General features: G+C 71.6%; 38 protein-coding genes and 2 pseudogenes (2 of these 40 running past the window's edge). 27 read left to right on the plus strand and 13 right to left on the minus strand.

The annotated features are described in order from the left end of the window. Both ABD817_RS16390 and ABD817_RS16395 read left to right on the plus strand, forming a co-directional pair. Positions 1-2,758 carry the 3' end of a beta strand repeat-containing protein gene (locus tag ABD817_RS16390; protein ID WP_344918785.1) on the plus strand. Its footprint begins 18,386 nt before the window's first position, so 2,758 of the gene's 21,144 nt are visible here — the last part of the coding sequence; its start codon lies beyond the left edge, outside the window; the stop codon is at positions 2,756-2,758. Positions 2,759-3,170: 412 nt separating this feature from the next. After that, a complete protein-coding gene (locus ABD817_RS16395) occupies positions 3,171-3,611 on the plus strand; it encodes a hypothetical protein (protein WP_344918786.1) in 441 nt (146 codons plus the stop codon). A gap of 46 nt (positions 3,612-3,657) precedes the next feature. On the opposite strand, the gene ABD817_RS16400 is transcribed toward ABD817_RS16395, so the two are convergent. Together ABD817_RS16400 and pulA are read right to left on the minus strand one after the other, a co-directional pair. Continuing rightward, positions 3,658-5,367: a carbohydrate-binding module family 20 domain-containing protein gene (locus ABD817_RS16400; RefSeq protein WP_344918787.1), complete on the minus strand. Its 1,710-nt coding sequence runs from the start codon at positions 5,365-5,367 to the stop codon at positions 3,658-3,660. 111 nt (positions 5,368-5,478) lie between these two features. Beyond that, entirely contained in the window at positions 5,479-11,364 is a 5,886-nt protein-coding gene (gene pulA / locus ABD817_RS16405; RefSeq protein WP_344918789.1) for a pullulanase-type alpha-1,6-glucosidase, read from the minus strand. Between the two features lie 366 nt (positions 11,365-11,730). Between pulA and ABD817_RS16410 the strand changes: the two genes are divergently transcribed. The 15 genes and pseudogenes from ABD817_RS16410 to ABD817_RS16470 all read left to right on the plus strand — a co-directional run bounded on the left by ABD817_RS16410 (position 11,731) and on the right by ABD817_RS16470 (position 31,047). After that, positions 11,731-13,023 (plus strand): extracellular solute-binding protein, encoded by a 1,293-nt coding sequence (locus tag ABD817_RS16410; RefSeq protein ID WP_344918791.1) that lies wholly within the window; start codon positions 11,731-11,733, stop codon positions 13,021-13,023. Positions 13,024-13,026: 3 nt separating this feature from the next. Continuing rightward, a complete protein-coding gene (locus tag ABD817_RS16415) occupies positions 13,027-14,040 on the plus strand; it encodes a carbohydrate ABC transporter permease (RefSeq protein ID WP_344918792.1) in 1,014 nt (337 codons plus the stop codon). Next, positions 14,037-14,897 carry a sugar ABC transporter permease gene (locus ABD817_RS16420; protein WP_344918793.1) on the plus strand — a complete coding sequence of 287 codons (861 nt, stop codon included), beginning with the start codon at positions 14,037-14,039 and terminating at the stop codon, positions 14,895-14,897. The genes ABD817_RS16415 and ABD817_RS16420 overlap by 4 nt, the downstream gene beginning before the upstream one ends. A gap of 50 nt (positions 14,898-14,947) precedes the next feature. After that, complete coding sequence (locus ABD817_RS16425) at positions 14,948-16,564, plus strand: glycoside hydrolase family 13 protein (RefSeq protein ID WP_344918795.1); 1,617 nt, start codon at positions 14,948-14,950, stop codon at positions 16,562-16,564. Then, complete coding sequence (locus ABD817_RS16430; protein ID WP_344918796.1) at positions 16,554-17,642, plus strand: LacI family DNA-binding transcriptional regulator; 1,089 nt, start codon at positions 16,554-16,556, stop codon at positions 17,640-17,642. Before ABD817_RS16425 ends, ABD817_RS16430 begins: the two co-directional genes overlap by 11 nt. A 629-nt stretch (positions 17,643-18,271) precedes the next feature. Then, a complete protein-coding gene (locus ABD817_RS16435; RefSeq protein WP_344918797.1) occupies positions 18,272-19,801 on the plus strand; it encodes an FAD-dependent oxidoreductase in 1,530 nt (509 codons plus the stop codon). Then, positions 19,798-20,508 carry a DUF6875 domain-containing protein gene (locus ABD817_RS16440; protein WP_344918798.1) on the plus strand — a complete coding sequence of 237 codons (711 nt, stop codon included), beginning with the start codon at positions 19,798-19,800 and terminating at the stop codon, positions 20,506-20,508. Before ABD817_RS16435 ends, ABD817_RS16440 begins: the two co-directional genes overlap by 4 nt. Beyond that, a pseudogene (locus tag ABD817_RS39585) lies at positions 20,508-21,815 on the plus strand (condensation domain-containing protein); the annotation flags it as partial. The gene ABD817_RS16440 and the pseudogene ABD817_RS39585, both read left to right, overlap by 1 nt. Positions 21,816-21,884: 69 nt before the next feature. Next, positions 21,885-23,426, plus strand: a pseudogene (locus ABD817_RS39590) (amino acid adenylation domain-containing protein); the annotation flags it as partial. Beyond that, positions 23,424-25,388, plus strand: a complete 1,965-nt coding sequence (locus ABD817_RS39595; protein ID WP_425583378.1) for a thioester reductase domain-containing protein — start codon at positions 23,424-23,426, stop codon at positions 25,386-25,388. The pseudogene ABD817_RS39590 and the gene ABD817_RS39595, both read left to right, overlap by 3 nt. Continuing rightward, positions 25,385-26,701 carry an MFS transporter gene (locus ABD817_RS16450; RefSeq protein WP_344918800.1) on the plus strand — a complete coding sequence of 439 codons (1,317 nt, stop codon included), beginning with the start codon at positions 25,385-25,387 and terminating at the stop codon, positions 26,699-26,701. Before ABD817_RS39595 ends, ABD817_RS16450 begins: the two co-directional genes overlap by 4 nt. A gap of 164 nt (positions 26,702-26,865) precedes the next feature. Beyond that, entirely contained in the window at positions 26,866-27,897 is a 1,032-nt protein-coding gene (locus ABD817_RS16455; RefSeq protein WP_344918801.1) for a methyltransferase, read from the plus strand. 182 nt (positions 27,898-28,079) lie between these two features. Then, positions 28,080-29,345 (plus strand): right-handed parallel beta-helix repeat-containing protein, encoded by a 1,266-nt coding sequence (locus ABD817_RS16460; protein WP_344918803.1) that lies wholly within the window; start codon positions 28,080-28,082, stop codon positions 29,343-29,345. 94 nt (positions 29,346-29,439) lie between these two features. Further along, positions 29,440-30,078: an ACT domain-containing protein gene (locus ABD817_RS16465; RefSeq protein WP_344918804.1), complete on the plus strand. Its 639-nt coding sequence runs from the start codon at positions 29,440-29,442 to the stop codon at positions 30,076-30,078. A gap of 234 nt (positions 30,079-30,312) precedes the next feature. After that, on the plus strand, positions 30,313-31,047 hold the full coding sequence (locus tag ABD817_RS16470) for a hypothetical protein (RefSeq protein WP_344918805.1): 735 nt from the start codon (positions 30,313-30,315) through the stop codon (positions 31,045-31,047). A gap of 90 nt (positions 31,048-31,137) precedes the next feature. Here the strand turns inward: ABD817_RS16470 and ABD817_RS16475 are convergent, their stop codons facing one another. After that, positions 31,138-32,424 (minus strand): ABC transporter ATP-binding protein, encoded by a 1,287-nt coding sequence (locus ABD817_RS16475; RefSeq protein ID WP_344918806.1) that lies wholly within the window; start codon positions 32,422-32,424, stop codon positions 31,138-31,140. A gap of 296 nt (positions 32,425-32,720) precedes the next feature. Between ABD817_RS16475 and ABD817_RS16480 the strand changes: the two genes are divergently transcribed. Then, on the plus strand, positions 32,721-33,785 hold the full coding sequence (locus ABD817_RS16480) for a LacI family DNA-binding transcriptional regulator (RefSeq protein ID WP_344918807.1): 1,065 nt from the start codon (positions 32,721-32,723) through the stop codon (positions 33,783-33,785). A gap of 88 nt (positions 33,786-33,873) precedes the next feature. Here ABD817_RS16480 and ABD817_RS16485 read toward each other — a convergent pair whose 3' ends face one another. Continuing rightward, on the minus strand, positions 33,874-37,389 hold the full coding sequence (locus ABD817_RS16485; protein WP_344918808.1) for an indolepyruvate ferredoxin oxidoreductase family protein: 3,516 nt from the start codon (positions 37,387-37,389) through the stop codon (positions 33,874-33,876). Positions 37,390-37,499: 110 nt separating this feature from the next. Between ABD817_RS16485 and ABD817_RS16490 the strand changes: the two genes are divergently transcribed. The 8 genes from ABD817_RS16490 to ABD817_RS16525 all read left to right on the plus strand — a co-directional run bounded on the left by ABD817_RS16490 (position 37,500) and on the right by ABD817_RS16525 (position 45,092). Beyond that, complete coding sequence (locus ABD817_RS16490) at positions 37,500-37,952, plus strand: Lrp/AsnC family transcriptional regulator (RefSeq protein WP_344918809.1); 453 nt, start codon at positions 37,500-37,502, stop codon at positions 37,950-37,952. 63 nt (positions 37,953-38,015) lie between these two features. Next, complete coding sequence (locus ABD817_RS16495; RefSeq protein ID WP_344918810.1) at positions 38,016-38,210, plus strand: hypothetical protein; 195 nt, start codon at positions 38,016-38,018, stop codon at positions 38,208-38,210. A 246-nt stretch (positions 38,211-38,456) separates the two neighbouring features. Beyond that, positions 38,457-40,010 carry an ABC transporter substrate-binding protein gene (locus tag ABD817_RS16500; protein ID WP_344918811.1) on the plus strand — a complete coding sequence of 518 codons (1,554 nt, stop codon included), beginning with the start codon at positions 38,457-38,459 and terminating at the stop codon, positions 40,008-40,010. A 73-nt stretch (positions 40,011-40,083) separates the two neighbouring features. Then, the gene (locus ABD817_RS16505; protein WP_344918812.1) at positions 40,084-41,049 is read left to right on the plus strand and encodes an ABC transporter permease; all 966 of its coding nucleotides are present in this window, start codon (positions 40,084-40,086) and stop codon (positions 41,047-41,049) included. Next, entirely contained in the window at positions 41,046-41,912 is an 867-nt protein-coding gene (locus ABD817_RS16510; protein WP_344918813.1) for an ABC transporter permease, read from the plus strand. The genes ABD817_RS16505 and ABD817_RS16510 overlap by 4 nt, the downstream gene beginning before the upstream one ends. 138 nt (positions 41,913-42,050) lie before the next feature. Further along, positions 42,051-42,863 carry an ATP-binding cassette domain-containing protein gene (locus tag ABD817_RS16515; protein ID WP_344918814.1) on the plus strand — a complete coding sequence of 271 codons (813 nt, stop codon included), beginning with the start codon at positions 42,051-42,053 and terminating at the stop codon, positions 42,861-42,863. After that, a complete protein-coding gene (locus ABD817_RS16520; RefSeq protein WP_344918815.1) occupies positions 42,848-43,768 on the plus strand; it encodes an ABC transporter ATP-binding protein in 921 nt (306 codons plus the stop codon). The genes ABD817_RS16515 and ABD817_RS16520 overlap by 16 nt, the downstream gene beginning before the upstream one ends. A gap of 328 nt (positions 43,769-44,096) precedes the next feature. After that, a complete protein-coding gene (locus tag ABD817_RS16525) occupies positions 44,097-45,092 on the plus strand; it encodes a CPBP family intramembrane glutamic endopeptidase (protein WP_344918816.1) in 996 nt (331 codons plus the stop codon). 86 nt (positions 45,093-45,178) lie between these two features. On the opposite strand, the gene ABD817_RS16530 is transcribed toward ABD817_RS16525, so the two are convergent. From ABD817_RS16530 to zwf, 9 genes are all read right to left on the minus strand, one after another. After that, entirely contained in the window at positions 45,179-47,335 is a 2,157-nt protein-coding gene (locus ABD817_RS16530) for a tetratricopeptide repeat protein (protein ID WP_344918817.1), read from the minus strand. Between the two features lie 64 nt (positions 47,336-47,399). Beyond that, on the minus strand, positions 47,400-48,233 hold the full coding sequence (locus ABD817_RS16535) for a hypothetical protein (protein ID WP_344918818.1): 834 nt from the start codon (positions 48,231-48,233) through the stop codon (positions 47,400-47,402). A 159-nt stretch (positions 48,234-48,392) separates the two neighbouring features. Then, on the minus strand, positions 48,393-48,722 hold the full coding sequence (locus ABD817_RS16540; RefSeq protein ID WP_344918820.1) for a cupin domain-containing protein: 330 nt from the start codon (positions 48,720-48,722) through the stop codon (positions 48,393-48,395). A 67-nt stretch (positions 48,723-48,789) separates the two neighbouring features. Beyond that, positions 48,790-49,410 carry an AAA family ATPase gene (locus ABD817_RS16545; protein ID WP_344918822.1) on the minus strand — a complete coding sequence of 207 codons (621 nt, stop codon included), beginning with the start codon at positions 49,408-49,410 and terminating at the stop codon, positions 48,790-48,792. A gap of 683 nt (positions 49,411-50,093) precedes the next feature. Continuing rightward, positions 50,094-51,344 (minus strand): TIGR03118 family protein, encoded by a 1,251-nt coding sequence (locus ABD817_RS16550; protein ID WP_344918823.1) that lies wholly within the window; start codon positions 51,342-51,344, stop codon positions 50,094-50,096. 298 nt (positions 51,345-51,642) lie between these two features. Continuing rightward, on the minus strand, positions 51,643-52,254 hold the full coding sequence (gene eda / locus ABD817_RS16555) for a bifunctional 4-hydroxy-2-oxoglutarate aldolase/2-dehydro-3-deoxy-phosphogluconate aldolase (RefSeq protein ID WP_344918824.1): 612 nt from the start codon (positions 52,252-52,254) through the stop codon (positions 51,643-51,645). Next, positions 52,251-53,207 carry a glucokinase gene (locus ABD817_RS16560; RefSeq protein WP_344918825.1) on the minus strand — a complete coding sequence of 319 codons (957 nt, stop codon included), beginning with the start codon at positions 53,205-53,207 and terminating at the stop codon, positions 52,251-52,253. Before ABD817_RS16560 ends, eda begins: the two co-directional genes overlap by 4 nt. 181 nt (positions 53,208-53,388) lie before the next feature. Continuing rightward, positions 53,389-55,284, minus strand: a complete 1,896-nt coding sequence (edd, locus tag ABD817_RS16565; protein WP_344919037.1) for a phosphogluconate dehydratase — start codon at positions 55,282-55,284, stop codon at positions 53,389-53,391. Between the two features lie 68 nt (positions 55,285-55,352). Further along, complete coding sequence (gene zwf / locus ABD817_RS16570; protein ID WP_344918826.1) at positions 55,353-56,828, minus strand: glucose-6-phosphate dehydrogenase; 1,476 nt, start codon at positions 56,826-56,828, stop codon at positions 55,353-55,355. 145 nt (positions 56,829-56,973) lie between these two features. Here zwf and ABD817_RS16575 point away from each other — a divergent pair, with 145 nt between their 5' ends. Further along, positions 56,974-57,671, plus strand: partial view of an ROK family transcriptional regulator gene (locus tag ABD817_RS16575; RefSeq protein ID WP_344918827.1) — the 5' portion only. 505 nt of this gene lie beyond the right edge of the window; only the first 698 of its 1,203 coding nucleotides appear in the window; its start codon is at positions 56,974-56,976; the stop codon falls past the right edge of the window.

Below are 57,671 nucleotides of genomic sequence, written 5' to 3' on the forward strand. Positions count from 1 at the left end.
GGTCGTGAACACCGCGACGGCTTCCGGCACCCCGCCCACCGGTCCCGCGATCACGTCCGCTCCGTCCACGGCGACCGTCGCGGTGACCCTGGCGCCGGGTCTGGCGTTGCTGAAGACGGCGTCGCCGAGTACGGTTGCGGCGGCCGGGCGGACGGTGACGTACTCCTACCTGGTCGTCAACACGGGTAACGCGTCGCTCACCACCGTGAGCGTGACCGATACCGCGTTCTCGGGGTCGGGCACTCCTCCGGTGATCACCTGTCCGGTGACGACGTTGGAGCCGCAGGCATCGACGACCTGTACGAGTACCTACGTGGTGACGCAGGCCGACATCGACGCGGGGTCGATCGTGAACACCGCGGTCGCCTCCGGTGCTCCGCCGACGGGTCCGGTGGTCACCTCCGCTCCGTCCACGGCGACGGTGACGGCTGTTCCGGCGCTGGGCCTGACGGTGCTGAAGACGGCGTCGCCGAGTACGGTTGCGGCGGCCGGGCGGACGGTGACGTACTCCTATCTGGTGGTCAACACCGCAAACGTCACGTTGACCGGGGTGAGCGCGGTGGACACCGCGTTCTCGGGTTCGGGTGCGCCTCCGGTGGTGACGTGCCCGGTGACGACGTTGGAGCCGCAGGATTCGACGACCTGCACGGGCACGTACGTGACGACGCAGGCCGACATCGACGCGGGGTCGATCGTGAACACCGCGGTCGCCTCGGGCACCCCGCCGGCGGGTCCGGCGGTCACCTCCGCCCCGTCCACGTCGACGATCGCGGTCGTGTCGGCGCCGAGCCTGGCACTGCTGAAGACCGCGTCGCCGAGCACGGTGGCGGCCTCGGGGCGGACGGTCACCTACTCGTACGCGCTCGTCAACACGGGTAACGCGACGCTCACCGGTATCAGCGCGACGGATACGGCGTTCTCCGGCTCCGGGACTCCTCCGGTGGTCACCTGCCCGGTGACGACGTTGGAGCCGCAGGCGTCGACGACCTGTACGGGCACGTACGTGGTCACCCAGGCCGACATCGACGCGGGGCAGGTCGTGAACACCGCGACGGCCTCCGGTACCCCGCCGACGGGTCCGGCGGTCACCTCCGCTCCGTCCACGGCGACGGTGACCGCTGTGCTGGATCCCGGCGTGGTCCTGCTGAAGACGGCGGCTCCGTCGAGCGTGACGGACGCGGGCCAGACGGTCACGTACTCGTACACGATCACCAACACCGGAAACGTGCGGTTGACCGGGGTGAGCGCGGTGGACACGGCGTTCTCGGGGTCGGGAACTCCTCCGGTGGTGACGTGTCCGGTGACGACGTTGGAGCCGCAGGAGTTGACCACCTGCACGGGCGCGTACGTGGTGACGCAGGCGGACATCGACGCCGGTTCGATTGTGAACACGGCGACGGCCTCGGGCACCCCGCCGACGGGTCCGGTGGTCACGTCCGCCGCGTCGACGGCGACGGTGACCGCCGGGGTGATACCGACTCTGGTGTTGCTGAAGACGGCCGACCCGTCAGCCGTGACGGCGGTGGGTCAGACGGTCACGTACTCCCAGCTGGTGACGAACAGCGGCAACGTCACAATGACCGGTATCAGCGTGGTGGACACCGCGTTCTCGGGGGCGGGGACGCCTCCGGTGATCACGTGTCCGGTGACGGCGCTGGCTCCGCAGGATTCGACGACCTGCACGGGCACCTACGTAACCACGCAGGCGGACATCGACGCGGGACAGATCGTGAACACGGCAGTGGCTTCGGGCACCCCGCCGACGGGTCCGGTGGTCATGTCCGCCGCGTCGACGGCGACGGTGACCGCGGCGCTGGATCCCGGCCTGACCCTGGTGAAGTCGGCGGCGCCGTCCACGGTGTCGGCGGTGGGGCAGACCGTCACCTACTCCTATCTGGTGACCAACACCGGCATCGAGACGTTGACGGGGGTGAACGCGACCGACACGGTGTTCTCGGGGTCGGGGGCGCCTCCGGTGGTGACGTGTCCGGTGACGGCGCTGGCTCCGCAGGCGTCGACGACCTGCACGGGCGCGTACGTGGTCACGCAGGCCGACCTCGACGCGGGGTCGATCGTGAACACCGCGGTCGCCTCCGGTACGCCGCCGACGGGTCCGGTGATCACCTCCGCCGCGTCGACGGCGACGGTGACCGCGGCGCGGACTCCGCGCCTGACGCTCGTCAAGACGGCGACTCCCCGCAGGGTGACGGTGCCGGGCGAGCCGGTCACCTACTCCTACCTGATCACCAACATCGGCAACGTCACGGTGAGGGACATCAGCGTGCGGGACACCTCCCAGGGTTCGGGGACGCCCGAGGTGATCACGTGTCCGGTGACGACGCTGGTGCCGCAGGAGGCGACGACCTGTACGGGCAGGTACGTGGTGACGCGGGCGGACATCGACGCGGGGGCGATCGTGAACAGCGCGACGGCCTCGGGGAGCACGTTGGTGGGCGGGTCCACCACGTCCAACGTGTCGGTCGCGTCGGTCGTGACGGCCGATCCGGTCGGGCCGCGAGCCGGAAACGCCGGGAAGGGCGGCCGGGACAAGGCGGCCATCCACAACACGTCGTCGACACACAACAAGATTAAGATCACCAGTAAGCGGTGGCACCGAAGCCACGACCGGCATCGTGGCGGGCGCCTTCGCGCTCATTCGAAGTGGGTGGGCAGGGCCGGTGCGGAGACGCCGAGCCGACGGCGATCGGAATTCCGGGGGAGCGCCGGACAGGACGGCCGCTGGCGGTCCCGCCGCTGACCGGAGCTGATCCCCAGGGGGCGGCGGTATTCGCCGCCGCACCCCTGGGAGAGCGGGTACGCGCAGGTAGGCACGGTGACGGCTTTCGGTGAGGCGAGATTTTCCGGGCCGATCCCGATGGTGTGGATATTGCCGGAAAATGGGATTGTTGATGGACATCGAAAGGCGTCCGCCACCGGGGGCGGCTGTATCGTCGTGAGCGATATGGCATTCATCGCTCCGTCGAAATGGTGAAGGGGCGATTTCGGTGGCCATCCGGTGTTTCGAGGGCGCGTTCCGCGATGATCCGCGTATCCGGTGGAGTTTTTCGACCTGGCGCTGCGACACCCGTCGGCCACGAAATCAAATATCAATAGAAATAAGCCGATATTGAGGAAGTCGTTCAGTGCATATAGGATTTACGGCACCTTCGATGGTAAAAGCCCTCGTACCGGTAACGCTGGCCGCCGTGCTGGCCGCCGGATGCTCCTCGGACGTGGACCCCGCGAACAACGCCTCGGTGGTGTCGGAGAAGACCCCGGCCGCGGCGCCGACCTCGGAGAGCGTCGAGGCGAACCCGCTGCCGACGAAGATGGCGAACGACCCCGGCGTCCGCAAGAACATCGCCCAGACCAAGTGCGCGGCCGTACCGGGTGGCTGGGGTGCCGAGGGGACGGCGAAGAACCCCGAGAAGAAGCCCGTCACCTACAAGATCGTTGTGTACTTCACCACCCCCAAGGCGACGACGCTGGACTACGCCCAGACCCTCGTCGAGGTTCCCCCCGGCAAGACGGTCACCTGGAGCGCGGCGAAGCAGTTCGCGGCCAAACGGCAGATGCTCTGCCCCATGCCCGGGATCAGCGTCGTGAGCTGAGAACCCAGGGGCCCGGCGCCGGTCGGGGACCGGCGCCGGGCGGAGGTCAGCGCCAGGAGTCGGTACGGGTGGCGGTGCCGCCGGAGGGGGTGGTGAAGGAGCGGTTGAGATCGCTCTCCCAGGTCACCGAGCCGTCGGGGTTCTTCTTGATGTACTTGTACTGGACCGCCGTGCCGGACGGCAGGTTCACCGTGGCCCTCCAGACCGGGTACGCGGCCGACGACAGGGCGACGGCGTTCGCCGGGTTCCAGGAGCCCAGCTGGGCGACGTTGCCGACGACGAAGACGTTCTGCCCCCAGTTCGTGGTCACGGTCGCGTTGAACGTGGTGGCGACCTGGCCCGGGTTGCCGGGGCCGGTGGCGCCGGTGTGGAGGGCGACCGCGCCCCGCGCGGGGACGGTCACCGAGGCCGAGCCGCCCGCGCCGACGGTCACCGAGCCGCCGCCCGCGACGTTGGCGTAGGTCCCGGCGGGCAGGCCGGTGGCGAAGGTGCGGGTGACACTCCCGCCCTCGTTGTTGATCGCGACCCAGCCCTTCGCGCCCCGGCTGAAGGCGATCACGTTGTTGCCGTTGTCGTACCAGTTGCCGACCGCGGTGCCCTGGACGGCGCGGTTGAAGCCGACCATGCCGTTCATCTGGCGGTGGAAGCAGGTCCACTGGCCGTTGCCGCAGTTGGCGTCGGTGGCGAAGCCGCCGCCCGCCGACGGCGGGCCCGCCTCGCTATTGCTCCAGGTGAACCCGGAGTAGACCCTCGGCGTGCCGTACGGCCAGGCGAGCATGAAGACGTTGGCCAGCCGGTAGGCGTCGCCGTACTTGTAGTTCAGGGTCGAGCCGTTGCGCTCGGTGTCGTGGTTGTCGATGAACACCACGGCCTTGTCGCTGGGCACCGACAGGCCCCAGCTCTGCCCGAAGGACCGCAGGTTCCCGATCTGGCCGCCGTTGAACTGCTCCTTGAGTTTGCGCCCGTACACGAACTCGTGCACGTCGCCGATCCCGGTGTACTGGCTCGGGCTGATCGCCTCGCCGTCGCCCTGGATGACCTCCTGGTGGATGTACGGCGAGCCGGTGAGCTTACCTTTGATCGCGGCCAGGTCGCCGGGGTTGATGTGCTTGGCGGCGTCGATACGGAAGCCGTCCACGCCGAGGGAGGTGAGCCTGTTGAGGTAGCCCGCGATCTGGTTGCGGACGTACTCGGAGCCGGTGTTGAGGTCGGACAGGCCGACCAGCTCGCAGTTCTGCACCCGCCAGCCGTCGTTGACGTAGTCGGAGCCGTTGATCCCGCAGGTGGGGGAGTGGAAGTCGGCGGCGGAGTAGAGGCCGGGGTAGTTGTACTTGCCGAAGCTGTAGCCGCCGTAGCTGGTGGCGCCCTGGCCGGTCATGTGGTTGATGACGGCGTCGGTGTGGACCTTGAGCCCGGCGGAGTGGCAGGCGTTCACCATGTTCCTGAACGCGTTCTCGTCGCCGAACTTGCTGGTGAGGGTGTAGCGGGCGGGCTGGTAGATGTCCCACCAGACCGAGCCGCCCCGGGACATCGAGTCACTCGGCGGGGAGACCTGCACGGCGGCGTACCCGGCCGGGCCGAGGACGTCGGCGCACTCCCTGGCGACGGAGTTCCAGTTCCAGTTCCACAGCTTCACGATCGGGCCGGGGGTGGGCGGCGCGGCCTGGGCCGGGGCGCTCAGCGCGCCGGGTACCAGCACGGCGGCGCCCACCAGGGCGCTCAACGCCGTGGCGACGACGAGTCGGTAGGGTTTCACGAGGGGGCCTCCAGGATCGATGGACGGGTTCCCTGGCCGGGCCGGGTGCTGCAACACCCGGCCCGGCGGCTTTTACGGGTCTGTGCTGGTCTGCGCGGTCTCGGGGAGTCGTCAGGGCTGGACGAAGACGGCGACCGTGCGGGCCGGGACCGTCAGCGTGCCCGTGGCGGGGTCGAACGTCGACCGCTTCACGACGGCGTCGTCGCCGGACGTCTGGACGGGGTGCAGCGTCACCCGGGTGCCCTTCAGCGCGGCGACGGTCTGCGGCCGGGCCTCGGGGGTCGCGTTGAAGACGACGGTGACCGACTTCCAGCGCGGGTCGATCCCGGTCGCGTCCAGGTGCATGGTCACGACACCCGGGGTCTCCGAGGCGCCACTGACCGGGAAGGTGAGGCGCTTCTGCACCTCGGCGAGGGTGGCGAGGCCGAAGACCGGTGAGGAGGAGCGGATCCTCAGCAGCTCCCCGTACCGGGCGCGGGCCGCGCCGATCGCCGCGCAGTCCGGCTTCAGCGCCGGGTCGCCGAGCAGCGGCCTGGCGTACTGCCACTTGTCCTCGTTGTCGGCCTTCGGGGGGAGCCCGGCGCCGAAGCCGTTGCCCGCCGAGCAGTCCCACAGCAGCCGGTTGAACCAGTCGCCCGAGTCGTAGGAGTTGCGGTCGAGCGACTTGGAACGGAGCCGCTCGCTGCCCGCGTGCATGAACGAGGTGCCCTGCCCGAGGACGGCCGTGGCCAGCGAGAGCGACTGCATGCGCACCCGGTCGGCCATCGCGGTCGCCGGTGGCAGCTTGTACGCCAGCGCGTCGAACAGCGTCTCGTTGTCGTGGGCGTCCACGTAGGTGACGACCTCGTCCGGCGAGGCGGTGTATCCGGCGGGGGAGCCGTTGTAGCTCACCTCCGAGCCCTTGACCGTCCTGCCGTCGGAGGCGGTGAAGGTGTAGTCGCGGAGGTTTCCGGCGAGCCCGACCTTGATCAGGTCCTGGTAGTTCAGCAGCCGGGCCCGCCGCTGCCCCTCGTCGCCGTTGGCCGGTGAGCCGTTGGGCGCCCCGGCCAGCCCCGAGCCGAAGCCCTGCACGCGGGGGTCGGCGTCGAACGGGCCGCCGCCGCGCACCGCGTCGCGCAGCCGGTCGCTGAAGGTGCCGATCCCGGTGCCCGCCAGGTTGGCCTGGCCGGCCTGCTCGAAGCGGGCGCCGTCGGCCACCTCGCCGAAGTTCCAGCCCTCCCCGTACAGGATGATCGACTTTCCGTCGACGCCGTCGCGGGCGACGGTGAGCTTGTCCAGGGCCGCGCGGACCGCGACCATGTTCGCCTTCGGGTGGTGGCCCATCAGGTCGAACCTGAAGCCGTCCACCTTGTACTCGCGGGCCCAGGTCACGATGGAGTCGACGACGAGTTTGCCCATCATGGCGTGCTCGGGCGCGGTGTTGGCGCAGCAGGTGGAGGTGGCCACCGTGCCGTCGTCGAGCAGCCGGTGGTAGTAGCCGGGCACGAGGCGGTCGAGCACCGAGGTGGGGTCCTGGCCGGAGGCGTGGGTGTGGTTGTAGACCACGTCCATCACCACCCGCAGCCCGGCCCCGTTCAGCCCGCCGACCATGCCCCGGAACTCCCTGATCCGCGACGACCCATCGGGCTCGGCGGCGTAGGAGCCCTCGGGCACGGTGTAGTGCAGCGGGTCGTAGCCCCAGTTGAAGGAGTCCTTGGCCGCCGTCTTCGCGACGCAGGCTTGCTGCTCCTCGGAGTCGGGGGGCATCGCGGCCAGGTCGCAGGCGGGCTCGGTCCGGTCGGACCGCTTCTCCGGGACGGTCGCCATGTCGAAGACGGGCAGCAGGTGCACGTGGGTGAGCCCGTCCTTGGCCAGCCCGCGCAGCTCCCGCATCCCCGCCGAGTCGCCGGTGAACGCCGCGTACGTGCCGCGTTCGGCCGCCGGGACGGTCGTGTCGGAGGCGGAGAAGTCACGCACGTGCAGCTCGTAGATCGACGCCTTCCGCTGCGGGACGGCCTTCGGCTTGGCCAGGGAGGACCAGCCGTCGGGTCGCAGGGCCCGGTCGGACAGGTCGGCGAGCTGGCTGCGGCCCGAGCCCGCCGACAGCGACAGGCTGTAGGGGTCGGTCACCTCGTTGACGACGACCTTCCCTTCGGCGGGCGCGTAGACGGTCACCAGGAAGGTGTAGTAGCGGTCCTTCCAGTCGCGCTGTCCCCGCAGCGACCAGACGCCGGTGTCGTCGTCGCGGCGCATGGGGTGGACGGTGCGGGTCCCGCCGGAGGAGCTCCGGTAGAGCGCGAGCTCGACCGTGACCGCGGTCGGCGCCCAGACCGAGAGCCTGGGCGTGCCGCCGCTCCACGAGGGGCCGAGCTCGGCGGTCGCCGCCTTGGCGTACAGGTCGTCGAGCACGCCGGGCAGCTGTGTGCCGGTCGCGGCGAGCAGCGCGCCCGAGGCGTCACGCTCGACGGCCACGACCTGGCCTCGGGTGGCCTCGCGGACCAGGTCGGCGTCACGTGGGTCGACGGTGAACGCGGTGTGCCCGGCCAGGTGCGGCCATTTCGCCTTCTGCGCCTCGGTCAGCGTGCCGGGCGCGAGACGGATCAGCCTGAGGTCGCCGGTGAGGTCCCCCTTGTCGTAGGCGATGCCGCCCTTGGCGGAGAAGGCGAGGGAGTAGCGGTTCGAGGCGACGGCGTCGATCTTCCAGGCGACGGTGGCGCGGTCGATCCAGTGCGCCGACGACTTCGACAGGTCGGCGTCGGCGCCGCGCGCCGAGGGCTGGGGCAGCAGGTTGCCCTCGGTGGCCGCGACCCGCCACACCTCGTGGCCGGTCGCGGTCAGGTCCAGCGACTGGTTGTCCGGCAGGTCCTTGGTGTCGCCCTTGTGGATGATGTAGTTCACGGTCTTCGCCCCCTCGGTCAGGGGGACGCGGAAGTGCACGCCGAACCCGTCCTCACCCGCGGGCTGGAGCGGCGCGCCCCACTCGGTGGGATCGGCCACGTCGCCCCACAGGTGCAGTCCCCAGCCGTCGTAGTTCCCGTCCGGCCGGTGGTAATGCAGGATCGCGACGTTCTCGGCCGCCGCCCGGCTCGGGTGGACCTTCGCCACACCCGAGGCGACGTAGGCGTCCGGCTGCGACGCCGGGGTGAACGACTGGTCGGGCCCGGGGTCCTTGGTGTCGCCCCTGTGCACGATGAAGTTCGCCGGAAGGGAGGCGTCCTTCAGCGGCACCCTCCAGAACGCGCCGTAGGAGTCGACGCCGTCCGGCGGGCGCGGCGCGGCCCACTCGGTGGGCACCCCGTCGGCGAGCCCGTCGCCCCACAGGTGCAGCCCCCAGCCGTCGTAGGCCTTGTCGGGACGGCTGTAGTGGACGGTCGCGTACCCCTGGGCCGCCGCGCGGGACGGGTACGTCTCCGGTTTCCCCTTCGCCAGCCAGACCTCGCCGTTCCTGGCGGGGTTCACGATCCGGTCGCCGCCGTCCTTCTCGTCGCCCCTGTGGGCGATGATCCCGACGCTGGTGGCTCCCGGCTTGAGTTTGATCCAGGCGAAGCGGCCGTAGGAGTCCTCGCCGGTCAGCGGGAGCGGGTTCGCCCACTCGGTCGGGTTCTCCACGTCGCCCCAGACGTGCAGGCCCCAGCCGTCGTAGTCGGCGGGATTCTCCCGCTGGTAGTGCACGACCAGCCAGTCGCGCTTGACCGTTCCGGGCTCCTCGGGGGCGGGCTCGGCGCCGACGGTCGCCTGCGCGACCGCCGAGGCGAACCGGCCCGCGGAGTCCTTCACCACGGCCTTGTACGAGACCTTCGTGCCTGCCGCGATGCCGCGCAGGTCGTGGAAGACCCGGAAGGTACGGCTTGAAGGGGCGTCGTCGGTGCCGATCGCCTTCCAGGCGCCGTCACCCACCTTGGCGGCGAAGGTGACCTGGTCGAAGCCGGTGCCGGGCACGGTCGCGACGACCGGGATCCGGCCGTCCTCGGCGGTGCCCCTGATCTCGGTCCCGGGCAGCGCGATCGAGACGGCCGGGGCGGCGGCCGGGGCCTTGAGCTTGGCGGGCGCCCGGTAGACCACCGCCGACAGGGCGGGGACGGTGAGCGCGAGCTTCGTGTCCGTACCGGTGGTGAGCGTGGCGGCGCCCTCGCCGTACACCCTGGTGAAGGCCGCGCCCGCCGAGAAGGTGGGCACGCTCGCGGTCGCGGGCTGTTCCGCGTTGTTGACCGCGACCAGATACTCGACCTGCCGGGAGGCGTCGATCCTGGAGAAGGCGTAGACGCCGCCGGAGACCAGCCGCTCGATCTGGGCGCCGTCGGCGAGGGCCGGGTGGGCGTCGCGCAGCGCGGCCAGGGCGGAGATGCCCCGGTAGAGGGGGTGGGAGGGGACGAAGTTGTCCTTCGCGTGGGTGGAGTCGGTGCCGATCAGGTCGTCACTCAGGTAGCTCTCGGTTCTGGAGGCGAACATGGACGCGCGGGCGTCCTGGTCGCCGCCCTTGCCGGTGAAGCCCTGCTCGTCGCCGTAGTAGACGACGGGCTGGCCCCGGGTGAGATACATCAGCTCGTGGGCGAGCAGGTCCCTGCGCAGCAGCTCGGAGTCGGGGGCGCCGGGGTTGTCCTGGGCGACGAACCGGCCGATGCGGCCCATGTCGTGGTTGCCGAGGAAGGTCGGCAGCGACGACGCGTTGCCGTCGGCGTCGGTGTGGTAGTCGTCGCCCGCGTACAGCCGGGCGAGCCGGGAGGCGTCCGCCGTGCCGCCGGCGAAGGAGCGGGCGGCCTCCTGGAAGGGGAAGTCCAGGGTGGCGTTCATGCCGCCCCGGGTGGAGTAGCGGCTGGTGAAGGCGGGTTCGCCGGAGTAGACCTCGCCGAACATGAAGAACCGCTTGTTGCCCTGCTGGGCCGCGTAGCCGCGCAGCGCCGGGGAGAACCTCTCCCAGAACTCCATGTTCACGTGCTTGGCGGTGTCGATGCGGAAGCCGTCGAGGCCGGTGTCGCGCACCCACGTCCGGTAGATGTCGGTCATGCCCTTGACGACCTCGGGGCGTTCGGTCCACAGGTCGTCGAGGCCGAAGAAGTCGCCGTACTCGTCGTTCTCGCCGCCGCTGAAGGTGGAGTCGCCCCGGTTGTGGTACATCGTCGGGTCGTTCAGCCAGGCCGGGGTCTTGGCGTTCCTCGGCGCGACCGGCGTGTACGGGAACGAGCCGGTGTCCACCTTCGGGAAGGTTTCCCTGCCCGCGTGGTCGCGGTCGTCGAACGGCACGCCGCTCGTGTCGACGTAGGGGTAGGCGCCCTTGGAACGGTACGAGTACGTCTTCTCCGCGTAGTCGACCACGTCGGCCGTGTGGTTGGTGATGATGTCGAAGAAGACCTTCATCCCGCGCCTGTGGGCCTCGCGCACCAGCTCCTTCATCTGGGCGTTGGTTCCCAGGTGCGGGTCGATCCTGGTGAAGTCGGTGATCCAGTAGCCGTGGTACCCGGCCGAGGTGTTCGCGCCGGTGCCCTGCACGGGACGGTTCACGAACGCCGGGGTGATCCAGATCGCGGTGCTGCCCAGGTTCTTGACGTAGTCGAGTTTGCCGAGCAGGCCCTTGAGGTCGCCGCCCTGGTAGAAGCCCTTGTGCGCCGGGTCGAAGCCGGTGGCGAGCCGGTCGCCGGACAGGCCGCCCCGGTCGTTGCCGGTGTCGCCGTTGGCGAACCGGTCGGTCATCGCGAAGTAGAAGCGCTCGCGGCTCAGGTCGGCGCGGAGCGCGTCGCGGGCGAGGTCCCTGTCGGCGGGTTCGGCGGCGCGGCTGAGCGCGGACACCACGGGGCCGGTGTCGTACGCGCTCACGGTGCTGGACGCGTTCACGAGGCCGATATCGGACGCGCCGGAGGGCGTCGTGGAGGCCGGTACGAACGTCGTGGAGATCGGCACGGAGGTGGACGCGGCGGCGGGGAGCGGGGTGGCGGCGAGGGGTGTGGTGACCAGGGCTACCGCGAGCGCGGCACCCGTCAGAAGGGTCGTTCTCGCGCGCCGTGGGGGGAGCGGCCAGACCACGGGGGGCCTCCACGGGAGTTGTTTCGGGGGTATTGCCCGGAAGTTACTCACTAGGGATGGTCTGTGCAATCCCTTGCGGCAATTTTCTGAATCCCGGTCATTCGGGGGCGTCCGGAAGGGGCCCAATCGAGAGTCCAAAACGTACAAAAAGTGATTTATGGCTATTGAAGCGGCGATATCGCCGCTCGCGGCTTAGGGGAAGGATCGGGTGAGTCCTTAGGTTTGGAGGGCTTTGTAACGACTTTGCAGACTCTTGCAGAAACTTCTTCCAAAGGAGTTCGCGTCGGCGTAACGTCCGGCGTACTCCAGACCCGGCCGGACGGCGCTTCGGTCCCGGCCGCCCCCCTTGAACACGAGGAGAAGAACATGCGGCGAGCCTTCTCGGCCGCGACGATCGTCGCGGCCCTCGCCCTGGCGGTCTCCGCCTGCGGTGGCGGTGACGCCGGAACGGCGGCCCCCTCGCAGCCCGCCGTGACGGACCCGTCGAAGATCACCGGTGAGATCACCTGGTGGGACACCGTCAGACCCGACAGCGAGGGCCCGACCTTCCAGGCGCTCATCAAGGACTTCCAGGCCAAGTACCCGGGCATCAAGGTCAAGTACGTCAATGTCCCCTCCGACCAGGCGCAGAACCAGTTCCAGACGGCGGCGCAGGCGGGCGCGGGGGCGCCGGACGTGATCCGCTCCGAGGTCGCCTGGACCTCCCAGTTCGCCTCGCTCGGCTACCTCCAGCCGCTGGAGGGCACGCGCGCCGTGGAGAACGAGCAGGACTTCCTGCCGGGGCCGCTGAGCAGCACCAAGTACGACGGCAAGACGTACGCCGTCCCACAGGTCACCGACACCCTCGCGCTCCTCTACAACAAGCGGCTGCTCAAGGAGGCCGGGCACGAGAAGGCCCCCGCCACGATCGAGGAGCTCAAGAAGGCCGCGCTCGACGTCAAGGAGAAGACCGGCGCCGGCGGCCTCGCGCTCAACGTCGACTCCTACTTCCTGCTGCCCTTCATGTACGGCGAGGGCGGTGACCTCCTCGACGTGCAGAACAAGAAGATCACCGTCAACTCCCCGGCGAACGTGAAGGCGATGGCCACCGTCTCCGACCTGATCACCTCCGGTGCCGCGCCCAAGCCCGCGATCCAGGACAGCTACGCCAACGCGATGACCGCCCTCAAGGACGGCAAGACCGCGATGATCTACAACGGCCCGTGGGCGCTGTCGGAGATCTACCAGGGCAAGGAGTTCAAGGACAGGGAGAACCTGGGCATCGCGCCCGTCCCGGCGGGTTCGGTCAAGGCCGGGGCCCCCACCGGCGGCTGGAACCTGGCCATCTACGCCGGTTCCAAGAACCTGGACGCCTCCTACGAGTTCGTCCGCTTCATGAGCACCCCCGAGTCCCAGGCGAAGGTCGCCAAGGAGATCAGCCTCCTGCCGACCCGCGTCTCCGCGTACGACAACCCCGACGTGCAGGCCAACAAGGACGTCGCCATCTTCAAGCCCATCATGGAGACCGCGACCGCGCGGCCGTGGATCCCCGAGGGCGGCCAGCTCTTCCAGCCGCTCCTTGAGGGCTACCAGTCGCTGGTGGGTGGCACGGCGACCCCCGAGGACATGCTCAAGAAGGTCGACGGCCAGTACCGAGGCATCTTCAAGGACTGGAGCTGATCCGTGGCGCTCTCGACTGGGCGTGCGGACAGCACGGCCAGGGACCGGGCCGCGGGTGCCGACGGCGCCCGCGGCCGGGGCCGCGGTAAGGAGCCCGGCCCGTTCCGGCGGATGACGGGCAGGCACTGGTACGCCTGGGCGATGGTCGCCCCGGTGATCCTGGTCACCGCCCTGCTGGTCGGCTGGCCGCTCGCCAGGGGCGTCTACCTGTCGCTCACCGACGCCACCGAGGCCAACATCGGCCGGACGATCGGCGTCAACGTCATCCCCTCGACCTACGAGTTCGTCTGGTTCGACAACTACGTCGCGATCCTGACCAGCGGACTGTTCTGGGAGAAGCTGACCTGGACGATCGTGTGGACCGTCGCCTGCGTGGCGCTCCACTACGGCCTGGGCCTCGGCCTGGCCCTGCTGCTCAACCGCGACGTCAGGTTCCGCTCGGCCTACCGGCTGCTGCTCATCCTGCCGTGGGCGATTCCGGGCTTCGTCTCGGCGTTCATCTGGCGCTACCTCTACAACAGCGACTTCGGCGTGATCAACGCGATGCTGCGGGCCGCGGGCCTGGGCGCGGTCGGCTGGCTCGACGACCCGACCACGGCGAAGATCGCGGTCATCGCGGTCAACGTCTGGATGGGCGTGCCGTTCATGATGGTCGCCGTGCTGGGCGGGCTCCAGTCCATCCCCGGTGAGCTGTACGAGGCGGCGGAGGTGGACGGCGCCACGCCGTGGCAGCGCTTCCGCTTCATTACGATTCCCGGCCTGCGTACCGTGTCGAGCACGGTTGTCCTTCTGGGCACGATCTGGACGTTCAACATGTTCCCGGTGATCTACCTGATCAGCGGGGGAGGGCCGGGCAGCTCCACCGAGATCCTGGTCACCTACGCGTTCCGCGAGGCCTTCACCGGCGTCCGCGACTACTCCAACTCCGCGGCCTGGGGAGTGATCATCCTCCTGCTCCTCGTCGTGCTGGCCGTGGTCTATCGGCGCTCGCTGCGCAGACAAGGGGAGGTCTGGTGACCGCCGTCGGTACGACCCGGTCCGGGCGCGGGGAACGCGGGGTGGGGAAGTCGATCCTGCTGCACGCGACCCTGCTCGCCGCCGTCGCCGTCTCGCTGTTCCCGATCGTCTGGCTCGTCCTGACCTCGCTCAAGCCGCGCGACGGCTGGCTCTCCAGCGAGCTGGAGATCTTCAACCAGCCCTCGCTGGACAACTACGTCCGGGTGCTCACCGAGACGCGGTTCCCGACCTGGCTGCTCAACTCGGTGATCGTCGCCGGGCTGACCACGGTCGTCGGCGTCCTCCTCGCCTCCACCACCGGGTACGCGGTGAGCCGCTTCCGCTTCCCCGGCTACCGGGGGGTGATGTGGATGCTGCTCGTCATCCAGATGTTCCCGGTGGCGATCCTGATCGTCCCCCTCTACAACCTGATGGCCGGTCTCGGGCTGCTCAACCAGATCCCCGGCCTGGTCATCGCCTACATGACGGTGGCGGTGCCGTTCTGCGCGTGGATGATGAAGAGCTACTTCGACTCCATCCCGCGCGAGATCGACCAGGCGGGACTCGTCGACGGCCTGACGCCGTTCGGCGCGTTCTGGCGGGTCATCCTGCCGCTGGCCAGGCCGAGCCTCGCGGTCACCGCGTTCTACTCGTTCATGACCGCCTGGGGCGAGGTGGCCTACGCCACCGTGTTCATGTCGCAGGAGGAGAAGCGCACGCTCGGCATCGGGCTCCAGCAGTTCGTCGGCCAGCACTGGTCGGACTGGGGCCTGCTCACCGCGGCGGCGGTGCTGATCGCTGTTCCGGCGGCGGTGGTCTTCCTGCTCGTCCAGCGGCACCTGGTCACCGGGCTTACCGCCGGTGCCACGAAGTCGTAACACTGTCGTGCTATTACGTCCTGATATGTCACCTGATCGGGGGATTTAATATGACTGAGCTCGTCCGGGCGGACCATGCCGCCGGAACCGTCACCCGATGGTGGCGCGACGCGGTGATCTACCAGGTCTACGTGCGCAGCTTCGCCGACGGCAACGGCGACGGCGTGGGGGACCTGCTCGGCGTGCGCGGCAGGCTCCCGTACCTGGCGGACCTCGGGGTCGACGCGATCTGGCTCACCCCGTTCTTCACCTCGCCGATGGCCGACTTCGGCTACGACGTGGCCGACTACCGGGATGTGGACCCGATCTTCGGATCGCTGGCCGACGCCGGGGCGCTCATCGACGACGCGCACCGGCACGGCCTGCGGGTCATCGTGGACGTGGTGCCCAACCACACCTCCGACCGGCACGCCTGGTTCCTGGAGGCCCTCGCCGCGCCCCCCGGAGACCCGGCGAGGGAGCGCTACATCTTCCGCCGGGGCAGGGGCGCCGGAGGGGAGCTGCCGCCCAACGACTGGGAGTCGGTCTTCGGCGGCCCCGCGTGGACCCGGCTGCCCGACGGCGAGTGGTACCTCCACCTGTTCGCCTCCGAGCAGCCCGACCTGAACTGGGAGAACCCCGAGGTCCACGCGGAGTTCGAGTCGATCCTGCGGTTCTGGCTGGACATGGGGGTGGACGGCTTCCGCGTCGACGTCGCCCACGGCATGGTCAAGGCCGACGGCCTGCCCGACGTCGGCCACGCCGACCAGGTCCGGATGATCGGCACCGAGGTGGTGCCGTTCTTCGACCAGGACGGTGTGCACGAGATCCACCGGGCCTGGCGCAGGCTGCTCGACTCCTACCCCGGGGAGCGGATCGGCGTCGCCGAGGCGTGGGCGCCGTCCCCGCGGCGGCTGGCCAACTACGTCCGCCCCGACGAGATGCACCAGGCGTTCAACTTCCACTTCCTCGTCGCCCCCTGGGAGGCCACCACGTTCCGCGCGGTCATCCAGGACTCGCTGACGACGGCCGGGCTGGTCGGCGCGCCCTGCACCTGGGTGCTTTCCAACCACGACGTCAAGCGCCACCTCACCCGGTACGGCGGCGGCGAGGTCGGCCTGCGCCGCTCCCGCGCCGCCGCCCTGCTGACGCTCTCCCTGCCCGGCTCGGCCTACGTCTACCAGGGGGAGGAACTCGGGCTGCCCGAGGTCCTCGACCTGCCGGAGGAGTTCCAGCGCGACCCGCAGCGCCTGCGCGACCCCGACGACGGCCGCGACGGCTGCCGGGTGCCGCTCCCGTGGGCCGACGGCGAGCCGCACTTCGGCTTCAGCCTGCCCGGCGCCGAGGAGACGTGGCTGCCCATGCCGCCCTCCTGGGGGCCGCTCAGCGTCGCGTCCCAGCTCGGCGACCCGCTCTCCACCCTGAACCTCTACCGGGAGGCGCTGAGGATCAGGCGCGAGCGCCGCTCCTTCGACGACGCCCCGCTGACCTGGCTCGACTCCCCCGAGGGCACCCTGGCCTTCGCCAGGGGCGCCGGGTTCGCCTGCACGGTCAACCTCACCGGCGAGCCCGTGGAGCTGCCCGCCCTCGGACGGGTCCTGCTGGCCAGCGCGGAAACGGCCGTCGAGGGCGGCGTGGTACGGCTCGCCCCCGACTCCGCCGTCTGGTGGGAACCCGATGTCGCCTAGCATCGGCCCTGGCACCGGCACCGGCACCGTTCCCGGTGCCGGACCCGCTGTCGGGAACGGCACCGCCAGGCTGACCGACATCGCCGCGCAGGCCGGGGTGAGCGAGGCCACCGTCAGCCGGGTGCTCAACGGCAAGCCGGGCGTGTCCGCCCCCACCCGGCGGGCGGTGCTGACGGCTCTGGACCTGATGGGGTACGAGCGTCCGCAGCGGTTGCGCCAGCGCAGCAACGGGCTGATCGGCCTGGTCACCCCCGAGCTGGACAACCCCATCTTCCCGGCGTTCGCCCAGGCCTTCGAGAAGACACTCACCCAGCACGGCTACACCCCGGTGCTCTGCACCCAGCTGCCCGGCGGGGCGGTCGAGGACGAGTTCACCGAGATCCTGGTGGAACGTGGGGTGAGCGGCATCATCTTCGTCTCCGGGCTGCACGCCGACATCACCGCGCGCTCGGACCGTTACACCCAGCTGATCGGGCAGGGTGTGCCGATCGTCCTGCTCAACGGGCACGCCGCCGACGTACCCGCCCCCTTCATCTCCCCGGACGACCGGGCCGCGGCCCGGCTCGCCGTGCAGCACCTGGCCGACCTCGGTCACGAGCGCATCGGCCTGGCTGTCGGTCCCGGCCGGTTCGTGCCGGTGATCAGGAAGATCGAGGGTTATCGGCGGGCGATGTCCCAGTTGCTCGGTGTCACGGACGTCGACGAGCTGATCTCGCATTCGTTGTTCTCGGTGGAGGGGGGGCAGGCGGCCGCGGCGCAGTTGCTGGCGCGGGGCTGTACGGGGATCGTGTGCGCGTCGGACCTGATGGCGCTGGGGGCGATCCGTGCCTGCCGTGACCGGGGACTGTCGGTTCCGGGGGAGGTGTCGGTGGTGGGGTTCGACGACTCGCCGCTGATCGCGTTCACCGACCCGCCGCTCACCACCGTGCGCCAGCCCGTGCAGCCGATGGTCACCGCCGCCGTGCACACCCTCCTGGAGGCCGTCGCGGGCACGCCCGGCCAGCACTCCGAGCTGATCTTCCAACCGGAACTCATCGTGCGGGGCTCGACGGGCTCGGGCCCCAAGGTCGTTCGCTGATCGCGCCCGTCCGCTGACATTTCGCAACGGTCCTTTTCTGCCACCGTCACGGGCTTCCCCGGCATGCCCGCCGATCTCTATACTCCGAGATCCTCACACCGCGAGGACCGCCGCAGCCGCCGGTCCTCCGGAACACCGCGAAGACCGTAGCCGCCGGTCGTCCCGGGCATTGCGAAGGCCGCCAGAGCCGCCGGTCCTCTCGAACATCGCGAAGGCCGCCAGAGCCGCCGGTTCTTCCCCTCGGCACGTGTTTGATCCGGACCGCCAGCGGTCCGGGACCTCACTCTCGTTCGATCCGCCTATCTCGCGCGCCCGCCCCAGGAGGCCGGTTTGAGTGTGCACGATACCGCCCAGATCGCTATGACCGCCGCCCCGTCCCGGCCCGTCTTCCCGACTCGTTTTCCGGTTCGCTTCCCGACCCGCTTCTCGATCGGCGACCGCGTGGGCACGCCTTCGTGCCGCGGAGCCGAGCCGGAAGGGACACCGTGAAAGACATCTCCCACTTATCCGGCTCACCCGGCTTATTCAACTCACTTTGCTTACCCGATTCAACTGGCCTGTCTGACTTATTCACCGCACATCGCTTACCCGACTCGCCTCGTTTACCCGCTTCAACCCATTTGTCTAATTTGTCCGACTCGCCTCGCCTGTCCGGCTCAACCGGTTCATCTCGCGTACCCGGCTCGCCCGGCTCGTCTGACTTACCCGGCTCGCCCGCCGACCCGAGCCGCCACGAGACCCACGCCACCCCCGCCGACCGGACCGCACGAGCCGCGCGAACCGCACGGGCCGCACGGGCCGTACGAGCCGCACAGGCCGCACGGGCCGCGATCGTCGGGGCGGGCCCGGCGGGATCGCTGCTCGCCATCCTCCTCGCCCGCCGCGGCCACCCGGTCGACGTCTACGACATGCGCCCCGACCCGCGCGACGGCAAGGGCGACGGCGAGGGACGCTCGATCAACCTGGGCCTGTCGGCCCGCGGCATCCGCGCCCTGCGGCACGTCGGCCTCTGGAACGCTCTCGGGGACAGGCTCGTCCCCATGCGGGGACGCATGATCCACCGTCCGGGCAGGCCGACGGCCTTCCAGGCGTACGGCACCGACCCCGGGGAGATCCTCTACTCGGTCAGCAGGGACGAGCTGACCACTCTCCTCGTCGAGCGCGCCGCGGAACACGGGGAGGTCAGGCACCTCTTCGGCGTCCGCTGCGCGGGAGTCGACCGCGAGAGCGGAGACCTGACCCTGGCCGACGCGATCACCGGGGAGACGCGCGACGCCCGCGCGGACTTCGTGGTCGGCGCCGATGGAGCGTTCTCCGCCGTACGCGCCGCGATGCAGCGCGGGCTCGCCGCCGACTACCGCCAGGAGTTCCTCGAATGGGGGTACAAGGAGCTCACGATCCCCGCGGCCCCCGGCGGCGGCTCGCGCGTCCCGCTGGAGGCTCTGCACGTCTGGCCCGGTGAGAACGCCCTGATCGTCGCCCACCCCAACGTGGACGGCTCGCTGACCGCGACGCTCTTCCTGCCGCACTCCGGCGCCCCCGGCTTCGCCGAACTCGACGGGGAGCGGGACGTCACCCGCTTCTTCCTGCGGGTCTTCCCCGGCATGGTCGACCTCGTGCCCGACCTGGCCGCGCAGTACGCCGCCAACCCGGTCGGGAACCTGGTGACCATCCGCACCTCGCGCTGGCGGCACGCGGACCGGGTGGTCCTGGCGGGCGACGCCGCCCACGCGGTCTACCCGTTCTACGGACAGGGCATGAACTCGGCCCTGGAGGACTGCCTGATGCTCGACGGCTGTCTCGCCCGGCACCCCGGTGACCGCGCGGCCGCGTTCGGCGAGTATCAACGGCTGCGCAAACCGCACACCGACATCCTGGCCGACCTGTCCGAACAGAACTTCGCCGACCTGCGCGACGGCACCCGGTCACCGCTGCGGCTGGCCCGCAGGCAGGCCGACCTCGCGCTGAACCGCGCCTTCCCCACCCTGTGGCGACCGCTCTACACCATGGTCTCGCACACCGACATGCCGTACGGCGAGGCGTTGCGCCGCGCCCACCGGCAGGACCGCGTGCTGCGCTGGTCGGGCGCGGCGCTGGCCGCGGGAGCCGCCCTGGCGGCCGTACGGATCACCTCTTCCCCGCGGAGGACGTCCCCGTGATCGCGCACCCCGGCGACCCGTCGCTCCGCCTGATCGAGGTCGCGGACCTCGACGCCCCGTCGCCGCCGCCCGAGGTCCTCGCCCACGGGGACGCGCTGCGGGCCGTCGTGGACTGGGCCGAGACCTACCTGTGCCGCCCCCACCCCGGCCTCGGCCGCAACGGCCCGGTCTGCCCGTACGCCCAGGGCTCGCTGAGCAGGGGCAGGTTCTACCTCGCGGTGCCCGAGACGGGCCCCCGCGCCGCCGGAACCACCGGGACCGCCAAGACCGCCGGGATCCCCGAGACCGTCGAGGACGTCGTCGCCGCGGTGGAGCCCTACCGGGCCTGGTTCACCGCGCTCGCGCCGCTGAACGGGCCCGAGGCCGTGTTCACCACGATCCTGCTGCTCCTTCCCGGCCTCGGCGACCGCCTCGCGCTCGTCGACGGCGCGCAGGACGCGCTGAAGAACGCCTTCGTCGAGGAGGGCCTGATGATCGGGGAGTTCCACGACGGGCCGCCCGACAAGCCGGGGCTGTGGAACCCGCTGCTGCGTCCCCTCGCCGGTCCCGTGCCGCTGCTCGCGATCCGCCACATGGTCGCCACGGACCTCCCCTTCCTGTGGGGGGACCCGGCCCACCGCCGCGCGTACCTGACCCGGTTCGACGGCCGGGTGCCCGCCCACCTGCGGGAGATCGTCATGGAGACCATCATGGAAGGGGTCGAGTGATGCCGACCGCGCGCCGCGACCCCGCGGCGCCCATCCCGCTCACCCCGGCCCAGGCGCGCCTGTGGTTCCTCGACCGGGCCGGGCCCGGCGGGGCGTCCTACGTCTGCTGGACCTTCCAGCGCCTCACCGGGCCGCTCGACGCGGACGCGCTGCGCGCGGCGTTCACCGCCGTCGTGGGCCGCCACGAGGCGCTGCGCCTGGTCATCGTCGAGGGACCCGCCCAGGTGGTACGGGAGAGCGGGCCGGAACTGCGGGTGGTGGACGCGCCCGACGAGGAGCGGGCGCGCGACATCGCCAGGGACGTGCTCTCGCGCAGGTTCACCCTCGACGGCGCCCCGCTGCACCGGGCCGTGCTGATCAGGCTCGCGGCCGACGAGCACATCCTGAGCTGGTGCCTGCACCACATCGTGTGCGACGCGCCCTCGCTCGGGATCCTGGAGGAGGACCTCTGGGCCCACTACCGGGTCCTGGTCGACGGGGAGGAGCCGCCGGGGCCGGTGTCCGCCCAGTTCCCCGACTACGCCGCCTGGCTCGCCGGGCAGGACGAGGCGGGGCGCGAGGCGGGACTGGCCCACTGGCGCGAGCACCTGTCCGGCGCGCCCGCCGTAACCACCCTCCCGCAGGACCGGGCCCGGCCCCGCGAACCCGTACTGGGCGGGGCCCGCCGGTCCCTGCGCCTGCCCGCCGACCTGGTGGCGGACCTGTACGCCCTCGTCAAGGCGCGGCGCGTCACCCCGTTCGTCATCGCGATGTCGGCGATGACCGCCACCCTGGCCAGGCACTCCGACGAGGAGGACGTGGTCGTCGGGACCGCCCTGGTCGACCGGCACCTGATCGAGCTGGAGGGTTCGGTCGGCTGCTACATCAACCTCATCCCGGTACGGACGGACCTGCGGGCCGATCCCACCCTGGCCGAGCTCCTGCGTGCCGTACGCGGCTCGGTCATCAGGGGGCTCGGCCACCAGGCGACGCCGTTCGAGGAGATCGCCGACCTGGCCGGGGCCCCTCGGGACCTGCACAGGAATCCCGTCTTCCAGACGCTGCTCGTCATGGGGCAGGGCGGGGGGTCCGCCGAGCGGGCGGCGAACATCACCGTGGAGACGTGGGAACTCGACGAGTCGTCGCCCGGCGCCCGTTTCGACCTGACCCTCGTCGTGAGCACGAGCGACAGGGGGATCGAGCTGCACGCCGACTACTCCGCGGACCTCTACGACGAGGACACCGTCGACCGGTTCCTGCGCCACGTCGTCGTCTTCCTGTCCGCCTTCACCATCACGCCGGATCTGCGGGTCTGGGAGATCCCGCTCCACGACGAGGCCCACCACCCCGCTCCGCCGGACGCCTTGTACGGCGGGTCCTCGCGGGGTGAGCGGTCTTTGGACGAGGACACGTCCGGCGGCGGCCCCTCAGGGAGTGAGCGATCCCTGAACGGCGCGTCCGACGGTGGCCTTCCAGGGGGTGAGCGGTCCCTGAACGGCACGTCCGGCGGCGCTCCGGAGCCCCGCGATCCCCGGCCCGCCGGGGACTTCACGGCGGTCCACGATCTCATCGCCCGGTGGGCGGCCGAGGCCCCCGCCGCCCCCGCGCTGGTCTCGGAGGCGGGGACGATCGGCTACGGCGAGCTGGAACGCCGCTCGGCGCGGCTGGCGGCGCGACTGCGGGAGGCGGGGGCGGGGCGCGAATCCGTCGTCGCCGTCGTTCTGCCGAACGGCGGGGACGCCGTCGTCGCCCTGCTCGCCGCGCTGAGGGCGGGTGCCGCCTACCTGCCGCTCAGCCCGGCCGACCCGCCCGACAGGATCGCCGGGATCCTCCTGGAGGCCGGAGCGGTCGCCGCCGTCACCTCAGAGGGGCACCGGGACGCGCTCGCGGGTTATCCCGGCGCGGTTCTCACCGTCGGAGCCTCGGGGGAGGCCGGGGACGTCGAGGACGGCGGGGCCGATGGGGAGCATGGAGCCACGCGGCGCTCCGGGCGTCTCGCGGGTGACCTCGGTCATCCCGGTGATCCAGCCGATCTCGGCGATCTTGGCGGCTTTGGTGATCCAGGTGATCCCGATGGCACGGGCGGTCTCGGTGCGGTGCCGCCCGCGGGACCGGAGGACCTCGCGTACGTGATCTACACCTCGGGATCCACGGGGCGGCCCAAGGGGGTGATGGTGACCCACGGGACCCTCGCCCGGCTGACCGAGTCGTTCCGCGTCGTCCACGGGTTCGGGCCCGGCGGGCGGGTGCTGATGCTGCCGCCGCTGACCTTCGACGCCTCGGTGGGGGACGTGTTCCCGGCCCTGTGCTCGGGGGCCGCCGTCGTGCTGCACCCCGACCCCGCCCTGCTGGACGGGCCCGAGCTGGTGCGCTTCTGCGCGCGGCACGGTGTGACGGCCGTCGACACCGCGGCCTCCCTGTGGCGCGGGTGGGTCGCCGCGCTGGCGCCCGGGGCGGTGCCCTCCGACTGGCCGGTCACCACGATGATGGTCGGCGGGGAGCGGGTACCGCTCTGGGCGGTCCGCGCCTGGGCCGCCGCCACCGGCGGCCGGGTCGAGCTGTTCAACCACTACGGCCCGACCGAGGCGACCGTATGCGCCACGGTGCACCGCACCCGCGACGGCGCCGAGGCGGCCGGGCGGGAACACCTGCCGATCGGGCGCCCGCTGCCGCACGTCCGCGCGTACGTCCTCGACCGCCGGGGCGGCCTCGCGCCCACCGGCACGCCGGGGGAGCTCCACCTGGGCGGTGACTGCCTGGCCAGGGGCTACGTCGCCCGGCCCGAGGAGACCGAGGCGCGGTTCGTCCGCGACCCCCACGCCGGGCGCGAGGGGGCCCGCATGTACCGGACCGGGGACCTGGCCAGATACCTGTCCGACGGGACGCTGGAGTTCCTCGGGCGGGCCGACCGGCAGCTGAAGGTCAACGGCTACCGGATCGAGCCCGCCGAGGTCGAGTCGGCCGTCGTGGCGCACCCGGGGGTGCGGGACGCGGCCGTCGTGGCCTCCCCCGAGGGGGACCGGCTCATCGGCTACGTGGCGCCGCGCACCGCCGACTCCGAGGAACTGCGGGGCTTCCTGCGCGAGCGGCTGCCCCGGCACATGGTGCCCGCCGTGCTCGTACCGCTCGACGAGATCCCGCGCACGCCGCACGGGAAGATCGACACCGGGCGGCTCCCGGCCGCGTCGCGGGACGCGCCCGGACACGTCCCGCCGCGCGGCCCGCTGGAGACGGCCCTGGCCGGGGTGTGGGCCCGGATACTCGGCGTTCCCCGGGTGGGGCGCCACGACAACTTCTTCGCCCTCGGCGGGTCCTCGCTGCTGGCCGCCAGGGTGCTCGGCGAGGTCCGTGAGGAGGCCGGGGTCGAGATCTCCCTGGGCGGTCTCTTCGAGGCGGCCGACCTGGCGGAGTTCGCGGCGTCCGCCGCCACGCCGGAACCCGCCCTCGGAGACGACGACCTGAGGGCGCTGGCGGTGCTGCCCGACGACGTACGCGACGCCCTCGGCTCCACGTGCGGCGTACAGGAGGACGCGCGCGGTGTGTCCGGTGTGCCAGGGGACGCGTCCGGCACGTCCGGTCCCGTGTCCGGTGTACCGGGGGATGAGCGTGATGCGTCCGGTGTGCCGGAGGACGCGTCCGGCATGTCCGGTGGGCGGGGGAACGCGCATGGCGTGTCCCGATTCGTGTCCGGTGGGCGCGGTGCCCCCGGCCCGATCGGCTCCGCGCCGGGCGGGACGGCGGCGAAGTGGCCCGGACGGGTGTTGCTGACGGGGGCGACGGGCCTTCTGGGGGCACACCTGCTGGCCGAGTTGCTCGACCGGGGCGTTCCCGAGGTGATGTGCCTGGTCAGGGCGGGGGACGAGCGCGCGGCCGCCGGCCGGGTCCGTGAGGTCCTGACCCGGTACGGCCTCTGGAGGCCCGGCTACCGGGAAAGGGTCACCGGTCTGGCGGGGGACCTGGCGGCGCCCCGGCTGGGGCTGGAGCCCGACGTCTACGACGCCGTGGCGGAGGGGAGTGACCTGATCTGCCACACCGGGCGGGTCGTCAACTTCGTCCAGCCGTACCGGATGCTCGGCCCCGTGAACGTCGGCGGGACCGTCGAGATGGTCCGGCTGGCCGCGCACGTGAGACCGACCCCGCTGCACACCGTCTCCACCCTCGGCGTGTATCTCGGCTGGACGGGCCGGGACCGCCCGATCACCGAGGACGAGGCCCCGGATGACCCCGCCGGGCTGGGTTCCCCGTACTACCAGAGCAGGTGGGTCGCCGACGCGGCGGCGCGGGAGGCCCGCGAGCACGGCCTGCCCGTGACCGTCCACCGGCCCGCGAGGGTCGGCGGCCACAGCCTCACCGGCCGGGGCGACCCCGGAGACTACTTCAACCGGCTGCTCGCCACGTTCGTCCAGCTCCGCATGGTGCCCGACATACCGGTCACCGAGGACGTCATTCCCGTCGACCACCTCGCCGAGGCCCTCGCCGCCAGGCTCCTGGACCCGAAATCGGCGGGGCGCGACTTCCACTACTTCGACGCCGAGGGGATCACCTACCGGCAGATGGCGGCGGCCCTGCTCGATCACGGGTACGACGTCGAGCGGGTTTCCTGGGAGCGCTGGCGGGCGGAGATCCTGCGGCGCTCCGCCGAGGGCGAGCCGGTCGCGATGGGGCCGTTCGCCGCCGATCTGGGTGAGGAGCCGCCGGGGCCGCGCGGGCCGAGGTTCGACTGCTCGTTCACCTGCCCGCCGCCCGGTCCCGCCCTGATCGGCCGCTATCTCGCGTTCCTCGAAACGTCTCCCGGAGCCCTTCCCGAGGCGCCTCCGGGGACGTTCACCGGGGCCGGGACCTCCGCCGAGACGTTGGCCGGCACTTCCAGTGAAACGCATGAAGAAGGAGGGCTTCGTTGAGAGCCGACGTGCTCAGGTTCGCCGGTATCTGGTCCGCCGAGCTGGTGTCGGTGATCGGTTCCAGCCTCACCGGGTTCGTGCTCAGCGTCTGGGTCTACCAGGAGTCCGGATCCGAGACCCAGTTCGCCCTCACCCTGCTCTGCGCCACGCTGCCCGGCATCCTCATCACCCCCTTCTCCGGGGTGATCGTCGACCGCTTCGACAGGAAGTGGGTGCTCGTGCTGAGCGACTGCGGAGCGGCACTGTCGACGGTCGCGCTGCTGCTGATCGTCCAGGCGCAGAGCCTGGCCGTGTGGCACGTCTACGTCGCCACCGCGGTCGGCGCGATCTGCGGGACCTTCCACCTCACCGTCTACCAGGCGATGACGCCGTTGTTGGTTCCCGAACGTCACCTGGGGCGGGCCAACGGGCTGATGCAGGCCAGCTGGGGATTGCAGATCGCGGCGCCGGTGGTGGCGGGGACGTTGCTGGAGGTGGTGGGACTGCGCGGTGTGCTCCTGCTGGACCTCCTGTCGTTCGCCGTCGCGACGGCCGTGGTCCTGGCGACCCGGCTGCCCCGGTCGGTCACCCGGCCCGAGACCGTCGCGAGCCCGCCCTCGCTCGGCGCCGACCTGCTCTTCGGGCTGCGGCACCTGCGCGCCCACGGGCTGTTCCCCCTGGTGGCGCTCTTCGCCGCGTTCAACCTCGTGTTCGCCGTCGCGGGGGTGCTGATCCGCCCGCTCATCCTGTCGTTCACCGGGCCCGCCACGCTCGGGGTGCTGGTGTTCGCCGGAGGGGCGGGACTGTTCGCGGGAAGCCTGGTCATGGGCCTGTGGGGAGGGCCGCGCCGCAGGATCACCGGGATGAGCCTCTTCATGGGAGCGGGCGGGCTCGCCCTGGCCGCGCACAGCCTGTCTCCCTCGGTGGCGCTCATCGCGGTGGTCGCCCCCGCGTTCCTGTTCGTCCTGCCGGTGATCAACGGCTGCGTGATGACGGTCTTGCAGGTCAAGACGGAGGCCGGGGCGCTCGGCCGGGTTCTCGCCACGGCGCGCACCCTGGGACAGTGCGCGGTGCCCATCGCCTTCCTGAGCGCCGCGCCCGCCGCGGAGCATCTCACCGGGCCCCTGCTGATGCCGGGCGGCGCGCTCGCCGGGAGCGTCGGTGAGCTGATCGGGACGGGCCCCGGCCGGGGGATCGCCCTGATCTTCCTGGTCGACGGGCTCCTGCTCGTCGCCCTCGCGGTCATGACGTTCGTCCTTCCCCGGCTCCGCCGCCTGGAGCGCGAGATCCCCGACGCGCCCAGGGCGGACGCCGAACCCGCCCCGGTCTCCTGACCGCTCCCGCCCTTCACGCCCCGCACCCCGCCCCCCTTCACGACCCGCGCCCTTCACGACCCGCGCTCTTCACGACCCGCACCCTCACGATCCGCGACCCTCACGACCCGCACCTCTCACGAACCCGCACCCTCACGATCCGCGACCCTGACGAACGAGGTCCGATGCCGCTGCACCTGACACCCGAGGACGCCCGCCGCTACCTGGAGAGCGGAGAGGCGCCCGGTCCCCATCTCGACGTGATCGGCGCCATGTCGGCGCACGCCGCCGCGGCCGGGGTCCGGCTCGGCCTGTTCGAGGCCCTGGCGGACGGGCCCAGAGACCTGCCCGAGCTGGCCGCCGGGCTCGGCGCCGACCGGGAGGGCCTGCGCGTCCTGCTCGGCGCGCTCGCCGCGACCGGATACCTGACGTCCGAGCCCGGCGGGTACGCGCTGACCGCCGTGTCCCGCCCGCTGCTCGGCGGGTACGGCAACACGCTGCTGTTCTGGCAGGAGGTCCTGGCCGGGCTCTGGGGCGGGCTGGAGGAGTCGGTGCGCTCCGGCAGGCGCGGCGCCGACTTCTACACCTGGATGGCCGGGCGTCCCGAGGTGCTGGCCCGCTTCCAGCGGTTGCTCCAGGACCAGGCGGGGTGGCTGGCGGAGGAGATCGCCGCCGTCGTTCCCCTGCCGGACGGCGCCTCCCGGCTGCTCGACCTGGGCGGCGGGCACGCCCGCTACAGCATCGCCTACTGCCGCGACCGGCCGGATCTGCGCGCCACCGTCGTCGACCTGCCCTCGGGCCTTGAGGCGGGCCGCTCGGCGGTGGAGTCGGCGGGGATGTCCGGCCGCGTCACCCTCCTCGCCGGGGACATCCTGGGTGATCTCCCGTACCGGGACCAGGACGCCGTGCTGCTGTTCAACCTGCTGCACGGGTTCGGCGAGGAGCGGGCCTCGGCCCTGCTGCGGGCGGCGGCGCGCACGCTGCGCCCCGGCGGGGTCGCGCTGGTGCTCGACCGGGATCCCGGTCATCCGGGGGACGCGGCGGCGCGGGCCTTCACCCCGCTCTTCGAGCTCAACCTGCACCACACCCAGGGCGGGCGCCTGTACTCCCCGGAGACGGTCACCCGGTGGCTCGCCGAGGCCGGTTGTCACGAACCGAGGGAGTACGTCCTGACGCGCTCCCCGGCCCACCTTCTGACGGTCGCCACCAGGGCGTGAGCCGCGTGGGCGGCGCCCCGGGGCCCGGCCCTCCCGGCTCCGCCCGCGGCTCTCCCGGTTCGCGGAAGTGAAGCGGATGTAACGGTCGGCTGTGCGTCCGTCACTCCGATCGCTGAGCGAACCCCGGGTGTGCGAAGATCTGCGCTGACGTACCGGCGGTGACGGCGATGGAGCGTAGCAAAATGAACTCGACGAGGCCGTGGGCCGCTCCCGTGGCGGGGGTTTTCATGGCGGGAAGCATGCTCGTCGCCGTGCCCGGAGCCACCGCGGCCACGGCGGGCACCGTCTACTACGTCGACTCCAGGTCCGGCGACGACGCCGCCGCCGGGACCTCGGCCGAGACGGCCTGGCGCAGCCTGGACAACGTCAACGCCGCCACCCTGAGCCCCGGTGACACCGTGCGCCTCAAGCGCGGCGGCAGCTGGCCGGGCACGCTGACGCTGTCGGGCCGGGGCACCGCCGCCAGCCCCATCTCGGTCGAGCCGTACGGCAAGGGCGCGGCCCCGAGGATCAGCGGCAGGGACGCGGCCTGCGTGGTGATCTCGGGCTCCTACGTGCGGATCGTGGGGATACGGGCCAGCGACTGCCAGTGGGCCGGATTCGAGGTCGGCGGCAGCCGCAACGAGCTCGACCGCGTCATCGCCGACCGCAACATCACCGGGGTCCACTTCGTCGGCGGGCGCAACGTCGTCAAGAACAGCGTCCTGAGCGACAACAACCGCATGAGCGTCAACGACGAGGGCGGTGACGACGACTCCGGCGCCTTCGGCGTGCTGCTCAACGGCGACGACAACCTCGTCACCGGGAACACGATCACCGGCAGCTACGCGAGCAGCAAGGACTACGGCACCGACGGCGCGGCCGTCGAGGTGTTCAACGGCGACCGCAACCGGGTCACCCACAACGTCGCCAGGAACAACGAGACCTTCGTCGAGCTCGGCGCGCAGAAGGGCAAGACCGCCGGGGGCAACGTCTTCGCCCACAACGTGGTCACCTCCTCGCGCAGGGCCTCCTTCCTCGTCACCCGGGGTGCCGGTCACGTGGTCGGGCCGGTGAAGGGCACCGTCGCGGTACACAACTCGGTCTACCTGCCCGCCCGTAAGACCCTCGGCTGGGCCTGCCACGACGGCTGCTCCCCGGGGATCCTGAAGCTGCGCAACAACATCATCGTGGTCGGCGGCGAGGTGGGCTTCGAGGACGGCAGGGGAGCGGACGAGGACGCCGGCGTCTACCGGGGCCGCTCCCTCAAGTTCAAGCTCGGCCCCCGGTCGATCGTGGCCGATCCCCGCTTCAGGAGCCGGACGGACCTGCGGCTGCGCCCCGGTTCCCCGGCGCTCGGCCGCGGCGTCAAACTCGGCCCCACCTGGTACGGAGGGGCGGGCCTCGCCCGGGACCTCTCCGGCGCCACGCTGTCCGCCGCCCCCGCCGCCGGGGCCTATCAGCCCTGACTTTTCCCTATTTTGGGTCTTATTCTGGACATCTCCCCGGAACCTTCGTGAAACCTGGCTAGGACAGTCTGGTGCGCAGAGCGAGGTGATCGGCATGATGTTGCGGCTACGTGTTTCCTTCCCCGACAGGCCCGGCGCCCTGGGCCAGGCGGCCCGGGTGCTCGGCACGCTGGGTGCGGACATCCTCCAGGTGACGGTCCTGGAACGTGAGGTCGGCCGGGCGGTGGACGACTTCACCGTCTCCTGGCCCGGCACCGTGGACGCGGAGACGGTCAGGGACCGTCTCTCGGGTATCCCGGGGATGCGCGTCGAGGGGGTCTGGCCCACCCGCGAGATCCCCGGCGCCGCACCCGACTACGACCTGCTGAAGCACGTCGCCGCCGACCCGGGCAGGGCCCTCGCCACCCTCGTGGACGCCGTGCCCGACCTGGTGAGCGCCGAGTGGGCGGTGATCATGTCGCCGGAGGACGGAGAGATCGTCCACCGCAGCTGGCAGGCCCCGGAAACCCTCGACGAGACGGGTGGTCTCGTCGGTGTCAAGGCGGCCGATCTCGCCATGCTGCGGCCCGCCGTCCTCGGTTCCGGGCGGCACCAGCTGATGAGCCTGCCGGTGTCGGGGACGAGCCGGCACCTGGTCCTGGCCAGGACCGACGGCCCGCCCTTCCACCGGGTGGAACTGGAGCGTGCCACACGCGTCCTGGAGATCGTCTCCATCATGGGGCGTACCTCCTGAATTCCAGCGTTTCCGATATGTCGGTTATGGGGTAGGAAGGCAGGGAGTGGCTTGGCGCCACTCCCGCGACCGCGCCTTCCCGCCCGTCGTGCCCGGTCCCGCCCACCGCGGGCGGCCGGGGTCCGCCCGGCGGGACGGTGGCCGTCGCGCACACCCGCATCGGATCTCCCCCCGATAGACGCCGCAGTGTCGTATCGGTACCGGGCCCCGCGGGTCCGCGAGGAGGGCAGCCTGATGCCTAAGCGCCACCACGTCGTGACGACGAGCCTGCTGGGACTCTGTCTGGGAGCGAGCACGGCCTGCGGGAGCGGGGGCCCGGCCGCCACGGACGCCGCTCCCGCGATCCCGGCGCGAGCCTCCGACATCGAGCGAAGCCCCGGGCCCGAGGTGAGCACCGCTCCCGGCGTCGGACCCGCGGGGAGCGCCGTGCCCGTGCCCGAGGGGTTCAAGCAGATCGGCGGCCCGGCCAACGGCGTCGTCGTCGCGGTCCCGAAGGACTGGGTCGCGCTCGACCTGACCAAGGACGATCTCAACAAGGGGCTGAAGAACAGCGGCCTGTCGGGCCCCACGCTGGATCAGGCCAGGAAGAGCCTGCAGACCCTGGTCGACAACAACGGCCTCTGGGCCTCGGACGCGAACTCGGCGAAGAGCTCCACGAACGGGTTTCCCACCAATCTCAACGCCTTCTGCCAGGCCGGGCGGCAAACCTCGACGGAACAGCTGCTCAGAGACACCAGAAAGCAGCTGGAACAGCTCAACGCCAAGGTCATCGAGGCGAGGAAGGTGCGGATCGGCTCCAGGGAGGCGGCGCGGATCGTCTACTCGTTCGCGACCAACGGCGTCGACGTCCGGGGCACCCAGTACTACGTGCCGGCCGGGAACAAGACCTGCATCGTCACGCTCAGCACCGACGCCGAGGGCAAACAGGAGCTGTTCAACCGGATCGGTGAGACGATCACGACGCTCTGACCGGCGCCCGGGACCCCGCGCGACAGGCTCCCCGGCCCCGTACGACCGCCGTCCCGCCCCGCCGTGAGCGGTGTCGTGGGCGGCGTCGCGTCACCGCTGCGGCGGGTCGATGCGGGCGCCGTCCATGGTGAAGAGCATCAGACGGGTGACGTCGACCCCCACCCGGGCCGGCTCCCCGGCCCGCCAGACCGGGCGGGAGCCCAGGCGGACGATGAGATCGGCCCGGCGGTGGTGGCCGCTGACGTGCTCCTGCTCCTGCTGCGGCTCGGAGTCCTCGTCGAACGCGGCGCCGGGCATCATCCGCCGCAGCACCGAGCGGATCCGCCCGCCGACGAGGGGGACGCCCAGGCCACCGGCCTTCCGGGGGTCGGGGGGCTCGGGAACGGCCACGGAGGCGAGCCCGCTCTCGACGTAGGCGAGCCACTCGTGGCCGTGGTACTCCAGGGCGCGGACGCGGCCGAGGAAGGTCGGCCCCTCGAAGCTGTCGGGGACCGGGGCCAGGCAGTCGGGGCGCAGGCCGACGATGATCTGGCGGCCCACGTGCTGGGAGATGACGTACGCCCTGGGATCGGTCCAGGGGATCATGATCTGGTGCGGGCCGAAGTCCAGCAGGATGAACTGGTTCTGCGGGGTGCGGACGGTGGCCGCGAGCAGGTTGATCTGCTGGGAGCTGAGGAAGGCCGCGGTGAAGGCGGTCGCGGGGTCGTTGTAGACCTGCCCGGGGGTGCCGAGGTCCTGCAGGACGCCGCGGTTCATGATGGCGATCCGGTCGGCCAGGGTGAGGGCCTCGACCTGGTCGTGCGTCACGTAGATCGTGGTCACCCCGAGGGAGCGGACCAGCGAGGAGATCTCCATCCGGAGCTCGGTGCGCATGCCCGCGTCCAGGTTGGAGAGCGGCTCGTCCATCAGGAAGAGCGAGGGCTGGCGGACGATCGCGCGGCCCATCGCCACGCGCTGGCGCTGGCCACCGGAGAGCGTTCCCGGGCGCCGTTCCAGGGTCTCGTCGATGTGCAACGCCTTGGACAGCTCCGTCACCCGCTCCCTGACCAGCGCGGGGTCGGCCTTCGCGATCTCCAGGGGGAAGGCGATGTTGCCGCGTACCGTCCGGTGCGGGTAGAGCGCGCCGTTCTGGAACACCATGGCCACGTCGCGGTCGCGGGGAGCGAGTTCGTTGGCGAGCGTGCCGCCCAGCCACAGGTCCCCGTCGGTGACCTCCTCCAGACCCGCGATCATCCGGAGCAGGGTGGACTTACCGCAGCCCGAGGGGCCGAGCAGGACGAGAAATTCCCCGTTTTCCGCGCGCAGGCTCATGCGGTCGACCGCGAGGTATCCGCCCGGGTATACCTTGCTCACGTTGTCGAGGACGACGGTACTCATGCGCGCTCGTTCCTCCCGGACGCCCCCGCCCGGATTCCCAGCCGTGTGATTGATGAGGTAGTACATCGCGACACTTGCCCGCATGTCCATAGATGTCGTTAGAAATTGCTCATCTAATGGTTACTTCCCCGTTCCCGGACGTGACGGTCAGTGGTGACATCCGACCTTTACCAGAGCGCCAGTACGAAGGTTGAAATGTTACAATTTGCGAAAAGTTGCAGAAACGAATTTCATAGAGGGTGCCGGATGCCGATCGGTTCGTGCCCGGTTCAGCCGCAGGGTGGGGTGACTGCTTGATGGACGGCGAGCTCGCGCAGACCTCGCGCTCCCGCTCCGACGGGACGACGATCCGGCTGGCCGACATCGCCGCGCAGGCCGGGGTGAGCGAGGCCACCGTCAGCCGGGTGCTCAACGGCAAGCCCAGCGTGTCGCAGTCGACCCGGCAGGCGGTGCTGACGGCTCTGGACCTGATGGGGTACGAGCGCCCGCAGCGGTTGCGCCAGCGCAGCAACGGGCTGATCGGCCTGGTCACCCCCGAGCTGGACAACCCCATCTTCCCGGCCTTCGCCCAGGCCATCGAGAAGGCGCTCACCCAGCACGGTTACACCCCGGTGCTCTGCACCCAGCTGCCCGGGGGCGCCCCCGAGGACGAGTTCACCGAACTCCTGATGGACCGAGGGGTGAGCGGCATCGTCTTCGTCTCCGGGCTGCACGCCGACACCACGGCCAAGATGGACCGTTACACCCGCCTGATCGAGCGCGGGCTGCCGATCGTCCTGCTCGACGGCTACAGCGAGCGGGTCGAGGCACCGTTCATCTCCCCGGACGACCGGGCCGCGGCCCGGCTCGCCGTCCAGCACCTGGCCGACCTCGGTCACGAGCGCATCGGCCTGGCCGTGGGGCCGCGCCGGTTCGTGCCGGTGATCAGGAAGATCGAGGGTTATCGGCGGGCGATGTCCCAGCTGCTCGGTGTCACGGATGTCGACGAGCTGATCTCGCATTCGTTGTTCTCGGTGGAGGGTGGTCAGGCGGCCGCGGCGCAGTTGCTGGCGCGCGGTTGCACAGGCATCGTGTGCGCGTCGGACCTGATGGCGCTGGGGGCGATCCGTGCCTGCCGTGACCGGGGGTTGTCGGTGCCGGGGGAGGTGTCGGTGGTGGGGTTCGACGACTCGCCGCTGATCGCGTTCACCGACCCGCCGCTCACCACCGTGCGCAAGCCCATCGGGGCGATGGCCTCGGCGGCGGTGGCGACCCTCCTGGAGGAGATCAACGGGGTCCGCGCCAAACACGTCGAGCTGATGTTCCAGCCCGAGCTCGTCGTCCGCCGCTCGACCGGCTCGGGCCCCCTGGTCAACCGCTAGGGCCCGGATTCCCGGCCGCCCGCCGGGGACGCGTTCTGTACGGGCCGCTCTCCGGGCGTTCCCTCGGCTCCCGGCCTCGCGGGTACCGTCAGCCCTCGCGCAGCCCGTCGAGAAGCGCGGCCACGCGCTCGCGGTAGGCGGCCACGTTGCGCAGCTTCACGTGCTCGTACCCCCTCACCAGGTCGGGCAGCCCGGCCAGCTCGCGGACCCGCTCCCCGGTCTCCGGGCGCAGGTGGTCCAGCGCGCAGTGCACGTCTCGGGTGTACTCGGCGGCGAGCTCCCGCTCGGTCCCGCGCACCTCACCCAGGCCGAACGGGTCCAGGCGGGTGCCGCGCAGCGCGCGCATGCCGTACAGCAGGCGGAAGGCCGGGTCGAACCAGGCGCCGAGGCGCAGCTTGCGCCTCATGCCCAGGGCGCGCAGGAACGGCGGGTGCAGGTTGTAGGAGACCCGCGCGCCGGGGCCGAACTCGGCGGCGATCCGCGCCCGCTCGGCCGGGTCGAGGTGCAGGCGCGCCACCTCGTACTCGTCCTTGTACGCCATCAGCCGGTGCAGCTGCCGGGCGTAGGACTCGGTGACGGCGGTGCTCCCGGGGGAGACCTCCCGCTCCCTGGCGAGGACCGCGCGGACGGCGTCGGCGTACCGGGCGGCGTAGCGCGCGTTCTGGTACGCGGCGAGGTCGGGCACCCGGACCGTGAGGATCCGGTGCAGCTCGGTACCGGGTTCGGCGACCGCGTCGGCCAGGCGTACCGCCTCCGGGGCGGGGAGCGGCGCGGCCGGGACGGCGGGGCGGGTCGCCGCCGCGACGGCCTCGGGGGCGGCGACCGCCGCGCGGCCCCAGTGGAAGGCGGCGACGGTCCGCTCGGCGGCCCGGCCGCCGCCCGCGCGGATGGCCCGTTCGATCGACTCCAGGCCGAGCGGGATGAGCCCGCGCTGCCAGGCGGCCCCGACGATGATCGTGTTGGCCGGCATGTGGTCGCCGAACAGCGCCTGGGCCATCTCCTCGGCGTCGAGGTAGACGTTCAGCTCGCGCCGGGTCCGCGCCTCCAGCGCGCCGATCGGCGAGCTCACGTCGGTCAGGTGGGTGGACGGGTCGAGCACCATCGAACCGGTCGGCACCAGGCTGGTGGAGACCACCGCCACGGTCCGGTCGCGGTCGGCGGCGGCCAGGTGGGCGGGGTCGGTGGCGCCGATCAGGTCCAGCGCCAGGTAGGCGTCCACGCTGGCCGCGCCGCCCCGCGCCGAGCGGTCGCCGTCACCGTCGAAGACGAGGATGTCGGAGACGACCGTGCCGCCCTTCTGGGCCAGGCCGGTCTGGTCGAGCCCCCGCGACCGCCTGCCGTCGAGCATCGCGGCGGTGCCGAGGATCTGCGCGACCGACACCACGCCGGTGCCGCCGATGCCGACGAGCCTGATCGAGGTCTCCCCGGTGCGGGCCTCGGGGAGGGGCATGTCCGGCGGCGCGGGCAGCGGGGCGCGCTTCTTCGAGGCGGCCTTCCCCCGGGCGGGCAGGACGGTGAGGAAGGACGGGCAGTCGCCCTCCACGCACGAGTAGTCCTTGTTGCACGACGACTGGTGGATCTCGGTCTTGCGGCCGAACTCGGTCTCCACCGGCAGCACGGACAGGCACTCGGACTTCTGCCCGCAGTCGCCGCAGCCCTCGCAGACCCGCTGGTTGATCGCCACCCGCCTGGCGGGGTCGGGCAGGTCGCCCCTCTTGCGCAGCCGCCGCTTCTCGGCCGCGCACCGCTGGTCGTGGATGAGCACGGTCACCCCGGGGACCGCGGCCAGCTCGCGCTGTGCGTCCTCCAGCGCCGACCTGTCGCGGACCTCGGCGATGCCCGCCAGTTTGACCCCCCGGTAGCGCTCGGGCTCGTCGGTGGTGACGACGACCCCGCGCACCCCCTCGGTCTCCAGCCAGCGGGTCAGGTCGGGCACCGACAGGGCAGGGGTGATCGTCTGGCCGCCGGTCATCGCGACCGCGTCGTTGTAGAGCAGCTTGTAGGTGATGTTGACGCCCGCACCGACCGCGGCCCTGATCGCGAGCGAGCCGCTGTGGTGGAAGGTGCCGTCCCCGAGGTTCTGGAAGATGTGCGGGGTGTCGGTGAACGGCGCCTGGCCGATCCACTGCGCCCCCTCGCCGCCCATCTGGGTCAGGCCGGTGAGCGTGCCCTTGCCCTCGCGGTTGAGCACCACCATCGTGTGGCAGCCGATCCCGGCGCCGACGGGCGCGCCGTCGGGGACGGCGGTGGAACGGTTGTGCGGGCAGCCCGAGCAGAAGAAGGGGGTCCGCTTGGGAGTGAGCAGCGTGAGCGGCGCCGGGCGCGAGATGACCGAGAGCCCCTTCGCCACCCGCTCGCCGAGACCGTTCAGCCCGGTCAGCCCGTCCAGCCCGGTCAGGCCCCGGCGGCGCAGCCGGAAGGCGACGGCCTTGGCGGCGAGGTCGGCGTCGACGGCACCGTAGCGGGGGATGAGCCGCTCGCCGTTCTCGTCGAGCTTGCCCAGCACGCGGGGGGCGTCGGCGGTCCCGTACAGGATGTCCTTGACCGAGGTCTCCAGCAGCGGGGCCTTCTCCTCCACGACGAGGATCTCCGACAGCCCCCGGGCGAAGGTCCGGACGATCTCCGGGTCCAGCGGCCAGAGCATGCCGATCTTCAGGAGGCGGACCCCGGCCTCCTCCGGTGTGACGCCGAGCTTGCGGAAGCCCTCGCGGACGTCGTAGTACGCGGTTCCCGAGGCGACGACGCCCAGCCAGGCGTCACGGGGGTCGGCGGTGACGCGGTTGAGCCCGTTCTCGCGGGCGTAGGCGCGGGCCAGGTCGAGACGCGGGCCGACGAGCGTGCGTTCCATCTCCAGCGACCACGGGGTGAGCAGCGTCGCGTCGGGCACGTGCCGGTACGGCCTGCCCTCGTACTCGACATCGGGCATGACCGGGACGACCCGGTCATGCCCGACGTTCACGGTGCCGGTGCCGTCCACGACGTTGGAGACGGCCTTCACCGCGACCCACAGGCCGCTCGCCCGGGACGCCGCGATCGCGTGGCGTCCCAGGTCGAGCAGCTCCTGGACGCTGCCGGGGTGGACGATCGGCATGCCCAGCGTGGCGAGTGTGCCCTCGGTCGCCGAGGGGAGGGTGGAGGACTTGCAGGTCGGGTCGTCGCCGCAGAGCGCGATCAGGCCGCCCTCGGGATGGGCGCCGACGAAGTTGCCGTGCCGGAACGCGTCGGCCGCGCGGTCGACGCCGGGCGCCTTGCCGTACCAGACGCCCAGCACGCCGGAGGTACGCGGGCGGGGGAGCGCGGGCACGAGCTGGCTGCCCCAGACGGCGGTGGCGCCGAGTTCCTCGTTCTGCCCGGGGCGGTGCACCACGCCGAGCGGCTCGGTGTGACGGCGGGAGCGGGCCAGCTCCTGGTCGAAGCCGCCCAGCGGGGAGCCGGGGTAGCCGGACACCATCGTGCCGGTGCGGAGCCCCGCGACCCGGTCGGCGCGCATCTGGTCGATGATCACCCGGACCAGGGCCTGGGTGCCGGTCATGAAGACCTGGCCCTCGTCGAGCAGGTAGCGGTCGTCGGGGGAGATCTCACGGGCGTCTGCGAAGATCGTCATTGTTTCGTCCCGTCGTCGGCGCTCCTGCGATGCCGCAAGGTTATGCCAGGTAGAACAAAATTCGATGTCAATCTTTCGGAGGATGACGCCCCTCGTTAGCATCCGATGTCATGGATGTGACGGATCGCGCAATTCTCGGTCTCCTCCAGGTGGAGGGGCGGTTGAGCAACCTGGAGCTGGCCGAGCGGGTGCGGCTCACCCCCTCGCCGTGCCTGCGCCGGGTCCGCAACCTGGAGGAGACCGGAGTGATCACCGGCTACCGCGCCGTGATCGACCCGGCGGCGGTGGGACGGGGCTTCCAGGTCGTCGCCTACGTCGAGCTGGAGGGCCAGGACGCCGAGACGGTCACCGCCTTCGAGGCCGCCGTGATGGAGATCGACGACGTGGTGGAGTGCCTGCGCATGTTCGGCCGCCCCGACTACGTGCTGCGGGTGGCGGTGCCCGACATGGACGCCTACAGCCAGCTCTGCCTGGAGAAGCTCGGCCGCCTGCCCGGTCTCGACAAGCTCACCTCCCAGATCGCGATGAAGGCTCTCAAGCCCGGTGGCGTCCTGCCCCTGTAGTCCGGCGCCTCCGTTCCCGGCGGTAGGCGCGCGCCTCAGGGGCGGCTCCCCTCCAGGCCCGCGATGATGAGGTCGACGGCGACCTCGAAGGTGCTGTCGGCGTCCGGTTTCAACGGGCTCGCCGCCGAGCACGGGGAGGGGGGCCTCTTCCTGTGGTGGCGCGGCGACCGCGAGGAGGGGGCCGCCCGGGTCGGTGCCGGGCCGTGGGAGATCGGCCGCCCGTGTCCGGACCGCTTCGCCGGTAGCGGTCAGCCGTAAAGCCGACTTTTGTCCGAAATTGGACAAAGCCTACTATTTCTGTAGGGTTAGTCGGTGAAGCCGCTGACGACGTGTTCCCAGCCTGTCGTCGGCGGCGTACCGCACGAAACCCTCCCGGCGAGCCCTCGCCGACCGCAACGAAGTGAGCTGTCCGAAACCGCGTCCGTAACGGCCCCCGCGAGCATCGTCGACTATGCCCGCGTCTCCCGTGCGGCGCGGTGGCACGGACGGCCAGCAGGAGAGACAGTGAACAGGAAGACGACGCCGTTCATCGGAGCCGTGATCGCGGCCGCGCTGGTCCTCGCCGGCTGTGGCTCGGGTCCCGCCCCCGGCCCCAGCGCGGGCTCGGGCTCCGGTTCCGGTTCCGGTTCCGGGGGGAGCGCGGCGCCCGCCTTCGACCCGGCCGCGACGATCGAGATCGGCTCGCTCTACGAGCCGCAGAACCTCGACAACACCGGCGGCGGCGGGCAGGGCACGACGGAGGCGTTCAACGGCAACGTCTACGAGGGCCTGTTCAGGCTCACCGACGAGGGCGAGGTCGAGAACCTGCTCGCCGCGAGCCACGAGGTCAGCCCCGACGGCCTCACCTACACCTTCACCCTGCGCGACGGCGTCACGTTCCACTCGGGCGACCCCCTCACCTCCGCCGACGTGAAGAACAGCATCGAGCGGGTCACCGCGAAGGAGTCGCAGTCGGCCCGCAAGAGCAGCTTCGCCGTCGTCAGGAGCATCGAGACGCCCGACGACGGCACGGTCGTCGTGACGCTGAAGGACAGGTCGATCTCGTTCGTCTACAACCTCAGCTACGTCTGGATCGTCAACGACGCGGCGAAGGACCTGGCGACGTCCGAGGACGGCACCGGCCCGTACCGGCTCGGTGAGTGGAAGCGCGGCTCCACGCTGAGCCTGACGCCGTTCGACGGCTACTGGGGCACCGCCCCGACGAACAAGGGCGTGGTGTTCCACTACTTCACCTCGGCGACCGCGCTCAACAACGCGCTGCTGACCGACGCCGTCGACATCGTGACCAGCGAGCAGAGCCCGGACGCGCTGGAGCAGTTCAAGAACAACCCGAACTACAAGGTCAACGACGGCCGGTCGACGACCAAGCTCCTGCTCGCCTTCAACGACAGGGTCAAGCCGTTCGACAACAAGCTCGTCCGCAAGGCCGTCGCCTCCGCCATCGACGACCGCAAGCTGCTCGACTCCGTCTGGGGCGGCTACGGGACGGCGATCGGCTCGATGGTCCCGCCCACCGACCCGTGGTACGAGGACCTCACCTCGCTCGACCCCTACGACGTGGAGCTGGCCAAGAAGCAGCTCGCCGAGGCGGGTTTCGCGAACGGGTTCGACGTCACGCTCGACACCCCGAACTACGACCCGCACCCCACCGCGGCCACGTTCATCAAGGGCGAGCTGGCCAAGATCGGTATCAACGTGACGATCAACGTCATCACCGCCGACGAGTGGTACACCAAGGTGTTCAAGAACCGCGACTTCACCGCCACGCTGCAGGAGCACGTCAACGACCGCGACGTCGTCTGGTACGGCAACCCCGACTTCTACTGGGGCTACGACAACCCGGAGGTGACCAAGCTGGTCGGCGAGGCGGAGAAGGCCGACACCGTCGAGAAGCAGGCCGAGCTGCTCAAGCGGGCCAACCGGAAGATCGCCGAGGACGCCGCCAGCGACTGGCTCTACCTCTACCCGCAGATCGTGGTGGCCTCGTCGTCGCTGTCGGGCTACCCGGTCAACGGCCTCAACTCGCAGTTCCACGCCTACGGCATCAAGAAGGGCTGATGCCCGGCACCGCGCCCCGCAGGCCAGGACCGCCGCCCCGCGCGGCGGTCCGGCCGGCGCGACCCCCTCTCTCATGATCATTTATTTGCTGCGGCGGGCGGCGTTCCTCGTCGTCTCGCTCCTGCTGGCCTGCGTCGTCCTCTTCCTGCTGCTGCGCCTGCTGCCCGGCGACCCCGCCAACGCGCTGCTGTCGGTCGGCGCCACCCCCGAGCAGATCGAGGCCGCCCGCAGGCAGATCGGCTCCGACCTGCCACTGCCCGAGCAGTTCGCCACCTGGCTCGGCCGGCTCGTCACCCTGGACCTGGGCGAGTCGTTCGTCAGCACCCTCCCGGTCGGCCCGGAGATCGCCTCCCGCCTGGTCGTCACCGTCCCGCTCACCCTGCTGTCCTTCCTGCTGGCCGTCGCCGTCGCCGTACCGGTCGGCTTCGTCGCCGCCCACCGCGCGGGCACCTGGTACGGGTCCCTGCTCAGCGGGCTGTCCCAGCTGGGCATCGCGGTCCCGGCCTTCTGGGTGGGGATGCTGCTGGTCACGGTGTTCGCGCTGCGGCTGAGGGTGTTCCCGGCAGGCGGTTTCCCGAGGGACGACTGGGCCGACCCGGTCGCGGCCCTCACCTCGCTGGCACTGCCCGTCGTCACGATCGCCCTCGTCATGTCGGCCTCGCTCGTCCGCTACGTCCGCTCCGCCACCCTGGACGTGCTCGGCAGCGACCACCTGCGGACCTTCAGGGCGCTCGGCTCCTCCTTCACCGGGGCGATGTGGCGGCACGGCCTGCGCAACGCGGCGGTGCCCGTCGTCTCCATCCTCGGGATCGAGCTCGCCACGACCTTCCTCGGGGCCGTCGTCGTCGAGAGCGTGTTCGCCCTCCCCGGCCTCGGCGGCATGCTGGTCAAGGGGATCGCCCAGCACGACTACCCGGTGATCCAGGGCATCCTGTTCGTCAGCACCTTCGCGGTCCTGCTGATCGGCTTCGCCGCCGACCTCGCCCAGCGGCTCATCGACCCCCGGCTGCGCGGCACCGTCTCCGGAGGCCCCCGATGAACACCTCGGCCTCCCCGTCGAAAGCCCCGGCGCCGGAGGCTCCCGTCCGGTCGCGGCGGTCCGCGACGCTCGTGATCGGATGCGTGCTCGCCGGTCTGGTCCTCGCCGTCACGGTCGTCTCCCTCCTCTGGCTCCCGTACGCCCCGGACGACACCTCCGGAGACCGGCTGATGCCGCCGGGGGCCGCTCACCCGCTGGGCACCGACAAGCTCGGCCGGGACCTGCTCACCCAGCTGATGATCGGCGCGCGGATCGCGCTGACGGTCGGGGTGGGGTCGGTCCTGCTCGGCGGCGTCCTCGGCCTGCTCGCCGGTCTCGCGGCCGGGTTCGCCACCCGCTGGCTCGACGACACGCTCTCGGCGCTGCTCGACATCCTCATCGCCTTCCCCACCCTGCTCCTGGCCATGCTCATCGTCGCGGTACGCTCGGCGTCGCTCGGCTCGGCGGTCCTGGCGATCGGGCTGGGCATGTCCGCGATCGTGGCGCGGCTGACCCGGGTGCTCGTCAAGCGCGTGCTGGCCCAGGACTTCGTCACGGCCTCACGCACCTCGGGAACCTCCTGGCCGCGCGTGGTGACCGAGCACGTCCTGCCGAACATCTGGCCGACGCTGCTGGTCAACCTCGCGCTCCAGCTCGGGCTCGCCGTACTGGCCGAGGCGTCCCTGTCCTACCTGGGCCTCGGCCCGCCCCCGCCGAACGCCTCCTGGGGACGCATGCTGCAGGAGGCCCAGGCGACCGTGCTCACCGCGCCGCTCGGCGCCGTCGCCCCCGGCGTGCTGCTGGTCGTGCTCGTCGTCGGGGTGAACCTGATCGCCGACGGCCTGCGGGACGTGGCCGACCCGACTCGGCGGAGGAGCCGATGAGTCTGCTCGGTGTGACGGGGCCGCGGGTGCGCTTCGATGTGGCCGACCCGGTTCAGTGGGGGAGTCGATGAGTCCGCTCGGTGTGACGGGACCGCGAGTGCGCTTCGATATGGCCGACCCGATCCGGTGGGGGAGACGATGAGCCTGCTCGGTGTGACGGGACTGCGGGTGCGCTCCGCCGACGGCCGCGACCTCGTCAGGGACCTGTCCTTCGCGATCGACCCGGGGGAGCGGCTCGGCCTGATCGGCGAGTCCGGGTCCGGCAAGTCGCTGACCGTCCTCGCGATCATGGGCTTGCTGCCGTCCGGCATGACCGCCTCCGGCAGCGTCGTGCTCGACCCGCCGGGAACGGGACCGTCCGAGGTCGTCGGCGCCCCCGAACGGCGCCTGAACGGGCTGCGCGGCCGGGCGGCATCGGTCGTCTTCCAGGAGCCCCTGACGGCACTCGACCCGCTCATGAGGGTCGGACGCCAGCTCGCCGAACCCATCAGACGCGGGCGAGGGCTGCGCGGCGCCGCCCTGCGCGCCGCCGTGGCCGCCGCGCTCCAGGAGGTCAGGATCGCCGAACCCGGCCGCGTCGCGCGGGCGTACCCGCACGAGATCTCCGGCGGCCAGCGCCAGCGCGTCGCCATCGCGATGGCCCTGGCCTGCGAGCCCGCGCTGCTCATCGCCGACGAGCCGACCACGGCCCTCGACGTGACGGTGCAGGCGGAGGTGCTCGCCCTGCTCGGCGGTCTGGTCACCGCCCGGGGCATGGCCCTGCTGTTCATCGGCCACGACCTCGCGGTCGTCTCCGGGATCACCGACCGCGTCCTCGTCCTCAAGGACGGCGAGGCCGTCGAGTCGGGAACCGTCCGGGAGATCGTGAACGCGCCGTGCCACCCGTACACCCGGTCACTGGTGGCGGGTGCCCGGCACCTCGACAGCGCACTGGATTGGACGAACCGTTGACCCGGCCCACCCCGGACCAGCCGTCCGAACCCGCCGCCGAGGCGACCAACGGATCCGCCCCGGACACCGCCGGAGCCGCTCGGGCCGGGGTGGCGCCGTCCGAACCCGTTCCCGACGCGGTGGTCCAGCCCGTCCTGGAGGCGCGTCAGGTGGGCTTCGCCTACCGCCGGGCGGCGGACCCCGTGCTCTCCGACGTCTCCTTCCAGGTGCTGCCGGGGCGAAGCACGGCCCTGGTCGGGGAGTCGGGGGCGGGCAAGACGACGCTGCTGCGCCTGCTGCTCGGCCTCGCCGTACCCACCGAGGGACGGATCCTCTTCGACGGGACGCCGCTCTCGCCGCGCGACCGCGGGCGGATGCGCGCGTTCCGCCGCGGCGTGCAGACCGTGTTCCAGGACCCGTACTCCTCGCTCGACCCACGGCAACGCGTGGGCAGGATCGTCGCGGAACCGCTCCGCTCGCTCGGCCTGGTACCGGCGTCGCGGTGGAACTCCTCGGCCGCTGACCTGCGCGTCGCCGCCGCGCTCGAAGCCGTCGGGCTGCCGGCCGACGCCGCGCGCCGCTACCCGCACGAGTTCTCCGGGGGGCAGCGCCAGCGCGTCGCCATCGCGCGGGCCATCGTGTGCGAGCCCAGGGTCCTGCTCGCCGACGAGCCCGTCAGCGCCCTGGACGTCTCCACGCGCGTACGCGTCATCGACCTGCTGGCCGAGCTGCGCGAGAGTCACGGGCTCACCGTCGTGATGGTCTCCCACGACCTCGCCGTGGTCGCGATGCTCTGCGACCACACGGCGGTCCTCGAACGCGGCCGGATCGTGGAGCAGGGCGACACCGCCACCGTGCTCGGCTCCCCCCGCCACCCCTACACCCGGCGCCTGATCGACAGCGTGCCGAGACTCCCCGCCACCTGACCGCCTTCCCGGGCCGCCGTCCTGCCGGATCCGCCGCCGGCTCACCCGTCCAAAGCCGGACCCTCGCCTCCTCTGGTCACGACTAATACACTGTGCTAGTTTTTAGCACAGTGTATTAGTCGTGCTTCTCGACGTCGGCACAGAGAGTCGGTCGCGACGCCGTCGACGAGGGGACAGGGGGCCTCCATCGTCACAAGGCGTCGTCACAAGGCCGAGTCCGGCCAAGGGAACGTGCGCTCCGCCTCCGCCGCGGCGTCCTGTTCGACGCGGTCGGGAACCGGCCGCGTACTCGGGGTCGATCAGAAACCGAAAGAGAGGAACGATCCATATGAATGACCACACGAAGACGTCGGAGCCGCCGGCCAACGCACTGGTGGGAGACGCGGCGGGGGATCCGGAGCCGCGCGGTCCTCGGGCGGTTCCACCGGATGTGGAGTACCACCGTGTGCTCGCCGGGGAGAAGCGTCGCATAGGACGCGGAATCCTCGCGATCGCGCTTCTCCTGGGCGGGATGCTGGTCTTCGCGATTCTCCTCGGCGGCGCCGCCGCACTGCTCGACGCGCAATGGGGCGACACCACCCCGGCAGCGGGCGGCATCGAGTACACCCCGCTGCAGTTCGCCGCCGGTATGGCGTCGATCGCCCTGCTCGCTCCCTGGAGCATGCTCATCCAGCGGTGGCTCTACGGCGTGCGGGGCCCCTCACTCCACTCCGTGATCTCGCGCTTCCGCTTCGATCTGTTCGGACGGGCGCTGGTGCTGGTCGGGCCCCTCTGGGTGCTCGCCGTGGTCACACAGCACGTGCTGCTGGGGCCGGACGCGTCGACGGAGTGGTCGTTCACGGACGTGATCGGAATCCTGGCCGCCGTTCTCCTTTTGACTCCCTTACAGGCGGCGGGCGAGGAGTACGGGCTGCGCGGTCTCGTCTTCCGGGTCGCCGGAAGCTGGGCACGTGGGCCGAGGGCAGGGCTGATCGTCGGAATCATCGTGTCCAGCGTCGCCTTCGCGGTGATTCACGCCGCGGCCGACCCGTGGCTCAACGCCCATTACCTGATGGTCGCCGTCATCCTGGCGATCGTCACCTGGCGCACAGGCGGCCTTGAGATCGCGGTCGTCGTTCACGCGTTGAACAACATGATCCTGTTCCTGTTCGTCGTCGCCATGCACGGCGACATCGGCGCCGGGCTCACGGATCGATCCGCGGGCGTCGCGTCCGCCGCCATGGTCGTCCCGTTGATGGTCGCCGGCGCCCTCGTGGTGGCGGTGGTGTGGTTGCGCACGCGGCACACGGGTCCGGCGCGAACTCCGGCCGACCAGCTCCGATGACGATCGATTCGAGCGTCGAGGTCCTGCCCCCCGAGCGGCTCGGCCCGCCACGGACCGGCCAGCGCTGAGATCCCCGAGGGAGCAGGTCAGACGAAGCGGAGGTAGCCGAGGACGTTGTTCAGGATCTCGGGGTTGTTCCCCGGAAAGCGGGCGACGAAGGTGCGGAGCCTGCCGGTGTCGTCGAGGGACGCCCACAGATAGGCCACCTCGGCGTCGGGGAGGGTCAGCCACCAGGCGGGGCCGGTAAAACCGCCGAAGAGCGCGTCGGCCAGGGGCCGGGCGTTCAGCGGACGGGCGGGGAGGGTGCGCTCCAGCTGTTCGCGGACCGTGCTCAGGGTCCGGGCGCGGGACGCGGCCGAGGTGGGCGGGGCGATGCGAAGGACCCTGACCGCCAGGTGGTGGCGTCTGTCCGGGGAGGTCAGGTCGGCGGTGCCGGCCCTCTCGTGGGAGAGGGCCCAGCCGTCGGGGCGGCAGAGCGTCAGGCCACCGGCCCAGTCCGCGTACCCGGTCAGGCCGGCGCCGGTGCCGGTCGACAGGGTGGCGCCCGCACTGGCCAGCAGGCGGCCCTCGGCGTAGAACTCGACACGATACTCGCCGGTCGCGGGGCAGGCGGCGTCGACGACCGTCCAGGACGTGGTGCCCGAGGCCCCTTCGAGCTGCCAGGGCTGGATGCTGACCAGGTCGGAGCGCTGGAGCCACTCGTCGCCCGGCCGCTCCCGGTAGTAGACGATCGAGGCCATCCTGGCGCCCTTGAACATGCCCTCGTAGGAGAGGGACGCCTGGATCATGGAACCCTGCGCGGCCACCCGGATCGCCGGGATCCGCGCCGACGGCGCGGGCCGCGCGTCCGGGGCGAGCTCCTCGCCCTGGGCGCGCACCAGCTCACCCTTGATCTCCTGGGCGAGGGGCCGGGCGTGGTCGCGCTGGGCGGACACCAGGTCGAGGGTGGTACGGGTGGCGGCGTAGAGCTCGTTGCGTTCGGTGGGGTCGGGGCGGCTCCCGATCACCCGGAGCAGCTCGGTGGCCACCCGCCTGGCCTCTGCGGTCTTCCGCTGGCCGAGCAGGGCCAGCAGCAGGTTCATCCGGGGTATCGGCGGACCGGGGTTGAGCGCGACGGCGGCCCGGCTGTGCTCCTCGGCCGCCTCGTAGTCGGCCAGGTGGATCTCGAAGCCGCCCAGGTTGACCAGGGCGGTGTACTTCTCGTCGCCGCCGTACTCCATCGCCTTGGTCATGTCCGCCACCGCGGCCTCGTACGCGCTGCGGGAGGCCGTGCTGAACACGAACGCCGACGTGGCGCGCTCGGGGCTGGCCGCCATCACCCGGGAGGTCGCGCGATGCTCGTAGGCGACCGCGTAGTCGTCGCGCAGGGCGATCGCCCGGGTGTAGTGGGCGATCGCGTCCTCGTGCTCGCGCAGCCCGGCGAGACGGTCGCCCTCGGCCACGGCCACGATGGCCGCGCGGGGTGTCGTGACGGGCGGTACGACGAGGAGGACGAGGGTGCCCGCGACGGTGACGGCCACTATCGCGGTGGCGGGCCACACCAGGTGGCGCCGGTTGGCCTCGCCGACGGTCAGGGACAGGCCGAACAGGGTGAGCGCGACCGCGAGGAGGGCGGTCCCCGCGGAGTAGGTGTTGCTCCTGTCGCCCCACGAGCTCGCGGTCTCCTGGGTCGCCTCCTGAAGGAGGCTCGCCACGGTCGCCTCCCTGTTGAGATCGGCGAAGTAGCGCTGGGCGGCGACCGCGTCGCCGGTCGGCAGCGGGGAGACGCCGTCCAGCTTGCCGTACGCCTGCCGGAGCCGGTCGGCGACGGCCTCGTGCTCCTGCTCGCCGAGCAGCGTGGCCCGGAGGGACTCGATGTCGTGACGGCGCTTGACGGTGGTGGCGGCGCCGAGGTTGGCGGTGCTCTCCAGGGAGTCGGCCGTCGCCCCGGCCTGCGCGGCCAGCGCGGTGACGGAGGCGCGTTGCGCCTCGCGGGCGTTCCTGTCCTCCTGGGTGCCCGCCTGCCCGCCGAGGTAGGTGAGCACGCCGGCAAGCAGGCCCACCGCGGTCATCGTGAGCGCGAGCCCGCGCTTGAACGGGGTGTCGAACTCCTCGGTTCCACCGGATTCCTCGGCTCCACCGGGGTTCTCCGTCGGGCCGGGGTTCTCCGCCGGGCCGGGGGTCTCCGCCGGGCCGGGGGTCTCCGTCTCACGGGGGTTTTTCGTTCCATCGGAGTCTTCGGTCACACCGGGGTCCTCTGTCATGGCGGATCCTCCGTCACACCGGGTCTTCGGTCATACCGGGGTTTCTGTCATGCCGGGCCTTCTGTCATGTCGGGGCCAGGGAGAGCCACAGGGCCAGGGCGGTGAGCAGCCCGTAGCCGCCGAGCGCGACCCGCAGGAGCCGGTCGCGCCGAGGCGGCGCGACGAGACGCGCGACGGTCAGCAGGAGCACGATCCCGAGGGTGCCGGCGACGGTGAGGGTGAGATGGCCGACCCGGTCGTGCAGGGCGTCGGCGCGTCGCGCCGTCCGGGCAGGCTGGTCGCCCGGCACCGTGAAGATCTCGTAGCCGCGGACCACCGCGGCCTCGCTCATCTCGTAGTCCCACTTGGCGGAGGCGCCCGCGCCCGGCAGGTAGCGGCGGTCGATGTACTGGTCGAGGAGGAAGCCGTCGGCGATGTCGCGGAGGGTCCTGGCCTCGTCGGGGTCGACGGCCTCGATCGCGTCGGCCTGGGCGTGCAGGGTCCGGTACTGCACGGCCTGGCCGCCCCTCGACCGGCTGCTCATGTGCGCCACCACGCCCGCCGTCCGCACCTGTATGGTCTCCACCACGGCCTGCCGGTCGGCGTCGATCGCCTGCGACTTCAGCCGTACCGCCGCGTACGAGGCGGCCGCCCCGGTGATCGTGGCCAGGCCGATCGCGATCGCGACGATCCGCTCGTACGACCGGCCCCCGCCCCGCTCCCCGCCGGTCCGCCTCGGGAACCGGAACCGCCGGGGCCGGAGCGGCCTCCTCGGTCCCGCCGCACCGGCCCTGCGGAGGGCCGCGATCCTCGACCGCAACGACCGGACGGCATCGTTCCGGCCCCGTGCCGGGACGCCGTCGCCGGGACGCTCGGCACGGCCGGGATCGGGCGCGTTTCCCCTCGCCTCGACGGGCATCTGAGACCTCCGGCTCCGGGGGGCGCAGGCGCGGTTCGCGCCTGTCCGTGGTCAGGTGATGACGATAACGGCATCGAACCACGGGAGCGACAGAGACGACAAAGACGACAGCGGGCCGGGTCTCGCCCGACGAGGGGCGGGTCCGGCCCGTACGAGCCCTCAGCCGCCGATGTTGACGACGCTGGTGAGGATGACCACCGACTCCTGGTCGGCCTCCAGCGAGTGCCGCCGCTGCGGGATCGGGGCGCTCTGCCCCGCGCCGATCTCGACGGTCCGCCCGTCGTCGTCGACGAGCCGGACCCGCCCCAGCAGGACGTGCAGGCTCCCGGCGGGCGGGGCCTCGTGGTCGCCGAGGACCGTTCCCGCGGTCAGCGCGATGACCGCCTGCCGCAGGGTGCCCTCGTTGAGGTAGGTGTGGGCGCTGCGGCCGTGCGCGCTCGCCCTGGCGAGGGTGAGATGCTCCTCGGCGAGAGCCAGTACGTCGATCATTGGGTTCCTCCCGGTCGTTCTGAACGTGCCCGGGGCGGGCGGGGCGCAGAGCCAGGCGAAGGTAAAGTCATCCGTCCCGCCGCGCGGCGGGACGCTCGTCGAAGCGTATGGCCCTGAGCAGGTCCGCGGCCGGACGGTCGAGGATCGTGACACTCGCGGCCGGGGGGAACGAGCCGGCGCGGGCACGGTCGATGATCACCCGCCAGCGGCGGCAGTGCCGGGCGAAGGTCGCGCTCGTGACGACCCGGCCGCGCGAGAGCTGCCCCTCGCGGGCCGTCCTCGGCTCCACGTCGAGCAGGATCAGGTGGACCTCGCTGCCGACCCTGCGGGCCAGCCAGGCGAACCCGTACAGGATGTGCGGCCACGTGCCGCGGGTGTGCGCGACGACGGCGTGCCCCTTCAGCAGGGCGCGGGCGATCCGCACCACGTGGGTGGTGTGCACGATCGGGACGCGGGCCCTCGGCGGGATCGGGCCCAGGTAGCGGGCCCACCAGTTGCGGGACTGGCGCGAGTCGATGACGCGCGCCTCACCGGCGCGCACCGGCTCCCTCTCGTCGCCGCGCAGCCCGTACAGCCGGTCGAGCAGGGTGCTCTTGCCCGCGCCGGGCAACCCCGCCAGGAGCACCAGCGATCCCGCCGGATAGCGCAGGTCCTCGACGGAGGACCGGCTGGCCGATGTGGTCGCCATCACGTGCACCTCGCTGGTGTGGGGGACTTCTCTCATAGTGCGTCTCGCAGCCTTCCAGTGGCGGAATCGAGTTCGCCGTCGATCCGGCGGTCGCCGGAGGGGACGAACCTGGCGAAGGTCGGACCGAGGGCTACTCGTGAGGCGCGTCCGGAGATGGTGGGGTGCGACGGCCGGGACGGTACGGACCGGCGACGGCCGCGGGACGTGTCGCGGCGGGGGTACGGCGAGGAGGGGCGTCGCGCCGGAGAACCAGGCAGGACCGGAGGGGAGGGGGCACGCCGGTGAGGTGGTGTCCGGAGGGGGAGTGGACTGTCGGGTGCATGGTCGCTCCTCGAATGCGCTCGGCCATTCGAGGTCTCCTTCACCCGCACCTCGCGGGCGACCGCCCGGGGACGCCACAGGGCGTCCGTATTGACCGGGCCGGTTCTTGGGAAGTACTCCCCTCGTTCGTTCAAGGTTAAAGGAAGGCGGGAGATCTCGCGTTCACCGAGGGGTGACTCTCCCGGACGCCACGGCGCCGCGGCGCGTCCGTGCCGGTGACCGGAGGCCCGGACGCGCCGCGGCGCCGGCACCCCTCCGCGATCCGCGCGGGCCGGCCTGCCGGCTCGGTCTCGCGGTCCGCTGGTGTGGGGGTGCCGGCGCCGCCGGAGAAACCCCGGGCCCTGACGCCCGTCGGTGGTCCGTCAGTAGTTGTAGCCGGAGTTGCCGGAGTTGTTGGAACCGGAGTTGTTCGAGGTGTGGGAACTCGGGTGCGATGAGGAGGGAGAGGGGGAGGGGGACGCGTTGCCCGTGGGGGAGGTCGTCGGGGTGGCCGCTCCGGAGGGCCTGATCAGGCCGAGCAGGCCGTGCGTGCCGCCGTCGCTGCCCGCGCTGAACCACAGGGAGTTCGTGCCGCCGACGGTCTCGGTACCGCGTTCCAGGTCCCACAGGCCGCTCAGGGTGATGGCCTTGCCGTCGGAGGAGCGCAGCGGGCCGAGCGGGCGGCCGTTACGCGGGTTGTAGGCGTTGATCCGGCCGTCGCCGAAGTTGCCGACCAGCAGGGCCCCGGAGTGGGCGCCGAACCCCTTCGGGGCGAGCGTCATCGCCCAGGGCGCGTTGAGGGCCCCGCGCGCGGCGAAGCGGCCGACGAACCGGCCCGAGCCGTTGAACTGGCTGACGAACCCCTTGCCCCGCCCGGCCACCGACTTGCCGGTCGCGGGGTCGCGCTTGGCGTACGCGACGAGGATGGAGTTGCCCACGACCTCCACGTTGAACGGCGCGTAGTCCTCCGGCAGGCCGGGGTCCTGGAACGCGCGGCGGCCGAACGAGATCCGGTCGAAGTCACCGTCGAAGACGTGGACCCGGTTGTGGGCGAAGTCGGCGGCGAGCAGCATCGCCCCCCGGTTCGTCTGGGCCAGGGCCAGGCCCTTGAAGTCGGCGCCCTTGACGAACGCGCTGATGATCGCGTCGTCCGGGTCGGCCTCGGCGTTCCAGCCGGTGATCGCCCCGCTGGGGCTGGCGAAGATGAACGTGGCCGGTCCGGAACCACCGGGCCCCTTGACGACGAACTCCTCGCCCATGTTGACGACCTGCCCGGTGGGCCTGCCGCCGGGGACGCGGACCTGCGTCTTCTCCTGCTTCACGGTGCCCGCGCCGCCTGAGTAGACCGTGGCCAGGCCGGTGCCCGCGGCCGAGACCCAGAGGGTCTTGCCCATGGCCAGTCCCCACGGGTTGACCAGCGTGGGGTCGGTGACCGCGGCTCGTCCGCTGACGTCCGAGACGAGGTTGGTGACCGCGAAGTGGTTTCCGAAGGTCTGTTTTCCGGCTTTCGCCGAACCGCTTCCGGCCGTGGTCTGTTTCGCTCCGGCCTGCGCCTGATGGGTCCCGGCGGACGCCGTACCGGCGACGCCCATGACCAGAACCGTGGCGCAGATCGTGACGATGCGTACTCGCATTCATGGCTCCTCTGTGAGGGAGTGCCTTTCGCCGCGAGATACGCGTGGGGTCCGTGCGCGGTTCAGTCCGTTTCCAAAAGGCCCGGACCTGGGAGGAGTCGGGGGAGCGGGAAAATCCGGCCCGTGGCCGCCGGTCAGGGCGGCCACGGGCCGGATTCCACGAGCGTCACACCGGGTCACGGCGCCTCGGGGCCGCGTACGAGCCGGGGGAGGGAAGGGCGCGCGGGCGGGGTCTCATAAGACCTTCACCGGGCGGGAGGGACCGGTCTCGTGCGACCTCGCCGGGTGGGGAGGCGGATCAGCGCAGGGCCGCCGCCTCGGCGGCCAGTTTCTCGATGCGCGGGTAGTCGCCGGTGGCGAGCGCGTCGGCCGGGGTGAGCCAGGTCCCGCCCACGCAGCCGACGTTCGGCAGGGCGAGGTAGCCGGGGGCCGTCGCGAGCTTGATGCCGCCCGTCGGGCAGAACCTGACCTGCGGCAGCGGGCCACCGAGCGCCTTCAGGTACGGCAGGCCACCCGCGGCCTCGGCGGGGAAGAACTTCATCTCGGTCACCCCGCGGTCGGCGAGCGCCATGACCTCCGACGCGGTCGCCACGCCGGGCAGGAACGGCACCCCGCTCACCTCCATGGCGTCGACCAGGCCCGGGGTGGTTCCCGGGCTGACCAGGAACTTCGAACCGGCCGCCACCGAGGCCGCCACGTCGGCCGGGGTGCGGACGGTGCCCGCGCCGATCACCGCCTCCGGGACCTCGGCGGCGATGCGCGCGATGGCGTCCAGGGCGGCGTCGGTGCGGAGGGTCACCTCGATGACCGGCAGGCCGCCCGCGACCAGGGCGCGGGCCAGGGGGACCGCGGTCTCCGGGTCGTCGATCACGACGACCGGGACGACCGGGGCGATGTCGAGCAGACTCATGCGAACTCCAGGGTGGACAGGCGCTGGTTGAGCCAGGCCGCCGCGCCGGTCAGGGCGGGCTGGGGGGCCACGATCAGCGCCGTGGCGATGCCGGAAAGGTAGTCGTTCAGGGTCGGGGTGGCCTCGAAGCGACGGCGGAAGTCGCTGGAGCGGACCCGGTCCACGATACGCGGCAGCACGCCGCCACCCAGGTAGACACCGCCCCGCGCGCCGAGGGTGAGGGCGACGTTCCCGGCGAAGGTACCGAGCATGGCGCAGAAGACCTCGATGGTCTCCGCGCACAGCGAGTCGTCCATCCGGGTCACGATGTCGGAAGCGGACAGCGCCGGAGCGTCCGTCCCGTGCACGAGCGCGAGCCCCCGGTGCAGACGCGACAAACCCGGCCCGGACAGCAGGTGCTCGGCCACCACGTGCTCCAGGCCGTCCGCGCGCAGTGCCCGGACGATCTCGTGGTCCCGCCTGTCGAGGACGGGCGCGGTGACGTGCCCGCCCTCCCCGGGGATCGGCACCCAGCCCTCGGCGGCGGGCACCAGGCCGCCCACGCCGAGACCCGTCCCCGGCCCGAGTACGGCCTTGACGCCGCGCGAGGGCTCGGGGCCGCCCAGGGAGACCAGGTCGTCGCCCCGCAGGTACGGCAGGGACGCGGCCAGGGCCTCGAAGTCGTTGAGCAGCCAGGCGTTCGGGATGCCCAGATCGCGTACCGACCCTGTCCACCCGGCGTTGGTGAGCCGGTAGCGGTCGCCCTCCACGGGCCCCGCGATCGCGACGCACGCGGCTCCCGGCTGAACTCCGCCCGCATGATCTGCGATATAGGCGGCTACGGCTTCGGGAAGGCCATCGTGTTCCGCGCCCGCGAGCACGGCTACCGCCTCGGGCTGTCCACCGGGCTCGGTGACCAGCCCGAACCGGGCGTTGGTGCCGCCGACGTCGGCGACGAGCCAGGGAAGGCTCACGAGATCTCCTTCGCGGGCCGTGTGGCCGTGGCGGGCCACACGGGGTTCAGGGGGTTCACGGGCCGTACGACCGGGGGCCGTGCGGGTCCTGCGGACCGCGCGAGGGGCCACGTGGGGTTCATGGACCGCGCAAGGGGTCGCGTGGGGTTTGTGGACCGTGCGAGAGAGACGGTGCGCGCGCTCACGCCCGGATTCCGCTCTGGGCGGTCGCCGGGCGGGTGCCGTTCGCGACGGCCTCGGCGTGGCCGTTCAGCGCGAAGACGCCCGCGCCGCGCTCGGCCGGGCCCGCCGCGCGGCGGAAGGCGCCGAACAGCTCGCGGCCGGTCCCCACCCACTGGGCGTCGGTGAGCGGCGCGCCCCGCAGCGGTCTGGCGGCCAGCTCCTCGGCCGGGACCAGCAGCTCCAGGGTTCCGGCGGCGGCGTCGAGGCGGATCGGGTCGCCGTCCACCACCAGCGCGATGGGACCCCCGTCGGCGGCCTCGGGCGACAGGTGGATGGCCGCGGGGACCTTGCCGGACGCGCCGGACATCCGGCCGTCGGTGACGATCGCGACCCGCTGGCCCCTGTCCAGCAGGACCGCCATCGGCGGGGTGAGCTTGTGCAGCTCGGGCATGCCGTTCGCGCTCGGCCCCTGGTAGCGGATGACCGCGACGAAGTCCTGCCCGTCCAGCTCGCCCGCGTCGAAGGCGCGCAGCAGCTCCAGCTGGTCGTCGAAGACCTTCGCCGGGGCCTCGATGACCAGGTGCTCGTCCTTGACCGCGGAGACCTTGCTGACCGCGCGGCCCAGGTTGCCGTCGAGCATGTGGATGCCGCCGTCGGGGGAGAACGCGCCCGCGACCGGGCGCAGCACGTCGAGGTCGGTGCTGCCCTCGGTGCGCTCCTCCCAGACCAGCTCGCCCTCCTTCAGCTCGGCGGCCGAGCGGTAGTGGTCCAGCCCGCGCCCGGCGATCGTCAGCACGTCGCGGTGCAGCAGCCCGGCGTCCAGCAGGTCGCCGATGAGCACCTGCATGCCGCCCGCGGCCTGGAAGTGGTTCACGTCCGCCTGGCCGTTGGGGTACATGCGGGTCAGCAGCGGCACCGCCTTCGACAACGCGGCCAGGTCGTCCCAGAGGAGCTCGATTCCGGCCGCCGCGGCGATGGCGACGATGTGCATGGTGTGGTTGGTCGAGCCGCCGGTCGCCAGCAGCGCCACGCAGGCGTTGACGATCGCCTTCTCGTCCACGACCTCGCCGACGGGGGTGTACTCGGCGCCGTGCGCGGTCAGCTCGACCGCCCGCCTGCCCGCGGCCCTCGTCAGGGCCTCGCGCAGCTCGGTGCGCGGGTTGACGAACGTCGAGCCGGGCAGGTGCAGGCCCATGACCTCGATCATGACCTGGTTGGAGTTGGCGGTGCCGTAGAAGGTGCAGGTGCCGGGGGAGTGGTACGACCTCGCCTCGGCGTCGAGCAGCTCGTCCTTGCCGACCTTGCCCTCGGCGAACAGCTGCCGGGTGCGGGCCTTGACCTTGTTGGGCAGGCCGGAGGTCATCGGCCCGGCGGGGACGAAGATCGCGGGCAGGTGGCCGAAGTGCAGCGCCCCGATCAGCAGACCTGGAACGATCTTGTCGCAGACACCGAGCATGAGGGAGGCGTCGAACATGTCGTGCGAGAGCGCGATCGCGGTGGCCATCGCGATGACCTCGCGGCTGTAGAGCGACAGCTCCATGCCCGCCCGGCCCTGCGTGACGCCGTCGCACATCGCGGGCACGCCCCCGGCGAACTGCGCGACGCCGCCTGCCTTCCTGACGGCCGCCTTGAGGATCGCCGGGTAGGCCTCGTACGGCTGGTGCGCCGAGAGCATGTCGTTGTAGCTCGACACGATCGCCACGCCCGGCTTGACGTTGGCGCGCAGGTCCCGCTTGTCGCTCTCGCCCACGGCGGCGAAGCCGTGCGCCAGGTTGGCGCAGCCCAGGCTCGCCCTGGCGGGGCCGCGCAGGCGGGCCGCCTCGGCCTCGGCGTGCAGCCTTCTCAGGTACGCGGTGCGGCTGGGGCGGCTGCGCTCGACCAGACGGTCGGTCACCTCCTGGATCACGGGGTGCATCCGGCCTCCTCGGTCGTGGTCGGCGTGGTTCTCTCGGTCGTTCGGATGCGGGTGCTCGGCTCGCGCGCTCACGCCAGCCCCTCCTCGTGCCAGACGCGGCCGCTGCGGCCGACGAGCTCGTGGGCCGCGGCGGGTCCCGCGCTGCCCGCCGGGTACGGCTCGGGCACGGTGCCCCGGGACTCCCACTCGTCGAGGATCGGGTCGATCCACCGCCAGGCGGCCTCGACCTCGTCGCGCCGCATGAACAGGGTCGGGTTGCCGGCGAGGACGTCCATGAGCAGCCGCTCGTAGGCCTCGGGCACCCGGCCGGTGAAGGTCTCGGCGAAGCTCAGGCCCAGCGGGACCGGCTTGAGCGCCACCTCGCCCGCGCCCGGCTCCTTGGCCATGATGTTCAGCTGGATGCCCTCGCTGGGCTGCAGCCGCAGCACCAGCCGGTTCGGCGTGCTGCCCGGGAAGATCGAGTGGGGCACGTCCTTGAACTGCACCACGATCTCCGAGCAGCGGTACGGCATGCGCTTGCCGGTACGCAGGTAGAACGGCACCCCGGCCCAGCGCCAGTTCTTCACCTCGGCGCGGATCGCGGCGAAGGTCTCCACCCGGCGGGAGTCCTCGGTGGGCGCGGTGTTGTCGGGCTCGTCGAGGTAGCCGGGCACCGGGACGCCGCCGGACTCGCCCGCCGTGTACTGGCCGCGTACGGTGAAGCGGTCCACCTCGCCGCCGGTGACGGCCCGCAGCGACTGCAGGACCTTGACCTTCTCGTCGCGGATCGACTCGCGGTCGTTGCGCGACGGCGGCTCCATCGCCACCAGGCACAGCAGCTGGAGCAGGTGGTTCTGCACCATGTCGCGCAGCGCGCCCGCGTGGTCGTAGTAGCCGCGGCGGCCGGGGGTGCCGACGGTCTCGGCGACGGTGATCTGGACGTGGTCGATCCAGAGCGAGTTCCAGATCGGCTCCAGGAACGCGTTGGCGAACCGGAGCACGAGGAGGTTCTGGACCGTCTCCTTGCCCAGGTAGTGGTCGATGCGGTAGATCTGCCGCTCGTCGAAGATGGCGCCGACCTCGTCGTTGATGCGCAGCGCGCTGGCCAGGTCGCGCCCGAGGGGCTTCTCCAGCACCACCCGCGAGGCGGGGGTGACCAGCCCGGCGCGGTGCGCCTCCCGGCAGAACGGGCCGAACGTCATGGGCGGGCTGGCCAGGTAGAAGACCCGGTCGCGGTGCTCGTGCCCGCCGAGCATCCCGGCGAGCCTCGCCCACCCGGTGGGGTCCTGGCCGCTGATGTCGACGGTGACGTGGTGCAGGCGGCCGAGGAAGCGCTGCCAGACGCCGAGGTCGTCCACCGGCACCGAGCCGCGCACCTCGGCGTCCACCTTGCCGCGGAAGTCGGCGTCGTCGAGCCCGCCTCGGGACATCGCGATCACGCGGGTCTCGGGGGCGAGGCGCCCGTCCCGGTCGGAGTGGTAGAGCGCCGGGAGGAGTTTCCGCATGGAGAGGTCGCCTGTGCCGCCGAAGACGATGAGGTCGGCGGGTTGCGGGGTCTCGGACATGGGGCGGCGCTCCAAGCGATCTACCGAAATTAGGGATAGATCGGACAGTAGCCAGATCTTGCGCTCTACACAAGCGGAGTTTTGTAATTTGAGATGAGAAAGTAGGAAGTTTTCATTTCCAAAGTGGGTGTGATTCACTTAGCGGATGCCTCGACGTCCCGCCGCCGCGCTGGCCACCAGCGGTGAGGTGCTGCGCCTCATCCGCTCCGGTGAGGCGGTCACCCGCGCGGACATAGGGCGTGTCACCGGCCTGTCCAGACCGGCCGTGTCCCTGCGCGTCACCGAGCTGCTGGACCGGCGCCTCGTCGTGGAGGACAGCGAGGGCCCCTCCACCGGGGGCCGCCCGCCCACCCGCCTGGCCTTCAACGCCTCCGGCGGGCTCGTCCTGGTCGGCTCCCTGGGCGCGAGCCGCGCGCAGATCGCCGTCTGCGACCTCGCGGGCAAGGTGCTGACCGGCACCGCCCTGTCCGTGGACGTGGAGGAGGGCCCGGACGTCGTCCTGCCCCTGGTTATGCAGACCTGGAGCGATCTGCTCGGCGACCGCCCCGTCTCACTGATCCGCGGGGTCGGCCTGGGCGTCCCCGCGACGGTGGAGTTCGCGGCCGGCCGCACCGAGAGCGCCCGGATCATGGCCAACTGGACCGGCGTGGCCATCCCGCCGATCATCGCCGAGCGCTTCCCCGTCCCGGTCTTCCTCGACAACGACGTGAACGTCATCGCGATCGGCGAGCACCGCGAGATCTACGCGGGCGAGGCCGACGACCTGCTGTTCATCAAGGTCTCCACCCGGATCGGCTCCGGGGTGATCGCCGGGGGCGAGATCCTGCGCGGGGCGCTGGGCGC

Source organism: Streptosporangium oxazolinicum, assembly GCF_039537505.1.
GTDB lineage: Bacteria > Actinomycetota > Actinomycetes > Streptosporangiales > Streptosporangiaceae > Streptosporangium > Streptosporangium oxazolinicum.

Bases quoted from the DNA above. Each gene is read 5' to 3' on its own strand.
- ABD817_RS16395 (WP_344918786.1), top strand. From the start codon at position 3,171: ATGGTAAAAGCCCTCGTACCGGTAACGCTGGCCGCCGTGCTGGCCGCC.
- ABD817_RS16410 (WP_344918791.1), top strand. From the start codon at position 11,731: ATGCGGCGAGCCTTCTCGGCCGCGACGATCGTCGCGGCCCTCGCCCTG.
- ABD817_RS16425 (WP_344918795.1), top strand. From the start codon at position 14,948: ATGACTGAGCTCGTCCGGGCGGACCATGCCGCCGGAACCGTCACCCGA.
- ABD817_RS16430 (WP_344918796.1), top strand. From the start codon at position 16,554: ATGTCGCCTAGCATCGGCCCTGGCACCGGCACCGGCACCGTTCCCGGT.
- ABD817_RS16455 (WP_344918801.1), top strand. From the start codon at position 26,866: ATGCCGCTGCACCTGACACCCGAGGACGCCCGCCGCTACCTGGAGAGC.
- ABD817_RS16460 (WP_344918803.1), top strand. From the start codon at position 28,080: ATGAACTCGACGAGGCCGTGGGCCGCTCCCGTGGCGGGGGTTTTCATG.
- ABD817_RS16465 (WP_344918804.1), top strand. From the start codon at position 29,440: ATGATGTTGCGGCTACGTGTTTCCTTCCCCGACAGGCCCGGCGCCCTG.
- ABD817_RS16470 (WP_344918805.1), top strand. From the start codon at position 30,313: ATGCCTAAGCGCCACCACGTCGTGACGACGAGCCTGCTGGGACTCTGT.
- ABD817_RS16475 (WP_344918806.1), bottom strand. From the start codon at position 32,424: ATGAGTACCGTCGTCCTCGACAACGTGAGCAAGGTATACCCGGGCGGA.
- ABD817_RS16480 (WP_344918807.1), top strand. From the start codon at position 32,721: ATGGACGGCGAGCTCGCGCAGACCTCGCGCTCCCGCTCCGACGGGACG.
- ABD817_RS16485 (WP_344918808.1), bottom strand. From the start codon at position 37,389: ATGACGATCTTCGCAGACGCCCGTGAGATCTCCCCCGACGACCGCTAC.
- ABD817_RS16490 (WP_344918809.1), top strand. From the start codon at position 37,500: ATGGATGTGACGGATCGCGCAATTCTCGGTCTCCTCCAGGTGGAGGGG.
- ABD817_RS16495 (WP_344918810.1), top strand. From the start codon at position 38,016: ATGATGAGGTCGACGGCGACCTCGAAGGTGCTGTCGGCGTCCGGTTTC.
- ABD817_RS16505 (WP_344918812.1), top strand. From the start codon at position 40,084: ATGATCATTTATTTGCTGCGGCGGGCGGCGTTCCTCGTCGTCTCGCTC.
- ABD817_RS16510 (WP_344918813.1), top strand. From the start codon at position 41,046: ATGAACACCTCGGCCTCCCCGTCGAAAGCCCCGGCGCCGGAGGCTCCC.
- ABD817_RS16515 (WP_344918814.1), top strand. From the start codon at position 42,051: ATGAGCCTGCTCGGTGTGACGGGACTGCGGGTGCGCTCCGCCGACGGC.
- ABD817_RS16525 (WP_344918816.1), top strand. From the start codon at position 44,097: ATGAATGACCACACGAAGACGTCGGAGCCGCCGGCCAACGCACTGGTG.
- ABD817_RS16530 (WP_344918817.1), bottom strand. From the start codon at position 47,335: ATGACAGAGGACCCCGGTGTGACCGAAGACTCCGATGGAACGAAAAAC.
- ABD817_RS16535 (WP_344918818.1), bottom strand. From the start codon at position 48,233: ATGCCCGTCGAGGCGAGGGGAAACGCGCCCGATCCCGGCCGTGCCGAG.
- ABD817_RS16540 (WP_344918820.1), bottom strand. From the start codon at position 48,722: ATGATCGACGTACTGGCTCTCGCCGAGGAGCATCTCACCCTCGCCAGG.
- ABD817_RS16545 (WP_344918822.1), bottom strand. From the start codon at position 49,410: ATGGCGACCACATCGGCCAGCCGGTCCTCCGTCGAGGACCTGCGCTAT.
- ABD817_RS16550 (WP_344918823.1), bottom strand. From the start codon at position 51,344: ATGCGAGTACGCATCGTCACGATCTGCGCCACGGTTCTGGTCATGGGC.
- eda (WP_344918824.1), bottom strand. From the start codon at position 52,254: ATGAGTCTGCTCGACATCGCCCCGGTCGTCCCGGTCGTCGTGATCGAC.
- edd (WP_344919037.1), bottom strand. From the start codon at position 55,284: ATGCACCCCGTGATCCAGGAGGTGACCGACCGTCTGGTCGAGCGCAGC.
- zwf (WP_344918826.1), bottom strand. From the start codon at position 56,828: ATGTCCGAGACCCCGCAACCCGCCGACCTCATCGTCTTCGGCGGCACA.